Source organism: Fibrobacter sp. UWB12, assembly GCF_900142485.1.
GTDB lineage: Bacteria > Fibrobacterota > Fibrobacteria > Fibrobacterales > Fibrobacteraceae > Fibrobacter.
Map to the genome: position 1 here is coordinate 57672 of NZ_FRAZ01000004.1, position 57671 is coordinate 115342.

At 47.8% G+C, this 57671-nt stretch carries 48 protein-coding genes, 3 tRNA genes and 1 pseudogene (1 of these 52 only partly in view); 21 read left to right on the top strand and 31 right to left on the bottom strand.

What is annotated here, in order from left to right; translation table 11 throughout:
• A protein-coding gene (fabF, locus tag BUA34_RS07135) for a beta-ketoacyl-ACP synthase II (protein ID WP_072828052.1) crosses the window boundary here: on the bottom strand, positions 1–622 show its start. 623 nt of this gene lie to the left of the window's left edge; the window shows 622 of its 1245 coding nt (coding positions 1–622); the start codon lies at positions 620–622; its stop codon lies beyond the left edge, outside the window.
• 268 nt (positions 623–890) lie between these two features.
• Here fabF and orn point away from each other — a divergent pair, with 268 nt between their 5' ends.
• The 3 genes from orn to lgt are packed head-to-tail and all read left to right on the top strand — an operon-like array spanning position 891 to position 3687.
• Positions 891–1430 (top strand): oligoribonuclease, encoded by a 540-nt coding sequence (gene orn, locus BUA34_RS07140; protein ID WP_072828053.1) that lies wholly within the window; start codon positions 891–893, stop codon positions 1428–1430.
• Between the two features lie 4 nt (positions 1431–1434).
• Positions 1435–2781, top strand: a complete 1347-nt coding sequence (locus tag BUA34_RS07145; protein ID WP_072828054.1) for a penicillin-binding transpeptidase domain-containing protein — start codon at positions 1435–1437, stop codon at positions 2779–2781.
• 33 nt (positions 2782–2814) lie between these two features.
• Positions 2815–3687, top strand: a complete 873-nt coding sequence (lgt, locus tag BUA34_RS07150) for a prolipoprotein diacylglyceryl transferase (RefSeq protein ID WP_072828055.1) — start codon at positions 2815–2817, stop codon at positions 3685–3687.
• On the opposite strand, the gene BUA34_RS07155 is transcribed toward lgt, so the two are convergent.
• Entirely contained in the window at positions 3674–5368 is a 1695-nt protein-coding gene (locus BUA34_RS07155) for a hypothetical protein (RefSeq protein WP_072828056.1), read from the bottom strand. The genes lgt and BUA34_RS07155 overlap by 14 nt on opposite strands.
• A 158-nt stretch (positions 5369–5526) precedes the next feature.
• Here BUA34_RS07155 and BUA34_RS07160 point away from each other — a divergent pair, with 158 nt between their 5' ends.
• Both BUA34_RS07160 and BUA34_RS07165 read left to right on the top strand, forming a co-directional pair.
• Positions 5527–6126 carry a TIGR01440 family protein gene (locus BUA34_RS07160; protein WP_072828057.1) on the top strand — a complete coding sequence of 200 codons (600 nt, stop codon included), beginning with the start codon at positions 5527–5529 and terminating at the stop codon, positions 6124–6126.
• 112 nt (positions 6127–6238) lie between these two features.
• Entirely contained in the window at positions 6239–7876 is a 1638-nt protein-coding gene (locus BUA34_RS07165; RefSeq protein ID WP_072828058.1) for a transporter substrate-binding domain-containing protein, read from the top strand.
• A 63-nt stretch (positions 7877–7939) separates the two neighbouring features.
• Here the strand turns inward: BUA34_RS07165 and BUA34_RS07170 are convergent, their stop codons facing one another.
• Positions 7940–8734 (bottom strand): hypothetical protein, encoded by a 795-nt coding sequence (locus BUA34_RS07170; RefSeq protein ID WP_072828059.1) that lies wholly within the window; start codon positions 8732–8734, stop codon positions 7940–7942.
• Positions 8731–9486: a YkgJ family cysteine cluster protein gene (locus BUA34_RS07175; RefSeq protein WP_072828060.1), complete on the bottom strand. Its 756-nt coding sequence runs from the start codon at positions 9484–9486 to the stop codon at positions 8731–8733. The genes BUA34_RS07170 and BUA34_RS07175 overlap by 4 nt, the downstream gene beginning before the upstream one ends.
• A 106-nt stretch (positions 9487–9592) precedes the next feature.
• Between BUA34_RS07175 and BUA34_RS07180 the strand changes: the two genes are divergently transcribed.
• Both BUA34_RS07180 and BUA34_RS15875 read left to right on the top strand, forming a co-directional pair.
• The gene (locus BUA34_RS07180; protein ID WP_254794371.1) at positions 9593–11029 is read left to right on the top strand and encodes a tetratricopeptide repeat protein; all 1437 of its coding nucleotides are present in this window, start codon (positions 9593–9595) and stop codon (positions 11027–11029) included.
• Positions 11026–12297, top strand: coding sequence for a hypothetical protein (locus BUA34_RS15875; RefSeq protein ID WP_072828061.1), 1272 nt, complete (start codon positions 11026–11028; stop codon positions 12295–12297). Before BUA34_RS07180 ends, BUA34_RS15875 begins: the two co-directional genes overlap by 4 nt.
• 2 nt (positions 12298–12299) lie before the next feature.
• Here the strand turns inward: BUA34_RS15875 and BUA34_RS07190 are convergent, their stop codons facing one another.
• A complete protein-coding gene (locus BUA34_RS07190; protein WP_072828062.1) occupies positions 12300–12731 on the bottom strand; it encodes an acyl-CoA thioesterase in 432 nt (143 codons plus the stop codon).
• Positions 12732–12858: 127 nt separating this feature from the next.
• Between BUA34_RS07190 and glgB the strand changes: the two genes are divergently transcribed.
• Positions 12859–15075: a 1,4-alpha-glucan branching protein GlgB gene (gene glgB, locus BUA34_RS07195; protein WP_072828063.1), complete on the top strand. Its 2217-nt coding sequence runs from the start codon at positions 12859–12861 to the stop codon at positions 15073–15075.
• Between the two features lie 51 nt (positions 15076–15126).
• Here glgB and BUA34_RS07200 read toward each other — a convergent pair whose 3' ends face one another.
• Genes BUA34_RS07200 through BUA34_RS07215 form a run of 4 tightly spaced genes read right to left on the bottom strand, consistent with a single transcriptional unit; the run spans position 15127 to position 19463 of the window.
• Entirely contained in the window at positions 15127–15744 is a 618-nt protein-coding gene (locus BUA34_RS07200; RefSeq protein WP_072828064.1) for a hypothetical protein, read from the bottom strand.
• A 2-nt stretch (positions 15745–15746) separates the two neighbouring features.
• The gene (locus BUA34_RS07205; RefSeq protein ID WP_072828065.1) at positions 15747–17330 is read right to left on the bottom strand and encodes a hypothetical protein; all 1584 of its coding nucleotides are present in this window, start codon (positions 17328–17330) and stop codon (positions 15747–15749) included.
• A 1-nt stretch (position 17331) separates the two neighbouring features.
• Positions 17332–18531: a hypothetical protein gene (locus BUA34_RS07210; RefSeq protein WP_254794372.1), complete on the bottom strand. Its 1200-nt coding sequence runs from the start codon at positions 18529–18531 to the stop codon at positions 17332–17334.
• Positions 18532–18566: 35 nt separating this feature from the next.
• Positions 18567–19463, bottom strand: coding sequence for a tyrosine recombinase (locus tag BUA34_RS07215; RefSeq protein WP_072828067.1), 897 nt, complete (start codon positions 19461–19463; stop codon positions 18567–18569).
• Between the two features lie 126 nt (positions 19464–19589).
• On the opposite strand from BUA34_RS07215, the gene BUA34_RS07220 reads away from it, so the two are divergent.
• The 3 genes from BUA34_RS07220 to BUA34_RS07230 all read left to right on the top strand — a co-directional run bounded on the left by BUA34_RS07220 (position 19590) and on the right by BUA34_RS07230 (position 20098).
• Positions 19590–19662: transfer RNA gene (locus BUA34_RS07220), tRNA-Lys, on the top strand.
• Between the two features lie 145 nt (positions 19663–19807).
• A tRNA-Lys gene (locus BUA34_RS07225) sits at positions 19808–19880 on the top strand.
• Positions 19881–20025: 145 nt separating this feature from the next.
• A tRNA-Lys gene (locus BUA34_RS07230) sits at positions 20026–20098 on the top strand.
• Positions 20099–20226: 128 nt separating this feature from the next.
• Here the strand turns inward: BUA34_RS07230 and BUA34_RS07235 are convergent.
• The 6 genes from BUA34_RS07235 to BUA34_RS07260 all read right to left on the bottom strand — a co-directional run bounded on the left by BUA34_RS07235 (position 20227) and on the right by BUA34_RS07260 (position 29553).
• Positions 20227–21579, bottom strand: a complete 1353-nt coding sequence (locus tag BUA34_RS07235; protein WP_072828068.1) for a Na+/H+ antiporter NhaC family protein — start codon at positions 21577–21579, stop codon at positions 20227–20229.
• 24 nt (positions 21580–21603) lie between these two features.
• Entirely contained in the window at positions 21604–22821 is a 1218-nt protein-coding gene (locus tag BUA34_RS07240; protein ID WP_072828069.1) for an FISUMP domain-containing protein, read from the bottom strand.
• Between the two features lie 39 nt (positions 22822–22860).
• Positions 22861–24189 (bottom strand): hypothetical protein, encoded by a 1329-nt coding sequence (locus BUA34_RS07245; RefSeq protein ID WP_072828070.1) that lies wholly within the window; start codon positions 24187–24189, stop codon positions 22861–22863.
• Entirely contained in the window at positions 24186–25295 is a 1110-nt protein-coding gene (locus tag BUA34_RS07250; RefSeq protein ID WP_254794373.1) for a hypothetical protein, read from the bottom strand. The genes BUA34_RS07245 and BUA34_RS07250 overlap by 4 nt, the downstream gene beginning before the upstream one ends.
• Positions 25296–25555: 260 nt before the next feature.
• Positions 25556–28717, bottom strand: coding sequence for a carbohydrate binding domain-containing protein (locus BUA34_RS07255; RefSeq protein WP_072828072.1), 3162 nt, complete (start codon positions 28715–28717; stop codon positions 25556–25558).
• A 101-nt stretch (positions 28718–28818) separates the two neighbouring features.
• On the bottom strand, positions 28819–29553 hold the full coding sequence (locus tag BUA34_RS07260) for a DsbA family protein (protein ID WP_072828073.1): 735 nt from the start codon (positions 29551–29553) through the stop codon (positions 28819–28821).
• Positions 29554–29930: 377 nt separating this feature from the next.
• On the opposite strand from BUA34_RS07260, the gene BUA34_RS07265 reads away from it, so the two are divergent.
• Both BUA34_RS07265 and BUA34_RS07270 read left to right on the top strand, forming a co-directional pair.
• On the top strand, positions 29931–31727 hold the full coding sequence (locus BUA34_RS07265) for a homoserine O-acetyltransferase MetX (RefSeq protein WP_254794374.1): 1797 nt from the start codon (positions 29931–29933) through the stop codon (positions 31725–31727).
• 1 nt (position 31728) lies between these two features.
• On the top strand, positions 31729–32610 hold the full coding sequence (locus tag BUA34_RS07270) for a YicC/YloC family endoribonuclease (protein WP_072828074.1): 882 nt from the start codon (positions 31729–31731) through the stop codon (positions 32608–32610).
• A 238-nt stretch (positions 32611–32848) separates the two neighbouring features.
• Here BUA34_RS07270 and BUA34_RS07275 read toward each other — a convergent pair whose 3' ends face one another.
• From BUA34_RS07275 to BUA34_RS07290, 4 genes are read right to left on the bottom strand one after another with little or no spacing between them, the layout of a single operon-like run.
• A complete protein-coding gene (locus BUA34_RS07275; RefSeq protein ID WP_072828075.1) occupies positions 32849–33718 on the bottom strand; it encodes a hypothetical protein in 870 nt (289 codons plus the stop codon).
• Positions 33719–33721: 3 nt separating this feature from the next.
• Positions 33722–37837 (bottom strand): C25 family cysteine peptidase, encoded by a 4116-nt coding sequence (locus BUA34_RS07280; RefSeq protein ID WP_072828076.1) that lies wholly within the window; start codon positions 37835–37837, stop codon positions 33722–33724.
• Between the two features lie 40 nt (positions 37838–37877).
• Entirely contained in the window at positions 37878–38759 is an 882-nt protein-coding gene (locus BUA34_RS07285; RefSeq protein WP_139255897.1) for a hypothetical protein, read from the bottom strand.
• Between the two features lie 12 nt (positions 38760–38771).
• Positions 38772–39491, bottom strand: a complete 720-nt coding sequence (locus BUA34_RS07290) for a hypothetical protein (RefSeq protein ID WP_072828078.1) — start codon at positions 39489–39491, stop codon at positions 38772–38774.
• On the opposite strand from BUA34_RS07290, the gene BUA34_RS07295 reads away from it, so the two are divergent.
• Together BUA34_RS07295 and BUA34_RS07300 are read left to right on the top strand one after the other, a co-directional pair.
• Positions 39486–39977 (top strand): peptide chain release factor family protein, encoded by a 492-nt coding sequence (locus tag BUA34_RS07295; RefSeq protein ID WP_072828079.1) that lies wholly within the window; start codon positions 39486–39488, stop codon positions 39975–39977. The two genes, BUA34_RS07290 and BUA34_RS07295, sit on opposite strands and share 6 nt — an antisense overlap.
• A 123-nt stretch (positions 39978–40100) precedes the next feature.
• On the top strand, positions 40101–41339 hold the full coding sequence (locus BUA34_RS07300; RefSeq protein WP_072828080.1) for a hypothetical protein: 1239 nt from the start codon (positions 40101–40103) through the stop codon (positions 41337–41339).
• A gap of 108 nt (positions 41340–41447) precedes the next feature.
• Here BUA34_RS07300 and BUA34_RS07305 read toward each other — a convergent pair whose 3' ends face one another.
• Positions 41448–41906: a hypothetical protein gene (locus tag BUA34_RS07305; RefSeq protein WP_072828081.1), complete on the bottom strand. Its 459-nt coding sequence runs from the start codon at positions 41904–41906 to the stop codon at positions 41448–41450.
• A gap of 34 nt (positions 41907–41940) precedes the next feature.
• Entirely contained in the window at positions 41941–42354 is a 414-nt protein-coding gene (gene ruvX / locus BUA34_RS07310; RefSeq protein ID WP_072828082.1) for a Holliday junction resolvase RuvX, read from the bottom strand.
• Positions 42355–42445: 91 nt separating this feature from the next.
• On the opposite strand from ruvX, the gene typA reads away from it, so the two are divergent.
• Complete coding sequence (gene typA, locus BUA34_RS07315; protein WP_072828083.1) at positions 42446–44281, top strand: translational GTPase TypA; 1836 nt, start codon at positions 42446–42448, stop codon at positions 44279–44281.
• Between the two features lie 60 nt (positions 44282–44341).
• Here typA and BUA34_RS07320 read toward each other — a convergent pair whose 3' ends face one another.
• The 7 genes and pseudogenes from BUA34_RS07320 to BUA34_RS07345 form a co-directional block, all read right to left on the bottom strand.
• Positions 44342–45094, bottom strand: coding sequence for a hydroxymethylpyrimidine/phosphomethylpyrimidine kinase (locus BUA34_RS07320; RefSeq protein WP_072828084.1), 753 nt, complete (start codon positions 45092–45094; stop codon positions 44342–44344).
• Between the two features lies 1 nt (position 45095).
• Positions 45096–45848 carry an MgtC/SapB family protein gene (locus BUA34_RS16255; RefSeq protein WP_371555703.1) on the bottom strand — a complete coding sequence of 251 codons (753 nt, stop codon included), beginning with the start codon at positions 45846–45848 and terminating at the stop codon, positions 45096–45098.
• A 126-nt stretch (positions 45849–45974) separates the two neighbouring features.
• A pseudogene (locus BUA34_RS16260) lies at positions 45975–46379 on the bottom strand (MgtC/SapB family protein); the annotation flags it as partial.
• Positions 46380–46744: 365 nt separating this feature from the next.
• Positions 46745–48442, bottom strand: coding sequence for a GGDEF domain-containing protein (locus BUA34_RS07330; RefSeq protein ID WP_072828086.1), 1698 nt, complete (start codon positions 48440–48442; stop codon positions 46745–46747).
• A gap of 39 nt (positions 48443–48481) precedes the next feature.
• A complete protein-coding gene (locus BUA34_RS07335; protein WP_072828087.1) occupies positions 48482–48973 on the bottom strand; it encodes a dihydrofolate reductase in 492 nt (163 codons plus the stop codon).
• An 8-nt stretch (positions 48974–48981) separates the two neighbouring features.
• Positions 48982–49443: a 23S rRNA (pseudouridine(1915)-N(3))-methyltransferase RlmH gene (locus tag BUA34_RS07340; protein ID WP_072828088.1), complete on the bottom strand. Its 462-nt coding sequence runs from the start codon at positions 49441–49443 to the stop codon at positions 48982–48984.
• Entirely contained in the window at positions 49444–50172 is a 729-nt protein-coding gene (locus BUA34_RS07345; RefSeq protein WP_072828089.1) for a metallophosphoesterase family protein, read from the bottom strand. It lies immediately after the preceding gene.
• Positions 50173–50240: 68 nt separating this feature from the next.
• On the opposite strand from BUA34_RS07345, the gene BUA34_RS07350 reads away from it, so the two are divergent.
• Complete coding sequence (locus BUA34_RS07350; protein ID WP_072828090.1) at positions 50241–50870, top strand: FKBP-type peptidyl-prolyl cis-trans isomerase; 630 nt, start codon at positions 50241–50243, stop codon at positions 50868–50870.
• Complete coding sequence (rpiA, locus tag BUA34_RS07355; RefSeq protein ID WP_254794375.1) at positions 50870–51559, top strand: ribose-5-phosphate isomerase RpiA; 690 nt, start codon at positions 50870–50872, stop codon at positions 51557–51559. The genes BUA34_RS07350 and rpiA overlap by 1 nt, the downstream gene beginning before the upstream one ends.
• A gap of 198 nt (positions 51560–51757) precedes the next feature.
• Here the strand turns inward: rpiA and BUA34_RS07360 are convergent, their stop codons facing one another.
• Positions 51758–52399 (bottom strand): hypothetical protein, encoded by a 642-nt coding sequence (locus tag BUA34_RS07360; RefSeq protein WP_072828092.1) that lies wholly within the window; start codon positions 52397–52399, stop codon positions 51758–51760.
• Positions 52400–52691: 292 nt separating this feature from the next.
• The gene (locus tag BUA34_RS07365) at positions 52692–52910 is read right to left on the bottom strand and encodes a hypothetical protein (RefSeq protein ID WP_072828093.1); all 219 of its coding nucleotides are present in this window, start codon (positions 52908–52910) and stop codon (positions 52692–52694) included.
• Between the two features lie 32 nt (positions 52911–52942).
• Here BUA34_RS07365 and BUA34_RS07370 point away from each other — a divergent pair, with 32 nt between their 5' ends.
• The 3 genes from BUA34_RS07370 to BUA34_RS07380 all read left to right on the top strand — a co-directional run bounded on the left by BUA34_RS07370 (position 52943) and on the right by BUA34_RS07380 (position 56556).
• On the top strand, positions 52943–53290 hold the full coding sequence (locus tag BUA34_RS07370) for a hypothetical protein (protein ID WP_072828094.1): 348 nt from the start codon (positions 52943–52945) through the stop codon (positions 53288–53290).
• Between the two features lie 266 nt (positions 53291–53556).
• Complete coding sequence (locus BUA34_RS07375; protein ID WP_072828095.1) at positions 53557–56133, top strand: peptidase U32 family protein; 2577 nt, start codon at positions 53557–53559, stop codon at positions 56131–56133.
• Positions 56134–56139: 6 nt separating this feature from the next.
• Complete coding sequence (locus tag BUA34_RS07380; protein ID WP_072828096.1) at positions 56140–56556, top strand: hypothetical protein; 417 nt, start codon at positions 56140–56142, stop codon at positions 56554–56556.
• A 5-nt stretch (positions 56557–56561) separates the two neighbouring features.
• Here the strand turns inward: BUA34_RS07380 and BUA34_RS07385 are convergent, their stop codons facing one another.
• On the bottom strand, positions 56562–57554 hold the full coding sequence (locus BUA34_RS07385) for a tetratricopeptide repeat protein (protein ID WP_254794376.1): 993 nt from the start codon (positions 57552–57554) through the stop codon (positions 56562–56564).
• Between the last annotated feature and the right edge of the window lie 117 nt (positions 57555–57671).

A 57671-nucleotide genomic window follows, 5' to 3' on the forward strand; every position in this document is an offset into this window, starting at 1 on the left:
TGACAGCCTTCATGCTGGTAAAGCCAGCGAGGCTGAGCGGGTTCACCGTTTCATCGGCACCACCAGCGAGCATCACGTCGCAACGACCAAGACGAATCATGTCGTAAGCATTGGCGATGGAGTGGTTGGAAGTTGCGCAAGCGGAGGTCACCGTGTAGGACGGGCCCATCCAACCAGTCTTGTTGCAAACTTCGCCAGCCGGCATATTCACGATAGCCATCGGAATATAGAACGGGGAAACGCGAGACGGACCACGAGTGCTAAGAGCCACAGCGGCATCATAGCAATACTGCAAACCACCGATACTGCTACCAATGATAGCACCGCAACGTTCCGGATTTTCGTTTTCCGGAGCGATGCCAGCCTGGTTCAGAGCCTGGAAAGCAGAGTAAACGGCATACTGGATGCAACGAGAGAATCTAGACTGATCTCTGGTGCTGTAGATGCCAGAAGCGTCGAACTCGCGGATTTCGCTTGCAATGCGGGATGTGTAAGCGGAAGCGTCGAAACGCTGGATGGTAGCGATGCCAGACTTGCCCTGGAGCAAATTCTGCCACAATAAATCGGGGGAGTTTCCGAGAGAGGAAACGCAGCCCATACCTGTAATAACAACATTTTCCATAATGCGCCAAATATAACAAAAAAAAAGGTAATATTTTCGTAAGAGAGCGAAGAAAAAGACAATTTGTAGCAAAAAATTACATTTTAGCAAAGTTTTTTGTAACTTTTGACTAATTTGTCCATATATATAGGATTTTCTTTTATTTTTATCACAAAACACTTACAATGATTATTAATCAAAAGTCATTAGTCATTGGTTATCAGTTGATTTGAAATGACACACCAAAAGGCGAAAATGACATTTCAAAAAAATGCTATTATTCACGCGTATGCCAAAAAGTTCTCGAAATTTAGTTTGGATGGACCTAGAAATGTCTGGTCTCGATCCAGAAAAAGATGTCATTCTCGAAATAGCGACCATTGTTACCGACGCCAATTTGAATATTCTCGCCGAAGGACCTGTCATAGCCATTCACCAGCCGGAAAATGTTTTCGAAAGCATGGACGAATGGAACACGCGGCACCATAACCAAAGCGGTCTCGTCGATCGTTGCCGCCGTTCGCAGTATTCCCTCAAGGATGCTGAACTCGAAACGCTCCGTTTCATCAAGCCATTCACGGAAAAGACAAAAAACCTCCTTTGCGGAAATTCCATCACGCAAGACAGGCGCTTTTTGTACAAGTACATGCCCGAAATTTCGGAATGGCTCTGCTACCGAAACGTTGACGTAAGTTCCATCAAGGAACTCACATTCCGCTGGTATCCAGAGTTCGAAGAATTCCAAAAAGAAAAAAGGCACGAAGCCTTGAACGACATCCGCGAAAGTATTGCCGAACTCGCCTACTACAGAAAGACATTCTTCAAGTAACTCCATGGAAAGACTTCCCTACGCTCAACGAATGCGCAACCGCTGTATTGCGATTACCGTTCTCGTTACGATTATCATTGCGATTGTTCACTGTTCCACCAAAGACGATACCTCATCGGGGCCTGTCGAAAACGCACACGATATCATCCCCGTTCCTGTAGAAGAAACAGACACCAACGCCTTCTACGATAGTGTCGCCACGGAAACCATCGAAACCGCGAATCCAGAAAATGCAAACGGACTAGCCGCACTGACCGGAATCGAAGACAAGGACTTCGACAAAAGCAGTAACGCCACAGCCAACAATAGCGCAAACGAAGTTTCGGAAAATGTCCGCGACACACTCCATATCAAGTCGCAGAAAGATCCGTTCCTAGCCGACAAAATCGACATTTTACTCCGCCGTTACCATCCGGATTTGGGCATCATTCTCGTTGTCGACACAAAGACAAACGAAATTCTTGCCTGGGGAGAACGCCGCGACGGGCGTGTACAGAACAAGCCGGACTGGATTGGACGCCCCACCTTCCCTGCCGCATCGCTCGCCAAACTCGTGACTATCGCTGCAGCCATGGAAAGCAACCGGTATTCGCTCAACACTCCCATTCCAATGATTGGGCGCCACCATACGCTCTACTTGAATCAACTCCGCGTTCCCGAAAAGTATAAAGGTCCAACGATGGAACTTTCCGAAGCATTTGCGCGTTCCGCAAACCCGCCCATGGCAATAGTCGGAAAATCCGTCGGTGCAAAGCGTTTGCTTTCTGCCGCAGCAAAGCTCGGCTACAACAAGCGATTCCCGGGCAACGCACCGAATGCATCAAGCTACACAGCCCCGGACACGGGTTACGGCCTTGCCGAAGTTGCCTGCGGTTTTACAACCTCGACAACACTTACGCCGCTTCTTGCCGCGGCGCAAGTCCGTGCAATCCTTACAAAGAAGCCGCTTGAAATTCCATGGGCTCGTGACATGGCACCATTCGCCCCGCAAAAAAAGCTCGCCCTTGATGTTGGCAAATTCAGCGAAAACACCTACTATGGCCTACGCGAATCCATGCTCCGTTCTGTAACGCAAGGCACCGCTCGCAAGCACATGTCCACAAAGAACATGGCTCGCAAAAATTTCGATGCCCTCCGCCTCGGCGGAAAAACAGGCTCCCTCGACGGAACCGACCCCGCTGGGCGTTACGACTGGTTCATGGGCTTTGCCGAATCCAAGGCGAACCCTAGCAAGTCCATTGTCGTTATCGTGATGCAAATGCATAAAGAAATTCGTTCGCAACCGGCAACGCAGGTCGCAGCGACAGTCATCAACTATTGGGCTCATCAAAACCTAGAGCTCAAAAAATAATTTAGATTTAAACACAAAAGAAGCAGGAATATTATGGAATTATCTTGGTGGAACTTAATCCCGACTTATTTCGATGGAATTGCATTCACGATTCCCTTCATTGGTTTTCCGGTTCATTGGTATGGAATCATGTACATTTTTGCGTTCGTGACCGCCTACCTCACCATGTGGAAAATCAGCGAAAAAGAAAAGCTTGGCTACACCAAGGATCAGCTCGATAACATATTCACTTGGATTATCGCGGGCATTTTGCTCGGTGCACGTCTCGGTTACGTTTTCTTCTACAAACCCGGCTACTATCTTTCGAATCCGCTCGAAATTATTTTGCCATTCACGCACGATGAATTCGGCAGCCACTTTGCCGGCATTTCAGGAATGTCATACCACGGCGGTCTCATTTTGGGAATCATCTTCTTCTGCATTGGCGCAAAGCGAAACAAACTCGACGTTTGGAAAACCTTGAATCTAGCCATGCTTGCTGCACCGCTCGCCTACACCTGGGGCCGCTGGGGAAACTTCATCAATGGCGAACTTTTCGGAGAAGCAACAACGAGTGCTATCGGCATGTGGTTCCCGCTAGCCCACGACAGCACTCTTGCAAACCCGATTCTCCACCACCCGAGCCAACTTTACGAAATGATTTTTGAAGGGGTCGTGCTGTTCGTCGTCTTGTACAACTTGCGCAAGATTCCTAAGCTCCACGACAAGATTCCGTGCCTCTATTTGATGGGCTATGGACTATTCCGATTCTTTATCGAATTTTTCCGCAAGCCGGATGCACACCTCGGACGCGTTGATCTCTTTGGCATGAGCCGCGGACAGACGCTCTGCTCCGTAATGATTCTCGCAGGCCTTGCGTGGATGATTTACCTTTTCTACAAAGAAAAGAAAGCTAATAACCCTTAAACAGTTTTTCCCAAAGGTTGCGTTCTTCTTCGAACTTTTGGGCAAACTGCTTGCTGACGTGCTTGTAGACCGTCTTGATGTGTTCCGCCAATTCATCGGTCACATACTTTTCAGCTTCGGAATCATCGGTGCCGGTCTCATTCATGAGTTTGGACCATTGGCTTTCCTGATTCTTGCTTCCCAGCGTAGACGATAACGACGAATCCTCATAGCACTTGTTGTTCAAGTAAATTCTCCAAACAGAATTCGGGATTTTCTCCAGAATATTCTTAAGGAACGGTTCGGCGTTCGTCGAATAACCGTAAGAGTTACCGATCAAGCAAACGAGCGGCACATTGATAATACGCTCGACATTGACACGACTCCAAGATTCGTCTGTCATTTCGAGAGTAGCGTTATACAAATCTTCGGCAGGTTTCGGTTCGTTGTAGAAATTGTCAATTCCCAAATGCGCATCACGCAAGCGGTCGAGGTAGTCCGACAACGCAGAAGATTCATCCACTGGAGTACTTTCGGAAATTCCAGCGTTTATCGCCGATGCAAGCGATGATGTCTTCCCATCCATACCATCAGCGTTTTTCGACACTACATTAACATTATCGACTTCGTCCTGATCGTCGTCCATCACAGCTGAATCAAACGACGGAGAAACACGGAACTTGTGATAGAACCTAATGTTACCTTCTTGCGACTGGAAGTATAACGCCTTGTAACATTCATTGTCTTTGAACAAATTAGCCAAGGCCCTGTAAGCACGATGCCTAGCACCACCCGATGTGAACTTACCACGATGGATAGACACAAAACAGTGGAACGCACGTACGCAACCATTCGTATCGATTACCGTAATGCCATCATAATTGAGCATCGAGATGAACATCTTACGGATAAAATTCTGTTCGTACAAGTCGCGGTACGACTGCGAGTCCAGCATGGAGTCCGGCTTGATTTGCATTTCCTTGTAATCTTCAAAAACAATCTTGCCGGCATCAAAATTTTCGTCTTCGTTACCATTCCAGGACGGGTCCACGAACAAGCAAATAGTTCCATGGACTTCCCTCTTGATTTGCGAGAATAGACCCGCCCAGAATCCCTTCGGGTACGAGTCCAAGTCCTTGTCTTCTAAATTGTCCGAAAATTCATTTTCATCCAGGTCAAAGCGAATGAGCAAGTGATCACTCACGCCCGCAGGCGTATGCGAGTTTATGCAAATTTTGGAACGGTTCACACATTCAATCAGCAAAAAGCCTTTTTCGAGAAGCGCACGTTCCGTTTCGCCAGCGTTACCCAAGTCCGACTGGAAAACTCCGACCTGGATAGACGAATCCACCTTTTCACGAGCAGGCATCTGCTGGATAATCAGGTCACAGCCGCTCTTGCAAAAATGAATGACATCCTTCAAGCACGCCTTGACTCGTTCCTTGAACAAATTTTCTAACGCATCACCCGAAAAATCATAAATGCGGCGGTTCCAGCCCATCGGCGGATTACCGTTTCCCATGATGATTCTAAACGTGAAATGATCATTTTCTTCTTGGTAGTGCGGGACACTCGGCAAAATTTCAATAATAGCATCAATAACCGCTTCCTTCATCTCAGGAAGTTTTCGCAAAAAGAAATCTTTGATTTTCTTTCGATCAAGTCCAACGACACTTGAGGAAATGTCTGAATCGTCACTCATATGCTACCAAAGTACATGATATAATGTAATATAATTATAATATACATTGCTACGGGGCTCTTGAGGAGATATGCTTTTTATTTTTTGCTCTAAATTAACCTATTTCACACACAAATCAAAAAAAACTATCTTTACAGCAAATTCAACAGGAGCAAAAAATGGCAGGAATCACTTACGAAATTGACGACAAGAGCATTGTTGAGCAAATCAAATCCGATGCCATGAACGTCGCTACAGAACTTGTCGAAGTGGCGAAGCTCAAAAAAGGCGACATTGTAGTCATTGGCTGTAGCACCAGCGAAACATTAGGCAACCAAGTCGGTAGCCACTCCGTCCCGGAAGTCGGGAAAGCAATTTACGAGGGGCTTCAAAGCATTTTCGGACCACAAGGTATCTACATCGCAGCCCAATGCTGCGAACACCTGAACCGCGCCATCATCATCGAGCACGAAGCAGTCCCGAATGCAGAAATCGTAAACGTTGTACCACAGCCAAAAGCAGGCGGCTCCTTCGCTACCGCTTGCTACGCAAGCTTCAAGGCTCCCGTAGCGCTAGAACATATCAAGGCAAACGCAGGAATCGATATCGGCGGGACCCTTATCGGTATGCACCTCCGCGAAGTCGCCGTGCCCGTCCGTCTAAAGCAAAATCACATCGGAAAGGCTATGATTATCGCCGCCCGCACCCGTCCAAAATTCATCGGTGGCGAACGCGCCCACTATAACGAAAGCCTCAAAGACGGATACCCAGAGTTCTAAACGAAAAAAAGTCTTTACACTTGCAATGGTGACCGGTTAATTCCGGTCACATTTTGTTTGAATAATATTATGTTTTTGTTGCATTTTTCTTCAAATTTCTTACATTTAACGTATGCGAATACGTTATGTAATATTCAATATTTTCATTGGCGCACTACTTGCAATTAACACTGGATGCAAAGGAACATCCAAGGATCAACTGACCTCGGCTTCCAAGGCAAACTCCCCCAAATACACCATTGGAGTCGAACAATCTTCTAGCATCCAAGCATCTATCGAAAAACAGCTTCCCAAAGCAAATATCAAACCCTATCCGGATTTGATTACAGCATACTTTGCACTCCAGGTAGGCGAAATCGATGCTCTCGCCTACAACGAAATCGTCCTCTATCACACTTTTAACGACAGCATGAGCGGACTTACCTATATTCCAAACGATATAGACATTCCTAATGAAATCGTTATCGGCATGAACAAGCACAGTTCCATCCCGGACCTCAAGGGGATTATCAACAAGCTCATTGACAGTTTAAACGCTGCAGGGACTTTGACAGAGCTCAACGACCACTGGAACAAAAATTCAAAAAAGAACCCGCTCATCAGCCCCAAGAAAAACGATTCGGAACAAATTTTGAGAATAGCAACATCAGCCGATGTACCGCCATTTTCTTTTATAAGCGAAAATCAAATTATGGGCATCGACCTCGACATCATTAAACTTCTCGAAGAAAAGCTCAACGTCAATGCAACGATTATCAAGACAGAGCGCAATAAGCTCGTAAATGCACTTAAGAACAACGAAGCGGACCTCATCATTTCGGCATTCACAAAAGCGGACGAATATACAGACGACATCGATTTTTCGAAGCCCTATTACATCGGAAAAACAGCATTTGCTGTCCGCCAGGACAACTTCAATAAAGAAGAGTCTTTAAGCAAAGTACCTAAAATGACTTATCTCGAGCCGAAAAAGCCCGATGAAATATACAAGCTAGCCGACTTGTCCGGAAAGTTTGTGGGTGTTCAAACAGGAACAACTCTTGATGAGCAAGTCCAGCAGCTGATCAAGCTTCCGCGCATCCAGTACTTCGCGCACATTCCCGAAATGACAAAGGCTCTAGAACAAAGAACTATCGACGCTATCGCCGTAGACTATTCAGTAGCAGAAACAATCCTCAAGAACCATTCAGACTTTTCCATTTTAAAAGACCGTTTGAACAAAGACGAATTCGGAATCGCCATAAGGAAAAATAGTCCGCTCAAGGCAAGGATTGATTCAAGCATCAAGGTATTGCAAAAGAAAGGTGAAATCCAGCGGATTAAGGAAAAATGGTCTAAAAATAAATCCGCCGTAAGAGTCATGCAACAAGACTGGGTCGGAAACGACACGCTTATAGTCGGCACAGAAGCACTGTATGCCCCTTATGAATTTTACCAATGGGGCGAACTTTCAGGCATCGACATCGACATCATGTACTCCATTGGCAAGATGCTCAACAAGAACATCAAGTTTGCCGACATGAACTTCGATGTCCTGATACCGTCCCTCGTAAACGAAAAGACGGACCTTTGCATTGCGGCAATGAGCATCACCGAAGAACGCAGTAATTCCATTGACTTTTCGATTCCCTACGACAAGAACGAATCTGTAATAGTCGTACACACGCCGCAACACGCACTCGAAAAAATCGGCGATTCCACCGGGATGTTAAGCCGCCTGTTCCAGAATATACAGAACATTTTCAATTAGCGCATTTGGCGGCTTTGCCGCGATTATTTCAACTCCGAATTCCACATTCCGAATTCGTAATTGCTACAGAGCCTTGTGGTGGCGCATGGCACGGATATTATGCGGTAGCACTTCCTTGTGCCACTTGATCCATTCATCGTAGTAGATATAACGTTTTTCGCGCTGGCGGAACTCGCGACCGTGAACAACGCGACGCCCTTGGCGTTCTTCGACCGGAATCACGATATGCAAACATTCATGATAAACAACGCCCGCAATTGCGTATAAAGGACAATTGGCAGCATCGTACCCGCGGCTAATGCTAATCAGATGGAAACTTTCGCCGGTCACCGGATCTTTACGCACCGAATGGAAGCTTAAGCCCCCTACTCGATTACTCCATGTGATACGGCATGTGAGCGTTCCATCAAAATAAGTGTTGTTAATGGCAGCGAGCACATCCGTCAAATTGTGATGTTTCCCTTGCGGTCGGATTGGCGGTAAACGGCCCTTGCTTGCAAGAGGAGCCTCGCCTTTATCTGTAAAAATTTGGTCAACAGCCTGCCAAAAACGATTTACCAAATCCTTGATGGCCGCCTTGTTCTTCTGCGTTTTGCGACGCACCGCATGTTCTGCCCATTCAGCAGCAAGTTCACGGGCTGCAGCAAACTCAGGAGCCTTCATATAGGCGGGCAGCAAAACTTCGGGATGACCAAACAAGAACCCGCCTTTGCAGCGGATGCTCTTCTTCATGAGCGGATTGTATTTGAAATGCACCAGGCCATTGGCAGAACAATCCGGCGACGGAGCCTTGACTTCGGGCGGTGTTTCTGTCGGAACAAATCCGAACAAATCCAGTTGGCCATCATTCTGGTTCACGCGCCCAAGACTCCTTCATAGCCATTTAGCGCAAGAAGACCGCCAAAAAAACTCTCCGGCAGTTCTAGCGCTGCATAATGTTCCGAGATTCCATAAACGGCATTTTCAACAACATCTGGCATATAAACTATATAGCTATCGTTCTTTTCGGTCTGGAGCATATCGGGCGTGCAATACTGAGGATCAGTCTCGCTAAAATACATGCGGCAAGAAACCGTCCGCAACGGGTAGACCGTACAATCCCCCGCCATATCCGAAAACGGGCAAGAACGCCACCACGAAAAATAGTCGTGCAACGCCTTGTCTTCGGCATCATCTTCAGAAAGACCTTCTTCCTTGCGAGATTCAAAAAGCGATTCAAATTTGTCCGAACGCATTTGACAAGCCTCCATCAAGGACAAGAGGTCGTCCCTCTTGCGGAGCTCGCTGTACATGAAAATCAGTTCAAAAGGTTCCACCGACATCGGATAATGGTGGCAACAATTTCCACAAGCAGGCCTACACTGGATGGGTCGCGGCTGTTGGACAAGCACAGCCTTTAAATACTGGTCATAAGCCGTATGATACGCTTCAGTAAACTTGAGTATTTCGGGCAACTGCTCCCGCAAATTATCGGGACCAATAGCGGATTCACGCCCAAGCGACGCGGCAATCGCATCAAGCCTATCCCGTTCCACTCTAAGCAGAGTGGACAGCCGCATTTCGGCAATGCGGTAAGCCTTGGTCGGAAAATACTCTTTATAAGCATTCATCGAGCGCAAATATATTTTTTTACGAGATTACCGTAAAAAAACGCGCAATAAAAAAAAGCTGATTATTCATTTTTGTAAGAATGAAGTTATTTTATTGTACGGAGTAATGAAAAAATATTCTTTCAGGACTGGCATTATGAGAAAAATTTCGCAAGGCAAATGGATGAGGTCTGCAGCCATCGCATTGACTCTTTGCGTTGCAGGTTGCAATCTGTTCCACCCGACAGGCAGCCGCGATGCCGAAAGTGACGATTCAGCGGCCCTCACTCGAGACGGCTACCTGGAGTTCCAGAAGTCGAACTACGATTCAGCACGCAAATTTTTCAACAAAGCTATACGTGCAGACTCGGGCAATTCCGAAGCCTGGATTGGGCTTTCAAAATCCGTCCTGAAGACTCAAGATGGGCTTAATGTTTTCGAGCTCGCCTCTTTAGCGCAAAAGACTGAAAAAGACGGCAAGAGCTCTAACGGATTTCTCGACATGAGCGATGCGAAAGCCGATAGCATTTCGAGAGGAATCGATTCCGTCTTGTTCTACCTAGACAAATTTATTGCCCGCGACACAACCGACAGAACCGACAAGAAAGTTCGATTCAGCACCATCGCAGACAGCTACACCATCCTCCAGCTCACCAAGGCTGCCCTCCGCATCAGGAACATACATACCCAGCTCACGAACGTTGTCTCGGCCGACAATGCCGGTATGATGGTGAACCTCAATACGCTCAACGATCTCGGAGACAGCCTCAAGCCGTTCCTCAACGACATGGCTGCAGCCGCCGAAGCCATAAAAGCCTCGCCAGAAAGCGCTGCCGAAATCATCAAGGCCTACCTCCCCGACTCCACACGAGATGCATTTAACGACGAAGATTATGCCGACATTTCCGTTGGTCTTGCAAATACAGTCATTGAACTGAACGACAGAGCCCAAACCGTTGGAGAAGACCGCAATGACGTGTTCTTCAAATTCGGAAACCACATCGATGATGATGGTGACGGTTGTGTAGACGAAGAAGTTGTCGACAATTACGATAACGACGGTGATGGAGAAGTCGATGAAGATGCTCGCGATTACCGCACAGTAGTCTTAGTGAAAAGACCTCAAAACTACGCAGAACTCGTCGCACAAGGAATGGACCCGAAAACATACGACCTCACCAAAGCCCAAGTCGACACACTCAAGTTTATTGGGAGTTACCAATCGGTCGATATCAACATGGACGGTACGTTTGGCCCTGCCGATAGATTCTTACCCGAAGAATACTGGCAACCTTTAGACGAATCGGAATGGCATTACGTTTATAGAGACCCGAATATGCGAGATTCTCTTGACAACCATCTGCTCAAGTTCGCCATTGATTTATCATTCCCCGGAAAAGATCTTGACGAAAAGATCAAAAATAAGGAACTTATCCGCAACGATACCAATGTGAACAACATTAAATACAACTTGCAAAAGCGTAAAGAAATGGTCGGCGGATGCTGGAAATACTACACTGAAGAACAATTCCTCCAGTGGTTCGAAGGGAGAATTGTAAAATGAATAAACTATCAATACTTGCAATTTTCGCTTGTGCTATCGGAATCGTTTCAGCAAAATCGCCAACGCACTTTTCGCTCCGCGCAGAATCCATGGGTGGTGCACACGTTGCCGTTGTAGATGACAAAGAAGCGCTCCACTACAACTACGCAGGCTTAACTCAAATTAACAAACTCGGCAATTTCGAAAAGCGACCGGAACAAGGTTATTATCCGCGCAACTGGATCGGCGACATGCGAGTCACCTTCGGTGGCGCAGGTGATATCTTCGCATTCCTTTCAACGTATGGCGATGTCAAAGACGTTCAGGACCTGTACCGAAGGGCTCAAGACGAAGCCAACAGAATAACCCCAACGCATCCTCAAGTTTCAAGTAAAACAAGTGCAATTCTCGATTCACTTGTCAAAAATCCGAAGTACGTCAAGACTATCTCTTCATACGACCATAAGGCGTTGGAAGCGAGAGTGAAATTTGATGCAGAACTCGCGTTCCACAATTTCGGAGCCGCGTTTTGGATGAATGGAAGCGTTGCTCCATACATTGATGCAGGCATCATTCTCCCCTATGTCGTCGTTGACACATTCATTATCGATGCAGTCGCGCAGATGGGTGGAGCCTACGAAATCATTCCAAATCAACTATCCGTTGGCTTGGGTGGCAAAATCGTCAAGCGCCACAAGACGAACATGGTAACACTGGGACTTGCCAACTACAACACCATTGCAGACACCCTTAAAGATCAGTTGGGCGATGCTACGGACGATTTCTTTGATTCCAAGACATTCTCGTTTGGCCTAGACTTGGGTGTACTTTACCAGTTCAACCGCGAGATCCGCTTCGGTGCATCGTTGCGCGATATTTACTTCAAGTCTCTTGCGGGCGAAACGCTCATTCCGAACTTTACCATCGGTGCAAACTACAGCCCAAGATTCATGAACAGCAACACCGGTTTTGGACGCAAGTTCAACGTTGCCGTAGACTTTGCCGATATGTTCAATAACGAACGGAACTACAAATTCTTTACGCACCTGAACTTCGGTTTTGAACTGGAACAGACTCTTGCGGCATACCCAGGCCTCAACAACGAGATACGATTCCTCGTCTTGCGCATTGCAGGCGGTTTCAGAGGTGGTTACCCCTCAGCAGGTATCGGAGTTGAATTCCTGAGATTCTTCTCGATTGAAGCCGCTACATGGGGCGAAGAACGCGGATATTACACCGGTCAAGACGAGAACAGAATTTACATGGTCCAAGCAAGTATTGGATTCTAAAATTACTTGACTTGGAATCTATCCTTGATTTCTTGCGGGATGGCGAACGGCCGTCCCTTTTTCATATCCATGAGGACCCACTGCGTTTCGGATTCGAAAACGACCTTGCCATCGGAGACACGTTCAAAGCGGCATTTACGCACGCTCATCACCTTGCTGTAACTGGCAACCCATGTAGTTCCACGGATTTCATCACCCAAGAACGCCTGATTCTTGTATTCCACGAACTGCGTGTGAATCATCCAGCCACAACCGAACTGATACATCACATCCGTTGCACCAACGGAATCAGAATGAGCTATCGAAATATCCTGGACCCACTGTACCGCCCAAACGTTGTTCATGTGCTTATTTTCATCAATCATTTCGGGAGTAACCTTAAAAAGCTTTTCAAACTTCACCGGGTTCTCATTTTCTTCCATTGCAACAGCCATTATATGCCTCCGTTTGCTACAAATGTAATAAAAATCCAAATATTACAGTTTTTATTGCAATTATTCGCATAACAACCCCATTTTATGTTATTTTTCAGTTCGATAAAAACATTAAGTGAGATCATATATGGAATGGAATGATTTTACCAGCCTCACTGCAGAAAACATGCAGGCAATCTGGGACTTCAAGACTAAGGACCCGTTTTCGATTTTGGGCATTCATCCGCTCGAAACCGACCGAGGAATAAAGACTGTTATTCGCACCTACCAGCCGCAAGCCAGCTTTGTTCGCGGTGAATCTTGCGACGGCACTGAAGAATTCGATTTTGTAAAACTGGGTGACACGGGATTTTTCGAAGCCATCCTCGATATGGAATTCGAACCGTTCTTCTACAACTTGATCATCCGCCAAGAAGACGGCAACGAGTACACGCTCACGGATCCGTATGCATTCCTTCCTGTACTTAGCGACTTTGACCGCCACCTGATTGCAACAGGCACGCATTACGAGCTTTATCGCAAGCTGGGCGCCAACATCATCGAACACCAGGGCTTCAAGGGAATCCATTTTGCAGTATGGGCCCCGAACGCTCGCGCCGTTTCTGTCGTCGGCAACTTCAACAGCTGGGACGGACGTCGTCACCAAATGCGCATGCTCGGCTCTAGCGGCATTTGGGAAATTTTCATTCCAAACCTTGGCGAAGGCGAACTCTACCGTTTTGAAATTCACGGAGCCGATGGCCAGCTTCACGTAAAAGTGGACCCGCTCGCAAAGCTCGCTGAAGTCCGCCCGGCAACGGCATCCATCACGACTCACCTCGATGGTTATGAATGGGGCGACGATCTTTACATGAAGACGCACTGGGCAACAAAGGTCTTCGGTTCGCCGATGAACATTTACGAAGTCCATGCAGGCTCCTGGCGCAGAGACCCGTCCAATCCGGATAGATTCCTCAACTGGGACGAACTTTCTGAACGCCTCATCCCGTACCTCAAGGAAATGGGCTATACGCACGTGGAATTCTTGCCGCTTGCAGAACACCCGCTCGATGAATCCTGGGGCTACCAGGTGACTGGTTACTATTCACCGACAAGCCGTTACGGTACACCGGACCAGTTCCGTCACTTTGTGGACCTTTGCCACCAGAACGAAATCGGTGTGATCTTGGACTGGGTTCCGGCACACTTCCCGAAGGATGCACACGCACTCGGACGTTTCGACGGCACCGCCTGCTACGAGCATGCCGACCCGCGTCAGGGCGAACATCCGCACTGGGGCACATACATCTTTAACCTCGGCCGTAACGAAGTCAAGAACTTCCTTATTGCTAATGCCATGTACTGGCTCAAGGAGTTCCACTGCGACGGTCTCCGCGTCGATGCAGTGGCATCCATGCTCTACCTCGATTACGGTAAGGGTCCGGGCGAATGGGTGCCGAACAAGGACGGCGGCAACATCAACTACGACACGCTCGAATTCCTGAAGCACTTAAACAGCATCATGGGCCGCTTGACCCCGCATGCCATCCTCATCGCCGAAGAATCGACAAGCTTCCCGAGCATCACTCGCCCACCAGAGCAGGGCGGTCTCGGCTTCCACTACAAGTGGAACATGGGCTGGATGAACGACTTCTTGAGCTACATCCAGCACGAACCGATCCACCGCAAATACCACCACAACCAGCTTACATTCAGCATGGTCTACGCTTATTCTGAAAACTTCATACAAGTTTTCAGCCATGACGAAGTGGTGCACGGCAAGGGCTCCATGCTCGGCAAGATGCCTGGCGACAACTGGCAGAAGTTTGCAAATCTCCGCCTTACCTACGCTTTCCAGTACGCACACCCGGGCAAGAAGCTAAACTTCATGGGCAACGAATTCGGGCAATTCCGCGAATGGAACGAAAAGCGTTCTCTCGACTGGCACTTGGTCAGCTGGGATAGCCACGGCAAGCTCCTTGAAATGATGAAGGTCTTGAACCACATCTACAAGGAAAATTCTCCATTCTGGGAAATTGACCATTACTACACCGGTTTCGAATGGATTTGGTGCGATGATGCAGACAATTCCATCGTGAGCTTTGTCCGCAAGGACGACCACGGCAACATGATTTTGTGCGTATTCAACTTTACGCCGGTTGTCCGTAATGATTACCGCCTCGGCGCCCCCGCACGCGGTGCTTGGAAAGAAATTTTCAACACCGATGCAGCCATGTTCGGCGGATCTAACGTTGGAAACCTCGGCAAAGTTTGGACACAGGACATTCCGTGGCAGAGCCGCGATTGCAGCTTGAACATCAAGCTTCCGCCACTTGCCGCTGTCTATTTCAAACTTGAGAAATAATAGCGCATTCGCGCAGTTATTAAAGTCCCTGAATTTATTTCAGGGATTTTTTTAATTCAGCGTTACCGAGAACAAGAGCATCACAGAAGACGAGCGGAATACGCCATCATCATCGGACCAATACTCGTGGGAATTGAACGCGAGCGACACCCCTAAACCAACGTGTTCGCTCACCCACCAGTCCTTGCCGGCTTCGACATCGAAACTAAAAGCATGGAGCCCCGTATTCCCGGAATACTTGCGGCAATTGAGCCTATAACCAGTCATTCCGAAAGCCACGCTGAAATAAACGTTATTCCATCCCGGCACATAATACGTGGCACCAGCACCGACAAAAACAGAACTCAACACGTAAAAATCATGATCCACATACATCGAGAGTCCATAACGGGCTTCTCGAAAATCGGAATACGTAACAAAACCCATGTTCGCATGCAAAGCCAAATTCGGCATGACATAAGCACCAAGTTTGCCATGAAGCTTTATTCCCAGGCCATCCGCAGTCAATGATTCCTCGCCATCTGCATTTTCAAACGAAGAATAGCCAAGCCCTACCGAAGCTCTAGCAAACATTCCATCATGTGCCAAAGGCGTGCCAAGCGGCCCAGCTAAAGCCACTGAAAACGCACAAGACAAGGCAAGCAGTAATTTAGCGAAAAGACGATCCATAATTAATTTTGGACATCTAATTTAGAAAAATCAGAGACATTCCAAAGCTTAACACCATCACCACGCAACCTAAACCCTAGCGATATATACGGAGAGATTCCTTTGGAATAACCATATTTTGAAGCTTTCATATTATGAAATCCGGCCTTCAAACGAATTGCAATTCGTCCCGCTATTGGATCCCCCTCAGGCATGGTCTTACCCACAAGGCTCGGGAAAAGATAATCTACATATGCCCCAAAACCATAGCGGAAATAAGATTCTTGCTTGTTTTCGCGTTTTTCTTCACCATCTCTGCGAACCACATAGAAAGCTTTACCCAAATTTGCAAATGCGGCACCTTCAAAATACTTTGTCTTAAACACTCTATAACCTAACATTGAATGTATTCCATAATCTAAAAAGCCACAGGAATCGCACTTTTCATCCAAGGAGCGCGTATTGAATTCAAAAGAAAGCATCACATTATAAATTCTAAAATCTAAAGCGACATTAAAAAAGAAAAACGATTTGTAATCTGGGAAATCCCCAGCCAAAAACGGAATACCAAAATCAGCACCCAAGCCAAAACTGAAATTACCCGCTCCTTCAACCAATGATTTCATCATTTTTCCCAAAGCAATCGATTCCATTACAGGGCATGCCAAATCTTTATTGACTTCAGGCTTATATTGTAATTCTTCGCATTTAAATTTTTCATGATAATCTTGTTCTGCAACTCGATTCAAAAGTAAATCGAGACCATCTTCATATCGATACGTACTATACCTTACCAAATAATTCGATGCAGAATCTTTATTTAAAATAAATTCATAATCACGAGTTAAATACTTTAAAAGAATTTTCGAACGTGGCGACAAATCTGCGGAATCAGCAAGCTGAACAGCAGTTGCATAATCACCGGCATAAACGAGAGATTCTATACGTTTACGAACTTCAATCGCAGGGTTCGGTTCCACACTATAGTTCAAACGGTACGGGAAAAATTGCACATTTTCCAAACTTTGAATATCCAAAAAAGCAACTGGTTCAGATACACCATCCAAAAAGAAAATGCGCTTATTTGGAATTTCAGAATCAAATGCAGGCACAGTAATCACGCGCTGGATCAGTTTAAACGAAGAAGAATCCCTTATAATATCAGGACCCATATATGCAAATTGAGTAAATACCTTTTTTGTTTTTTCGGCTGGCGGATCTACCCAAGTTTTACTTTCTTTGTCATAAATTTTGTCTACGTGAATAATGTTATGAATTAAATAAAAACCATTTGATTCTTTTTGCGAGCGGAGTTCAAATGTTTTGCGAACATTCTCGGGAGCTTCAGCCAAATCACGCTGCATGCGGGCAGCTTTCAGTTCAGACCATTCCATAAAAGATTTATAGACATCCGGATATTCCTTGTCGAAACTGACCCAAGGCAATTTATCCTGGCTGTATACATTGCTCGTGATGAGTGAACCGTAATAAGCGACAGGCGCTATTTCTAGCTTTTTCGCCACCGTCACAGAATTGACTAAAACATCTTCGTACGCAAAGCTATAGGACAGCAGTGTCAAAATAATCGCAAAAAAATACTTAACCATATTAGCGTTCCATAGAATCAGGATAAACAAATTCTACCGGTTTCATTGTCAACACAGGTATAGAAAACTCAATTGACATATAAAACCTAAATCCAGAAGTATTTACTGTATGATCGCCCCAAATATTTTTTATACCCGCTCTAAAACGAAGGTAAAACATATCGTACAAAACACCTGCTCCATACACCGGATAAGCCTGATATGAATCCTTGCTTGTTCTATTTTCATCGTTTTTACTTTTATTTTCACCATAGAAATCAACTTCTACACCAGTCGTTAAATAGCACTGCAACGAAATGTTTCTAAAGTAATAGCCAACATTTAAATTCCAGCCCAAATTGTAGAAATGGAGTGAATCACTAGAACGAACATCACTGAAATGTGTCGTAATTTGGGTTTCAAGACTGACATCATATATATACCAGTTTGTACCCCCATAAAAACCAAAACCGTTTTTAACCTTATCCGAAATATCTCCTAAAAAGGCGACATAGGAACCACCTAAGAAAAACGTATACGACTTGAGCGTATCAACAGTCTTTCTGTTCCAATAAACATTAACTAGATACTCTAGCTGCTCCCGTTTCTTTAACTGGAGCTTATGTTTTTCAATCAGCGACTCAATATCATATTTATATTTAAAGAAGCCCTTCATTACAATATAAATAAACATCCGGTCACTCTCATTTTCAACACTTTTGAGTTTTTCTTCAAGCTTTCCAGATTCTATTTCCGCTTGCAATTTATCCTTAAATGCTTTATGGAACGTATCGTAAACATAGTCCGGCCTTGTATTATAACGCGATACAAATTGCACATCACTAAGCGATTCAAAATCACCTAAAAAATATTTCAACAGAATTTTTTCGTAATCATGAATTATAAAATAAGTAGACGACTTTTCATACGACTCAGCAACATCGACCAGTTTCTTTAAACGCTCAAGATTATCATCTTGCAAAGCTTTTCTCATAGCATCGCGAAGATACTTGACCTGGTCAAACTCCTGCCGAAGCATTTCTGATTCACTGAATTTTTCAACAAGACTCAACGTATCAGGAGATTTAGTCTCTTCATAATCGTGCACAAATAAGTTCATTACAGAATCGCGAGCAACAGGTTCTGCAGAAAAAGCGCTACAATTCAAAGACAAAATTAAGGCGCACGCCCAAACCGCTAAATATTTTACACAAAAACGCATAAGATAAATATACAAATAAGGCGTAAAGGAGCAACTTAGGAGTGCCCGCCCATCTCCCTCGGATGGAACGAGCGGTGTTCTTGCTTGATGAAATCTTTATCGACGTGCGTGTAAATCTGCGTAGTACTGATATCGGCATGACCGAGCAGTTCCTGCAAAACGCGCAAGTCCATACCCGCTTCAAGGCAATGCGTGGCAAAACTATGGCGGAACGTATGCGGCGAGACCTGTTTGCTCAAGTGCATCGTATGCAATTGCACAATTTTCCATGCCCCCATGCGGCTCATAGGCTTTCCATGCGCATTCAAGATGATATTATCCGTTGCGGGGTGCGTGAGCGGTCGCCCTTCTTCAATCCATGCGCGAAGATTTTCCTTAGCCTTGCTCCCGAGCGGTACAAGACGCTGCTTATTGCCCTTGCCAATCGGCATGAGCCATTCATTTTCAAGGTCAATTTGCGAAAGCTTGATGCCAAGCGCTTCCGAAATACGAAGCCCGCCACTGTACATGAGCTCAATCAAAGCCGTATCACGGAGCGGGTTCTTGCCGTTGGCGGCGCTTTCAAACACACTGTCGATTTCTTCACGGGTCAGGTACTGCGGCAGGTAATGGCCAAGCTTCGGAGTCGCAAGCATCGATTCCGTGCTGTAATCGTACTCGCCCTGGTTCTGCATGTACTTGAGGAACCCGCGCAAGCTTGAAAAATGCCTAGCGACCGATGTCGGGGAATACTCATCCTGCCCCGCCGTAAACGTCAAGAATTCGTCCAATCTTTCGGGCTTCAAGTCTTTAAGGTCAATCCCATTCTCGTCTAGCCAGGCGATAAAATGCCGCAAGTCTTCCTGATAGCTCTGTATCGTCACGGGGGAAAGATTACGTTCTACCCCGAGGTGCGAAAGAAAAGCATCTAGACGATTGGAATTAAAGCTCATGAGAGAGAATATAGTTATAGACGAAAGACAAAAGACGGAAGACGAAAGATTTTTTCAAAAAAATCGGCCATTTCCCTTGCCATTTTAATTCGTTATTTCTATAATTGTGCGCGTCCAAGCGACTATGGATGATTAGCTCAGTTGGTAGAGCAGCTGACTCTTAATCAGCGGGTCGCAGGTTCGACCCCTGCATCATCCACTAAGCACTAAACCGCAAGGCAAGGTGCTGCAAATACAAAAGCGTCAGACAAAGATAAGCGTCTAACGAACTTTGAAACTGCGACTTTTGATTTTTGCAAAGACATAGCTCCCAACGAAAGACGGGAACGCGACCTAAGAATTTTGGATGATTAGCTCAGTTGGTAGAGCAGCTGACTCTTAATCAGCGGGTCGCAGGTTCGACCCCTGCATCATCCACTAAATACCAAACCGCAAGGCAAGGTATTGCAAATACAAAAGCGTCAGACAAAGATAAGCGTCTAACGAACTTTGAAACTGCGACTTTTGATTTTTGCAAAGACATAGCTCCCAACGAAAGACGGGAACGCGACCTAAGAATTTTGGATGATTAGCTCAGTTGGTAGAGCAGCTGACTCTTAATCAGCGGGTCGCAGGTTCGACCCCTGCATCATCCACTAAACACCATCTCAACGAGATGGTGTTTTTTTTCCTCCCCCCATAACCTTCTATAAAAAACTCAGGAATCACAATCCCTGAGTCGTTCTTCAAAAAAACTTTGTGGAAACGCAAAGCGTTCGAATTTTTATTCGTTCAAGTCCTTTTTCTTGCGAGGCGAAATCGCAATGAATACGAGCACGCTAACGAGCAACAAGAACGGATAGAACATATATGGAATCAAGTCGAAAGCGCTCACACTTGCATCCGGCAAGGCCGTGGAAATTGCGGCAAGCGCCACCAACATCTGCGCACCGTAAGGTAAAATGCCCTGCACCACGCAACTGAAAATATCCAAAAGCGAAGCCGTCTTCTTCGGTGAAATGCGGTATTCATCGCCCATCTGCTTTGCAATCGGGCCCGCCATCACGATAGCAACCGTGTTATTTGCCGTCGCCACATCGAGCGCACTCACCAAAAGGCCAACACCCACTTGCCCGCTACGGTGGCCCTTGAACACCTTATGGATAAAATCGAGCAACGCAGCAAAGCCTCCGTGAATGCGAATCAGCCCGCAAAGAGCGCTCACCAGCACAGCCACAAGAATCGTCTCGTACATGCCCGAAATGCCGTTTCCGATGTTCTGCAAAAGCCCCATCATATTGAGCGGGCCAAAACCGACCATGATGACAGAAGCAGCGACAATGCCAACAAGTAACACCGTAAACACGTTAATGCCCGTAAGCGCAAGCGCCAATACCAAAACGTACGGAATCAGCTGCACCAGACTGTAGGAATTTTCGGCAACCGCACGAGCTTCCGTCGCAAACGAAATCGCCGTAATAATCGCCACCGCCACAAGCGCTGCCGGGAGCGCAATAATAAAGTTCACATGGAACTTGTCCTTCATCTTGCAACCTTGTGTCGATGTAGCCGCAATCGTCGTGTCCGAAATAAAGCTCAAGTTGTCGCCAAACATTGCGCCGCCAATCACCGTTGCCACGCAGAACGGGACTCCAAAGCCAGCCATCTGCGCCACCTCAACAGCAATCGGAGAAACCACAGCAATCGTGCCTACCGAAGTACCCATCGCCGTAGAAACAAACGCAGCCACCAGGAACAGCACCACAACCGCAAACTGCGCCGGGATAAAATCCAGCAGCAAATAAGCAGCCGCCGAAGCGCTCGAACGCCCGAGAATCCCCGCAAAGATGCCCGCGCAAAGAAAGATGAGAATCATCAAGAATATGTTGCGGTCGCCCAGCGCTCCCGCCATGATGTTCATCTTCTTGTCAAAATTCAATTTGCGGTTCTGCATGCATGCGACAAAAATCGCAATCAAGAATGCAGCTACGATGGGAATGTTATAGAAGCCCATCGAAATATGGAGAATGTATTCGAACGTAATGCCAAGGCCCAAATAAAGAACCAAGAACACGGCGACCGGCAAAAGGGCAATCGGGTTGCCCTTGATTTTTTCTTCGAAATTTTCGTTTTGCATGGTGCGAAAGATAAAATATTTCGACTAGTCTTTCACGCAACGGATGCTGTTATACTCATAATCTGCGCAATTGTAACCGACGTTCGGATTCGAATGGACTATAGCGCATTCAAAGTTTCCTTTTTCAGTCGCTTCAGCATTCGTCCAGAACAGCGTATTCTGACCTACACTGCGGCAAGACACTCCCTTTTCAGCATAGCTATACATGCAACTGCCAACGGGAAGTGCGGTAAATTCAAAGTCATCAGCACTCGTCTGTCGGTTGTAATCTTTCCAGCCATAATCCGATTTTAGCGAAAGATAATCAATCAATGCATGATCCTTTATCAACTTGATAAGGCTATTAAAATCATCCGCCGACGGAAGGTGCCAACCTGCAGGGCACGCCGTTAATGCAGCCGAATGAGTATAGTAACGACCCGTTTTTTCAAATTCAGTTTCACCCACGAATTCATAGCTGGAATCAGCGGCAAAATTGAGGTTTTCTTGCATCCAGACCGTGTTCCCAAGGCGAACAGTCTTGTAGGTTTGGCCATCACGCGGGTCCACCATAGTCCCCTTATTCTCACGGATGCAACGAACAAATTGTTTGTCACTCTTCAAAGAACCGCCGGACTTTTCAGCAGAATCATCCAAATAGTTATTGCCTTCTAAATAAAAAATTGATGTTGCCGCATGATCTTTATCCACTTCTTCGAGATCCCAGAAATAAGCGGCTCTATTTCCAGAGTTCCATTTCATCTCACCATCATATTCCGAATAATGGCCGGTCATGACAATGTTCATATCGCCTTTATTTTTTACGATATCCGTTGCCATTATTTTTTCCAACAAGCTCCAATCTTTGGACGTCGGCAAACGATATCCTTCAGGGCACGCCTGCTTGGCAGATTCCCAATTATAAGCACGTCCGATCAAATCGCAATTCTGTTCAACATCATTGTAGCACCAGCTAGAATCAATTGCATAATTCATGTTGCGATTAAGCCAGCGCTGCACTTCAATATCGACAATCGGATAGACTTGGCCATCTCGCGGATCCTTAAATTCAGTATTCGATTCCACAGTTACAGAAGACGAACTTTTTACTTCGGCAGAGCTAGAACTCCCCTGCGAATTAGTGGCCTGCACACTACTTGAAGATTCATTCACTGGTGATACACTTGCATTTGGAGACGTACTAGAGTCGTCACCGCAAGCAACAAGAAGTGTTGCTACCCAAAGAAATTTTTTGTAATCCATAAATTCTCCTTTTTACTATCAATACAAAATATAATTCTTTTACTCTAGACCTTTTTTGTCTAAACTAATTAAATGCCACGTAAAACCAAGCGATACAAACGGAGAAAAGCCCTTTGCATGCCCAATCTCCGAAACGTTCATATTTTGCAGTCCAAGCTTTAAGCGCGCTCCAAAGCGGTTTCCCCAACCACGTTCCCAAAAGCTATCTACGGGTTTCCCGATGAGGCTCGGGAAAAGCGCATCAACATAAATGCCAAACCCATAGCGAAAATATCGTTCATGCTGGTAATCTGAATCAGGCTTTCCTTTTACAGGCGGGACCTCTACCGCCGAAAAACCAAGATTTCCCCATGCACCGCTTTCTATATATTTCGTTTTCAACCATAAATATCCAAATTCAAAATGCGCGCCAAAATCACCTGTGCCGCAAGAATCGCACTTCGCATCAAGCGAGCGGATGCTGACACCCATTCCCCAAAAGATATTTCTGTTATATATATTAAAACCAAGGCCCAAATAAAAAACAGGGTCGAAATCCGGGAATTTTCCAATCAAGAACGGGCGGCCAAAATCGACAAACGCGTTAAACCTAAAGCCCCCCTCTTTCTTTACGACGGGTCCGACATTTTCATTTTTTACAGGCGCCGGAGCCACTTCCTGAACATCCAAAGTCGCATTAGGGTTCACGTCATATTTCAATCGATGCGGAAGGTAATGAATCTTATCAAGAATCGATGTATCCATCAAGGAATAACATTCTTCTGAATATCCGTCCATGAAAAAAATTCTTTTGACCGGAATCGACTGTTCTTCGGGATTGGGCAAAAGCACCATCATTCTCTGGGAAATTTTCCACGAAGAATCCTGGGAAATGTCCGGTCCGACATACGCAAAAGAAAAGAGTTCCTTTTTAACCTCTTCAGGCTTGGGGTTCACCCACGTTTTAGTCACCTTGTCATAAACCTTATCTACTCGAATTTCATCGTGGATCAAGAAAAATCCCTTCACGTCCATGGCTAAATAACGATATTCAAACATTTGTTTGAATTTTTGGGGAGCCTGAGACAAAAGTTCATTCTGGCGATTCTGCTTATAGTTGGACCACCCGATAAAAGACTTATACACCTGCGGGAATTTTTGTTCGAATTCAGCATTCTCCGCCCTATAAAATTCCTTCTGCAAATATTTTCTTTGTATAAGGCTCCCGTAATAAGCGACCGGAGCCGTTTGCAATTTTTGCGCAACCGTCTGCGATTGAGAAAAGCCCACTGAAGAATCGGAAAGAACGATATTATACGTGACATATCGCCCTGCAAAAGAAAGAGATACCGCAAACAAAAGGAACAGCAATAATCTGCGTACCATCATTTAACCCCTTTTTCCCTGAATGAATAGTCAAAATCAACTTGCTTTTTGGAGTATTCACGGAACGTCCATTCAATGGACGCATACAACCTAACACCGGAAGCTTTCAACACATCGCCAGAAAAAATACTCCTGATACCCGTTCTAAAGCGCAAGCCATTATGGATACGCCCCTTATCTGTAAAGAACAAGTCGACAATTGCCCCTGCGCCAAAAGCCGGATAAAACTGGTACGGCATATCATCGTTCGCCTTATCCCCTACGCTCTTACCACGAATATTGAACGCGTTCATGCCAAAGCCAACTGTCGCATACCCGTAAAAGAACACATTCTTATTCTTAATAAACGTATAGCCAAAATTAAAATCCCATCGCATATCATAGAACTGCAAGGAATCCGGCTCCTTATTTTGGCAACCGTTAATATCCATAAACCATTCATACAAAAAATCATTTCTGATAAAATCAATACCAATGTACATGCCAGGCATCCAACCGACTTTATCCGCCAACGAGCCCACTGGTTTTATAATAGCAGCACCCCAAGAAAAAGCGGCATAATTCTTCGTATCGAAATCTTCTTTTTGCCAAAAACGAGTTACCAAGAAATACAATTGCTTTTCATCCGTCAGCTGATACTTGTATTTTTCAATCAACTGCGAAACGCCCTTTTTATTTTCAAATAAACTATTTAGAATAATGTAAACAAATACACGATCACTTTCATTAGGAACTTCCCTCAGATTTTCTTCAATTTTGCCAGTTTCAATTTCACGTTTCAACGTTCGATACAAGGCAGAACGCATATCTGCATGTATTGAGCTATTTAGTAAATCCTTTATATAATCGACTTGTGCCAAGAAATCATAATCCTTCAAGAAATATTTTATGACTAGTATATCGTTCGCATAAAAAACGTGAAACGTCGAAGCATTACGATCAAAAAAATCCGCCTCCTCAACAACCGTCTTTAAACGTTCAATTTCGCCTTTATTCAAAAGATCTTCAATCGTGTTCCGATAATACATCGCGTAAAAGCGCTCTTTCTCCAAAGAATCTCTATAGTTAGCTACGATTTTCGCCTTTGCCGATGTTTCGTCAAAATCCAATTTTTTTGAAGTGTTTGTATCGGGATTCTGCACAAATAAATGCATTACAGAATCAAGCGGAACATCATCCGCAAACGAAGGCCCGCAAAAAGCCACTACAGACAAGAAAAAAACAAAAAGAGAAAAACGATGAAGCATAAAGCTAATATACAAATTAGACCGGAATAAAAGCACTATATACAAAAAACGAACTCCGCCGTTTCCGACGGAGTCCGTTTCAAGATTTCGAGAATCTAGTTTGCGAGCCTTAGCTCAACACCTTACTGCAAAGTGATGAGAGTAAGAGTGCGCTTGCCGACCTTGATACCCTTAGAAATATCGACTGTCTTAGCCTTCTTGGACGGGTCGTTTGCCCAGCCTTCTTTGAGCTTTTCGGAGCTCTTGTCGAGAGTCTGGACAGAAGCCTTGCCCTTGAAGCCCGGGATGTCGAGCTTGATATCGAAATCGCTGTACGGGCTCTTGTTCACGAGGAGGAGCTGCTTCTTGTTGCCGTTTACAGTCCAGTAAGCGGTCAGGAGAGCGTCTTCGTCACCCTTGATGGTGGTCTTCATGAGCTTGCCACGGAGAGCATCGGAAGCCATCTGGAATGCCCAGTAGCTCGGACGCGGGCAGTTCATGCATTCTTCACCAGAACGGGTCAAGTAACCGTAGTCACCGCCTTCCGGAGTGATATCGTTGTGGATGTCCCAGTACTGAGCGTTGTCGACGTTTTCAGTAGCGAGCATACCGAGGTAGTCAGCGACGAACAAGCCGTTTTCGACAGACAAGGTCTGCGGGCCCGGGTTGAAGTCAACAGAGTTCCATTCGGTGAGCCAGAGTTCAATCTTCTTGCTCTTGTTGAACTTAGCAGTCCACTTGTCCACGACCTTGTGCAAACGTTCGTAGATTGCAGTGAGGGTCTGCGGAGCAGAGAGCATAGCGAAGTCATTTTCTTCGCCGAAGTGCTGCGGGTAGTGGTGAACGATAAGACCGTCAGCGATGTCACCCGTTTCAGCAAGAACCTTGTCGTTCCAGTCGCCTTCGAGAACGCCGAGCACAGCCACCTTGATGGTCGGGTCAACTTTCTTCATGGCTTCGATGAACTTACGAGCGCGCTTACCATAGATGGTACCGCCGTCCTTACCATACTTTTCGTAATACGGATGCCAGTTACCGTAGATTTCGTTACCGATTTCCCAGTAGAGGATGCCGGCCTTCTTGTCAACGTTCGTGTGCTTGACCCAGTCAGCGGCTTCCTTTTCAGTGCCGGAACCGAAGTTCACAGTGAACATAGCGTTAGAGCCAGTCTTCTTCAACCATTCGAGGAATTCGTCAGTGTCGACCATCCAGTCGTGGTTGTCGAGGATTTCCTTCCAGTGGTCGTCATCAGCACGGAGACCACCCGGGTAACGGATAATGCCGTGGTTGACGCGCTTAGCAAATTCGCGAGTCTGAACCTTGAAGTTTTTGTTGTCGAGCATGTCGCCGTCCCAGAGGGCAGCGTTGATACCGAACAAGCCACCAGAGATTTCCGGGTTGAGGACTTCCTTTTCGCCCTTCACCAAGACCTTGATGACAGCCGGACGTTCCTTAGCCTTGACTTCGCGCTGGTTGGTCAAGCGGATGTTGTCAATCTTGAAGCCACCTGCAGTACCTTCACCACTCGGCTTGAAGTCGAGAGCGGTTACACCCTTGAGGTCGAAGAGGCCGTTTTCAACAGCGTCAGGCGGTTGATAATACGGGAACTTGCCGAAGGTGCGGAACGGAACGAGGATGGTCGTCTTGCCCTTAGGAGCACCGACGTTGGAAACGAAGATTTCGTTGCCAGCATCCTGGATCTGCACGGTGATGGACTGCCAAGCCTTTTCGGAGTACACGTCGAACATGATGCCCCAGTGCTTGGTCCAGTCGCGGTCAGCAGCCGGACGGCCATTCTTCTTCATGTCGAGCACGACGTCAACCCAGTCAGCAAGGAGGTAGTGTTCGATATTCAAGCAGTTGCCCTTGAATTCGGAGCAGTTTTCAACCTTGAACTTGAGCTGAGACTTCGGACCGGTAGACGGTTCCCACTTGTCCTTGGCATACTTGCCTTCGAAGTCGGAAATCACGTAGTCCGGAGCGTTGGACTTGAAGGAATCCCACTTGAGATCCGGGTCAATCCAGTCGATGTTGGACGTGAAGGTGATCTGGTCAACAAAGACCGTGACAGGAGCCGGCTTGCCCGGTTCGCCCTGGTTTTCACCCTTGCCAACGGAGAAGCGGATTTCCTGAATTTTGTCCCACTTGATGTCCTTAGCAACTTCGGCCTGCTTGTTAGCGTCCCAAGCCTTACCCTTGTCGGTGAAGCGCTTGAGAGGAATCTTAGCGAGCTGCCAATCCTTGGAAACCTTGATCCAGTCATTGAGGCCGACCTTGGTCTGGCTCTTGATGTCGTTGCCCTGGTTGTCGAGGATACCGACGTAGAGCTTTTCGCCGCCGAGCTTACCCTTGATCCAGAAGTAGAGACCGCCCTTGTCGCGAACCTTGGAGAGGTCAATGAACTTGCCTTCACCGAGAGAGTAGGTCACGCCAGACCAGTCGTTGTTATCGATGTACATGGCGAGCACGTTCTTGTTGCCCGGAGTCTTGGACTGAGCTTCACGCTGAGCGGTGAGACCACCGTAGCTGTAAGAGAAGCCCTTAACCTGGTTGTCATAGAACGTAGCGAGAGTCTTAGCCTTGCCATCGAGCTTTTCCGGGTTCTTCGGACCGTCGATGACGTCGTTGTTTTCATCCCAGTAGACCATCTGCTTCTTCGGGGCAGCCTTCTTGTTGCCCTTCACGATTTCGATGTTATCTACCCAGACTTCGAATTCGCTTGCAGCGCTCTTGTCAATGGAGAAACGGATTTCAGCAATCTTGTCCCAGTCGATACGAGACGGGAATTCGGACTTGCGGGTGTTGTCCCAGTAGAGACCACGGTCCGGGAAGTCCACGAGAGGAATGGAAACCTTCTTCCAATCCGTCGTTACGGCGCCGCCTTCGATGTACTTGTTCATCGGAAGCACAACCTGAGTCTTCTTGCCGTCAGAAACTTCTTCGTCGAGGAGACCGACCTTAACGGCTTCGCCACCATGCTTACCCTTGATCATGAATTCGACCTTGGAGTCAAGCATGTACTTGTTCAAGTCGAAGAATTCGTTGTAAAGGCAGATGGAAGCACCGGAGTATTCCTTCGGGTCCAACTTGATGTTGAGGGCGGCCTTGGACTTGTAACCACCAGACTTAGTGATGGTAACGCCCTTGCTCGTGCCACCGTAAGAGTAGTCGTATCCACCCGGACGATACTGTTCATCGAAGAACTTGTAAACGGCCAGATGCGGCTTTTTCGGCTGAGCCATTGCAGCTGTAACGCTCAAGCCGAGGACGGCGAGCGAGGCAACTTTCAATGATTGCTTAATCATAATGTGCATCCTTTTGTTGTTTTTTTGATCTTTAAATTAAAATCGTAAATAAGAAAAAGCGCACACGCCAAAATCATTAGCGTGCACGCCTGAAAACGTAATTACTTAGCTTCCTTCAACATCTTTTCGACGAGTTCCGGGCTGAAGCGGTCTTGACGCTTGCCGTTGATGTAGAAGTTCGGAGTTCCCTGAACGCCGACCTTGACACCCAACTGGAAGTCCTTGTCGATGCGAGCGCTCATAGCAGAATCGAGAACCATGTCCTTCTTGAACTGTTCGATGTTGAGGCCAATTTCCTTAGCTACAGCGATGTAGATGGAATCGCCAAGTTCGCGGGAATGCGGTGCGAGAGCATAACGGTATTCCCAGAACTTGCCCTGCTTCTGAGCTGCGATAGAAGAAGCGGCAGCAGCCTTGGCGTTGGAGTGGAAGCTGAGCGGGAAGTGCTTGTAAACGAACTTGATTTCGTTCGGGTACTTCTTGTTGAGTTCCTGCATGGCCGGAGCAATGCGAGAGCAGTACGGGCACTGGAATTCAGTGAATTCGACAATCGTGAGCTTCGGGTTCTTGGAGTTACCGAAGATCGGGCTATCTTCATCAGGAATGTCCCAAACCTTGTTGTCGGCTTCCATTTCGGCGCGAGCCTGTTCAAGAGAGATTCCGCGCTTGTCAAGAGCGTACTTGATGATTTCGAATTCTTCCTTGACCTGCTTGAAATCCTTTTCGAGGCTGTCCAAGCGAGCCTGCTGGTTGAACGAACCACCAGCGGAAGCTTGATTGCAAGCGACGAGGCTGGAGACCAAAATAGCCATACCAATAAAAGAGAGACGTTTCATATTAGTCCTTTGAGTTAAAAAAACGGACGGGAGCCCTTTTAAGCTCACGAGTTTAGAGAAATATAATAATGAAAGATTAGTTTGATACAAGAAAAACTTCAAAAAAACATACACAATCGTCTCATCTGTATTCGCTAAAAACAATTGTAAAATCCATTTTTTTCAAGTTTTTGCAAAAATCTTTCTCCGTAACTACATGTGTTTTAACAAGTTACAAAAGTGAGAACGCTGAAAATAGTGATAAAAATCGCACGAAAAGAATTTACATAACTAACAATAAACAAAAGCTATTGCAACAAGACAATCAACAAAAGACCTTTAGTTAATGGCTAAAGACTAACGACCAAGAACCAAACATTTTACTATTTTTTATGCATATGAGTGAATATTTGCATAAATCGTTTGGTCCCGTTATCCCAAAGGATTTTAATAAGGATTATGGAGAGAAAGGCTTTTTGTTGGAAAGCGGCAAGACGCTCCCCGCCCTCACCCTCCGCTACGAGACCTATGGCACGCTGAACGCCGCCGGCAATAACGCCGTGTGGGTTTGTTCGCCGTTGACCGCCGATGCCCACGCAGCCGGCTGGTACACAGAAAATGACAAGAAACCGGGTTGGTGGGACGAACTCATCGGACCGGGCAAAGCTATTGATACCGACCGATTCTTTGTAGTTTGCAGCAACATCCTCGGCGGATGCAAGGGCTCTACAGGCCCAGCAACAATCAATCCGCGCACGGGCAAGCCTTACGGCAGCACCTTCCCTACCATTACGATAGGCGATATGGTACATGCCCAGAAGGAACTCGCCGACAACCTCGGCATCAAAGAATTCTACAGCGTCATCGGTGGATCCATGGGTGGTTTCCAAGCCATGAAATGGGCCATCTACTATCCCGAACAAGTCAAGCGCATCATCATTATCGCAAGCTCCCCGCGTTTTTCGAGCCAAGCACTCGGTTTTGAAGTCGTGGCCCGCGATGTGATTACGCAAGACCCGAACTTCCACGGTGGTGACTACTATGAAGACGGCATGACACGCCCGGACATCGGCCTTGCCAACGCACGCAAGCTCGCGCACATCACGTACCTCTCTGCCGTGGGCATGGAAAAGAAGTTCAAGCGAGCCCAGGACCAGGAAAACAGGAACCACGCTGTCACTTATTCGACACCGTACGACTTGAACCTGCCTATCGAAAGCTACTTACGTTATCAGGGAACAAAGTTCGTCGACCGTTTTGATGCAAACAGCTATTTGCACATTGCACACGCAACCGATGCATTCGACCTTGAAACAGAATATGGCAGCATCGAGAACGCCTTCAAGGATATCAAGGCCGAAGTCTTGAACGTGAACCTTTCTACAGACTGGCTCTTCCCGCCGCACGAAAGCCGCCGCATCACGAGCGCCCTCTTGAACGACGGTAAAGCAGTCACAAGTCTCGAACTCGATACGCAATTCGGACATGATGGATTCTTGATTGAAGTCGGTGAACTCGGAAAAGCCGTAGGACGATTCCTCGATTCCAAGATTATCCCGGAAAACGGTACCCAGGCTATTCCTGTATTCCACAACCAGAGCGACTTTGACCTTATGGGCAAGCTCGTAAAAGAAGGGAGCCATGTGCTCGACCTCGGTTGCGGCAGTGGCGACTTGCTGGAATATCTTATCCAAAAGAAAAAAGTCACCGGCTTTGGCATCGAAAAGAACATCAAGGGAATTCTCGATTGTCTTGAAAAAGACGTACAAGTTATCCAGCGCGATCTAGACGAAAGCGGTCTCAAGGATATCAAGGACGGCAGTTTCGACTATGCGATTATCAACCGCACCATTCAGGAAATCCGTGACCCTGTGGCTCTTTTGAACGAACTTTTGCGCGTCGCAAAGCAAGTCATCGTAACATTCCCGAATTTCGGCCATTGGTCAGCCCGCGGAAGCCTCATGTTGCATGGTCGCATGCCGATTTCGAAGGAACTCCCCTACGAATGGTACGACACGCCGAACATCCGCGTGCTCACGCTCAAAGACTTTTATACATTGTGCAGCAAGGAAGGGTTCAAGATTGAAAATCTGCACTTCCAGAACGAGCACAAGATAAGCAAGGTCCTGACCACCATCGGGCTCCCGAACTTCGGTGCCGAACACGTGATTGCGACAATTTCGAAGAAGGTTTAGAATGTCCATTATTTCCATGACCGGGTTCGGCAAAAGCGAATCCACATTGAACGGAGTCAGTTGTGTTATTGAAGTACGCAGCGTGAACAGCCGTTTCCTTGAAATTTCAAGCAAGATTCCGAAGAACTTCGCCTATCTCGAAAATGATTTCAAGGCACAGATCAAGGACAAGCTCGTTCGCGGTTCCGTGAACATTTCGATTACGCTTGGCGCAGGCAATGCCGGGAACATTCCCGTCTGCTACAACGAGGCGGCAGTTTCCAAGTTCGTCGAAATCACGAAGGCCATGCAGAAAAAATACGGCATTGCCGGTGATATCAAGCTCGAACATGTTCTTGCCATCCCAGAAGTTTTGCAGTTCACCGATGGAAACGAAGACAATGAAGTCTGGGAAAAGCACCTGAAGACCGAACTCGATAAGGCTTTGGACGGTGTCATTGCCATGCGCGAAAAGGAAGGAGCAAACCTCGCCGTGGACCTCACCCGCCGCGTTATCCACCTGAACGAAGTCATCGACAAGGTCGAAGTTCTCGATCCGCAGCGCATTGAAACGTGGAAGGTCAAGTTCCGCGAACGCATCAATACGCTCATGAAGGATTCCGAAATCGACGAAGTGCGCCTGTTGCAAGAAGCCTGCATCATGGCCGACAAGCTCGACATTCACGAAGAAATCACGCGTTTCCGCAGCCACAACAAGTTGTTCCTCGACGCGCTCGCCAAGGGTGGCGCACAGGGCAAGAACCTTGGGTTCATCTTGCAGGAAATGGGCCGTGAAGCGAATACGCTTGGCACAAAGTGCCAGAACGCGGACATCGCCGCCCTCGCCATCGAACTCAAGAACGAAATCGAGTGCATCCGCGAGCAATCAATGAATGTTGCATAGTTTTCGCCACGTCGCATAATTCTCAACATCATTTCTCAACATGGATTTTTTATCCATAAAAAGCCCTACGAAAGTAGGGCTTTTTGTTTCAAAACTATCTAACTTATAAACAGAAAGAATAAAACATCCACACTCCAACAACAAGCGCCCCGAGCAAATAGCCCGAGGCGCTTTTTGGTAATGGTTAAAAAGGAGATGCCCGATCAAGTCGGGCATGACATTCACGGCTTTGTGAGAGTTACTTCTTTTTAGCGGATTTCTTCTTTTTGTCGCTCATCTTAACGCGGCGGGAACCGGAACGCAGACGTTCCCACGGAGCAAAGGACATAGTCCCGAACGTAAAGCCGAAGAACCACACGTTAAAGGCCACCCAAAGAAGCGCAGCACAGCCAATCCTTCTCCAGTCCACCACAACGCTCATATCGACCACAAGAGCCGAAATCGCCAAAAGCGAGGCTATCGGGACCGGGGCAAGCATCCTTTTACCGGCCTTTACAAGAGCCCCCGCCTGCGGAGCGCCTTCACCAAGCTCTTTCCCGGCAATCAAGGCAAACGCAACAACGCCCGAAAAAGCAATTGTGCTAAGCACGGCCCACATGAGCCAAGCCTTCCCTACCATCATCGGGAACCAGGCCAAGAACCCGGTCAGCAACAGCCACGAAAGCGCAAACGGGAACAAAGCGCAAGCAACGCTCCACTTAGCAAAAAGGACAAGCAAAAGAGCGATCCCAGCAAATGCGGCAAAGAAAACGATAAGCATATCTTCGTCGCCACCAAGTGCAAATAGCGCGCCCACAAAGGCAGCAAGCGCAAGCAGGCCACCAACGCCACCGCGAACCCCGCCAAAGACAAAATAAAGCACAATCATGGAAAGCCCAGCCACAAAAATGTACTGTGCAGAATTCCATGCCGAAACCACATTCGTAAATTTGGAAATCCACATGCCAAGGGCTTCAGAAGCACCAAGCGGGAGCGACCCCATTTGTTGCCAGCCCGTAGCCAAGAAAGCCACAGAAAAGCCCACCATCAAAAGCACAAAGATTAAACGAAAGCGGAGAGAAAGTTCCAAAAGTTTCTGAACTTTCCCCGGTTTTTCACGTAATTCCATTGATTACCTCGATATCAACAATTTTTGTTTTTTAGTCCAAGTTTGAGTTTTTGTTTTCGTCTTAGATTCCGTAGAATTGTACGGATCCGAAATTTTGGTCTTGCTACGTACCACATAGTGGTACAATCCATTGGCGAGCAAACGCCCGAAATTATCCGTACCGTTCCAGTGCGTTTCGCCAGACTTGGCATTCTTAATCACCTTGACAAGTCGGCCATGCTGGTTGTAAATAAAGATATTGACGTCCGGATCCGAATCAGAGGAGAGATTCTTGAAGTAGAACGTGGTTCCCTTTTTGCCCATCGGGTTTGGAACGTTGAACACGTCTGCTAGGCCGGCCTGTAAATTTTCCGTGATTTCAATATGCACCGTCTTTACAGAAACATTCCCAAGAACGTCCATGGCATGCACCATGAATGTATAAAAGCCCGGCGGATAAGATTCCGTTGTCAAAGACTTGCGGGCCACAGCACGCTTCGACGCTTGTTCCAAGAACGGTGTGGGATGATACGGATTTTCAAGTCCATACATTTCAAACGTAATGCCTTCATCGGCCTGTTCGCGATAGTCCAGAGCAGTTTCATCTTCAACTACGACCTGCAAGCATGCCGGCGTTTGGAGCTTGATGCGCTGATTATCGACAAATGAAGTTTTTTCACCCGAATTGCACAACTGGATTTGAATTGTCGGAGGCGTTTTATCATTCAAAGAATCCGCATAATTCGAGACACCCGTAATCTTGATATTCTTTTCGAAATGGCGGCCAATCGCAACTTCGTTCGGCGAATAAGCCCAAGCACGGAATTCGGCAAGAGTATCGCCAATATTCAATTTTTTCGGAGTCACAAATTCTGTTTCAAAACGGCCGCCCACAACAGGCACAATTTCCGAATAAATAAGCGGTCCATCGTACTTGACATCGGCATAATTCGAAGTCGTAATCATATCGAGGCGCTTGGTATAGCGGCCTTCTCTAAGAGTCAACGCAATATTGCCCGAAGACATTCCAGAGACCTTTCCAGACAGTTTTACTTTATCCAAAGCCTTGATGGAATCAACAGGAGAATCCAAAACAATCTTCAAATCAGCCAAGGGCATGCGGATTACAGGTTCGCCCATGTAAACGTAATGTTCAGAGTTGAACACATTGCTCGTATAAGTCGGAACCGCCTTATTGTGCAAGAATACGTTGTCTTTAGCCTGCATATAGGCCACACCAAGGTAATTGCCATTTTTCAACAAAGCACGGCTTACAAAATTTTTCGCAAAGATTTCGTTGGGGTTTGCATACGTTTCACGAGCAGCACCAATAGCGGCAATTGCACCGGCCTGAGGCAAAAGAACAAAAGCCTCAGTCATCGAACGCGTGTTGCCTTCATCAAAACGGCCCACCGTACAAGAGAAAGAGTTCAACACGGTATATCTTTTCTTGTTCGTAATTCTTGAGAGGTACGAAAGCTTCATCAAGCCTTCCGTAGCCCATGCGACCTTGGAGCCATGCCCATAGTAAGCCGTCAACAGCGCACCTTGGTTCAAAATGTTCAAGAAGTCATTGGCAGCTTCCTGCTTTTGACCGGCAGCATCGGCTTCGTAATCCAATAGATAAACCTTCTTGATGTTCATCCTAAAGCCAAGGGATTCTGCAGTCGTATCTACCAGGTTTGCCAAATTTTCTTGATAAATGGTATGGTCCATCGGGTCCGGAGAAACGCCATTGTAAGCATCGTCTGCAGCAAGCAACAAGGTCGATTTCCATTCACCATGATCGAACCTTTGGATTTCATCATAATCCCTTGCCTTTTCGTTATAGTATTCGAAATCCTGTACAGAAGAAACAGGAACGCGACCCACAGCCAAATCAACATCGTAGGCTTTACCGCTACGAACAACTTCGCCCGAATCCAGAACGCCAAAGAAGTCTTCGGTCACTGCAGATTCTTTTTCGAACGGCGGCATATAGTTTTTCCCGTGCTTGGTTCCGCGGTAGTCATAATGGCCAGACCCCGCAAGCAAGACAAATCGTAAATCCGGGCACACGCTTCGAGCGTAGGCGATATAGTTTCTAATTGCAATCGGAGACAACGCACCACCGGTATAATGTCTGTAAATGTTTTCGACAGGAACAACTGCCGTCACAAGTTTAGATGCAGATGCATCACTCGAACGGAACTCAGCCAAGGCTTCGGCCGGCGCCAAGAATTCTTCAGGAGTAATAATGAGGTACTCGGTCTTCGAAGAAATATTGGCAAGTTTCTGAACCGAGTTCTTAGACGGGGTCGGAATTCCCTTGACGCTGAAAGCCTGGCGACGGTCACTATCGCGGTAGAGCAAATAACGAACGTCCTCGTTATTTCCAATGCTATCGACGGCAATTCCATCCGAAATTTTCAAAAGGCCTACAGGTACAAAATCCTTAAATTTCAACAAGCGGAGGTCGGAATCCTTCCCAACCGGAATGCGAATAACACCCTTTGAAAAGCCCGGCAAAATCCATTCCGAAGAATCAACAGTAACCTTTGACGGATCCCACTGGTAAGCCACGGAATACCCATCAAAACGGTCATCCTGATAAGAATTATCATAGATGGTCAATTCATACTTGTTATCCTTGGCCTTCAACGCATTTGTCGGAACACCGAAATTACCACCAGGCAATATATCACCATCGCTCCAATAGATTTCTTCGCCCCTGACCTTTGAATAACTAGAACCGTTCACACTCAACTTAAAGGAGATGAACTTCATGCGGTTCTTGTAAGTGCTATCCGAAAACATCGTGCTATTCGTCTGCGAACGGAGCGGGAAGAACGAGACTGCAACAAAGCCTTTACCACCAGAGACAAAGCCCGGCAAATCGCTAGTAGTCGACTTGAATTCCAAATCTTCAGCGGACAAGACGAGAGTATCGCCACGATCATGCCATTTCCAGAAATATTCTTTACCGGTCGCTTTATCCCAGTCCTGTCCACGGCCAAAATAGGCATCGCGCAAAAGCTCATCTCTTTCGGCGCGAACATAACGGAACCAATCAACATCCTTTGCCGAAGACTTCGGTGCAGTAAGCGTTTCTAGGCGAAGCCCCTTCCCTGTCTGCTTGTAACCGAAAACAAAATGCTGGTAATAGGAGTACGGCGAGTACGAATGGAAATAACTCATGTTCGATGTGGGGATCTCAGGAACCTCCGTGGGTTCTGCATCAACGCGTTTCCAAAAAGCATTGCCGTAACCCACAAAATAGAGCGAGTCGCCTTCGTCGAAGTTTCCATTTGAATTGCGGTCACTCACTTTAATAGGCAGTTCAAAAATTCGATTGGGAGAGCGGAGTGCTGCGCCAGGGCCAATATCGGGGAGCGTATCCGGGGCAGCACCAAAAAGGCAAACCTTTTCGACCGGAACCGCATCAAGTTCGTCTTGGCGGCCGACCTTCAAAAGAGCCGTGCGGATAGCACTATAGCTAACAGCGAAAAGACCATCTTCACTGAACGTAGCCATGTTCTCATCGCCCACAACCAGTTCGGCAAGTTGGACAATATTATCAAAATCTGAAGTTGCTTCACGGCGCAAAGCACGATTCACAGAACCTGCGCCAAACTGTGCTGCCGCACGAGAGTTTTCGACCAGCATGAGCGCACGGGCACCCGGATTTCGACCACTAACCTTTGCAGAAGCAAAATCGACATTCAAGCGGAAATCCTTGCGAAGTGCAACAGAACCACCCTCCTTGACATAGAGCGGAACGAACACATCGACCATCCACAAGTTATCCTTGAAGAACGGGCTAGAGACATCGACAGAGGGAATCTTTACCGGAGTAGACTTGCAAGGCGTTGCGCCAAGCGAAACAAGCTTAGTGTTTGTCACGGAAACCGAAGGTTTTGCACTCGACGGAAGCGCCACACGGTAATGACGGACCGGAACGTTAGTGGAATCCACATAAAAAGCGTTTTCGGGAACAAAACGCATGCCCGAGCCGTCTTCACAGGATTTCTTCGACGAATCCAAGACCTCATCGTCCAAGACAAAACGATTCTTGGAATCTTCCACGACAGAAGAAGCCAAGCTAGATACAGTTGCGCAAGCAACTAGAAGAATCTGAAATTTTTTGATGATAGAATTCACGAATTTTAAAATAGAAAACTATCACCATTTAAATGTAGTACTAAGGTCTTGTAATGACCATTTCGAGAAATCCATTCCCTGTTGTGCGCATTTCGACAATTTCACCGCCCGAAGCCTTGGCCTTAAAGACGGTAATATAGTCGGGACGAACACCTTTGGAAAGAATCATCTCGATTTCCTTGGCAGAAATCATGTATTTCTGGTTCCACTTGTCCATGTACCAATGCCAAGGTTGCCAGTTGAAAATACCACGAGTCGATTGGACAAATGCACGGAGCATCAACGAATATTCATACTTCAAAAAGCCCAGATAATCGTTGACTTCGGCATGTTTTTCGACAATTGTCTTTGTGGCAAAATCAGGATCGTAGCGGAGCGGTGTATTATCGGGGTTATCATAGCTGAATCGGATTAACTTGTCCGATGCCGAAATTTTCAAGTTCGAGCGGTCAAGATGTTCAAACTGAGTTTCAGAAATTTGTTTGTAATCCCTAAATACGACATCGGGCGTAAGGACCTTGTTGAGTTTCAGCTGCACCGGCTTGGCATCAAGGGAACTCAGTTCGTAAAAAACAAGTATTTCACCTTGTCCCTTCGGCAAAAGCACCGAGAGCAATGGCTTTTCGCGTTCAGTGATAAGCCAAACCATCTTGGGCTTGTTCGGGGAATTCAAAACCGGGTCGAGAACCTTCATCAAAGAAGGGTCACGAACACCATTCACATCCCATTCCATCCACGTTCCAGTGCCACCAACGGAATCAAGGACATCAAAGAGTCGACCGCCAGCAAAACCATCCTTAGCTTCGACCGCGCCATAAATTTTATTCGTAACGGCGGACTTTGAAGCAGGAGCGGCCCACGAACTCACGGTCAAAAGCGTCGAGAACGCACAAACGGCCACGAGGCTACGTACAAATTTCATATTCATCACCCGTTAAAATCCAATCGGTTCAAAGAGCGATTCATCGAGACGAGAATACTGCAAGTGGTATTTCTTATCGAGCCAGTAAAGAGCAAGCTTTGCGCCAGTCCAGTTTTTCTTGGCGGCAGTCGCTTCAATACCCTTCGTGATGAGCGGCAACGTTTCGATAAGGTCGAGTTTCCACTTGGTATCATCCCAAGTAAACAGCATTATCGGCACCTTCGGGCTAGAGGCAAGGCCAACACTTCCGCGGTCGTTCTTGACTTCGAACGGGCCCATGTTCACGCGATCCACCAAATCCAAGAATCCGCTATTGTAAAGGAGCAAATAGAGCATGCGGTAATCGGTAACTTCCCAAAGATGTTCACGCTCAAAAAGGCGGTAAAGCACGATGGCATAAGCCTCATAGAACTGGCATGTATCCATGGCGGCGGCATCGTAGGTCTTGGCATGACTTTCGAGTTCATTAAGCCAATCTTCCGAAGGATCCGTCAAGAAATCGAGCAAGATATCGTGCGGGGCGCGGTTTTTGACCGAGGACTTGAACAGTTCATACATCTCTTCGAGCATGACGAGCTTTTGGGATTCCTGAGCTTTGACCTTTGCATCACGGACAGCTGCCGTTTCGGTTGATTCCTGAGGCGTGCCGCCAGAAGAACCGGCGCAACCCGCCATAAAAGCAAAAGCACTTACCAAAAGAGCAAGAACTATTTTATTTTTCAGCACATGCATCGCGATACCTACCTGAAAATGAACTTGGATGAACTTTTACGAGCCTGCTCCTTGAAAGGATTTCAAGGCAGTGGCCCCGGCGGTCAGCACAGAAACAAGACCAATACCGGCATTCATCTCACGTTACAACAATATAATTTAGAAATAAAGTCTTCCGAAAGCAGGAGCGCGAAAGAGAACAAAATTCACGCCCTACACCGCATGCAAATGGCGCTCGCATTAAATGTCCGCGAAGAACCTCCGGCAGTCGAAATGAAGTTTCCGGGCAGCAACGGGCATATCCAGCCAAGCAATCCGCAGTTTCCGCTGTTTGTCGCCCATGTCTTTGACATCATGGCGACAAAGAATGGCGATACAAAGGCCGCAGCCGCGGCGTTCGGGCTTAGCCCGAGTGCTCTCGTGAAAATTCTCAGGCAAGACAAAGCTTGCGCTGCCAAATTGCAAGGCAACCGCGTCGAAAACGGGAAGAGTAAATTGCATTTGTAAAGAAATGGCGGACAGGACAAGGAAAGAACCTCCTGTTTAGGAAATTTTACACAATTTCTTTAGTACAAGCACCTGAAAAACGCGTGTTAAAGAAGTAGGACCACCCAAATATCAGGAGGTTATATGAGTCCTACATTCAAAAAACACGTCTGCCGTTATGCGGCTACAACTCTCACCGCTCTTGCCTTGTGGAACTGCTCCAGCGATTCATCGCAAGTAGACGAATCTATACAACTCGGTACACCGGCCAACATTGCGCTCAGCTTGGACTACTCCGAAACGCCGTTACTCGACAGCCTTGTGCTCGACTGCTACGGTCCGGATACGCTTCATTTTGTCCATTCCGTCGAAAAGAAATCGTTCAGTCTTGACCTTTTCCCAAGCGACGAATGGGTGTTCAAAGCAAAGCTTTACGCAAACGGCACGTTGATGCAAGAAGGCGAAGTCACCACCGCACTCGAAGCTGGAAGTGCCGTGAATCTGAAGATTCCCATGCATGCCATTGTCGGGTTCGTCTACGTCAAAATTCCAATCGGCTTTGGCAACCCTGCCGGCATCAAGAAAGGCGAAATGAAACTCACGAGCAAAGACGAATCGTACACCTTCCCCATGTCGTTCGATTCCGACAACGTCACGTTCACTAGTGACGGCCTTAAGCTCAACCGCGAGTACCACATCACCCTTACGATGCAAGACGAGAACGGAAAGAACATTTTTAGTTTGGAAGACGATTTTACACTCAACGAGAACACGCCCATTCCGAACTTTCAAATTGAATCGCTCCGCAGCAAAATCGCCCTAGCCATTGAACTTGCGAATGACGTGAATTTGCAGGTGACATTCAAGCTCCCTGCAACAAAACGTGCACCGGCAGCAAATGACTTGATCGTAAACGAATTTTTCATAATCGCAAACGCGAACGATTCTTCTCAGTTCAACTTCGTAGAATTCTACAACGGCAGCACGGACACTCTCGTTTTGGACAAATGCTCATTCGGAAAATCAAGCCAAAGCGACGCTTCGGAAATCGGAGCAATCGCACTCCCGCCAAACGAAGTGCTCGTCATCGGAGACCGCGAAAAAGCGGACGTTTCGGGCATGTACGTGTACAACGAGAAGATGCCCGAATTCGGCAAGACATACGGTTCACTAGTGCTGCAATGCGATGGAGCCGTACTCGACTCGCTCTATTATGGTAAGGCAGATTCGCTCCACGTTACGCCACTCCCCTTAGGTTCTTCTTCGGCAACTATCCGCAAGAGTACCCAACTAAACATCGAGCTTTGGAACAAACGCAATGAACCCGATTCTTGGTGCACGGGCGTACCGACACCGGGAAGCATCACAGCCTGCGGGAATTAAAAAAAAAGCGGCCGTCCTTTCGGGGCGGTCGTCTTTTAGAGATCCTTCGACTTCGTGCTACGCACTTCGCTCAGGATGACGAGTGCGAAGCGGCAGGCATGACAATGCTTATGCGTGAATCTGAGAGCTGGCGCGTTCGATGTCGAACAAGCGGCGCAAGTTTTCGGCCTTGGCAGGTTCGCGTTCTTCGGGGAGTGTAAGCGGAGCCATGGCAATTGCCACCAGGATAGAACCCGGATAGTTGTTCACACGCTTGATGAAGTCGCTTACAGAAACACCTTCGGTGTAGAAGTCTACGACGAACGTGTCCCAATCGTCTTCTTCGAGCTGCTGCAAAGCTTCTTCTTCGGTCTTGACGGTCTTGATATAAGCACCGACGAGCAAGTCCGAAAGGACTTCGAGGCATGCTTCACGGCGGACATCGTCTTCTTCCCAGATAAGGATGCGACGATCGCTATAGTCACGAACTTGCGGAACAAAGTTTTCTTCGGCGTTCAATGCATCAAGCATCGCACCGTTGGCTTCGTCCATTTCTTCATCATCGAAATTATCTAATTCTTTAGCCATGTTGTAAATATAGTAAAAAGTTGGGTATTACGTTTTAGGGGTTCTCGTCGAACCAGCGCTGGAGTATGATAGCGGCAGCGGTGCGGTCGATAATAGCCTTGTTCTTCTGCTTTTTCTTTTTGCTCATGTACGAGGTGAACTCCTGCGCCTGCACGCTGGAGTACGATTCATCCTGCGTATGGATTTTCATTCCCGGGAATCGCAGTGCCAAATCCTTGATAAAAGCCTCCACCACCACGTTCTTTCCGTCCTTGCGGCCATCCGGGTGGTAGGGCATCCCGACTACAAATTCATCGATTTTGTTGATTTTCACCAATTGATCCAACCGTTCGAACAGGTTGGTCGTTTTTTGGTCTATCGTCTCGCGCGAAAACGCCATTTTGAGCTCGGAATCGCCAAAAGCGACCCCAACGCGATGCTCTCCGTAATCCAAAGCCAAGTAATTCACGCCTCTAAATATAGAATACGAGCGCTAAATATTGCAATTTTCCACTCATTTTTCTATCTTTGCGCCGAAAATTAAAGCCAAACGGTAAAATATGGATCAATCAAAAATCAGAAACGTTGCCATCATCGCCCACGTTGACCACGGTAAAACTACCCTGGTGAACCAGCTCCTCAAACAGTGCGGTACCTTCCATGAAGGTGAAGAAATCGTGGACCGCGTGATGGACTCCGACAACCTCGAACGCGAACGCGGCATTACCATCCTCTCCAAGAACACGAGCGTGATGTACAAGGGATACCGCGTGAACATCGTCGATACCCCGGGGCATGCTGACTTCGGTGGCCAGGTGGAACGCGTTTTGGGTACAGTCGATGGCGTTCTTCTGGTCGTTGACGCATTCGAAGGCCCCATGGCCCAGACCCGCTTCGTGACGAAGAAGGCTTTGGAACTCGGACTTACCCCGATTATCGTCGTGAACAAGATCGACCGCGACGGCTGCAACCCGCTCCTCGCTTTGGACAAGGTCTTTGACTTGTTCTGCGAACTCGATGCTACCGAAGAACAGCTCGATTTCGACAGAGTTTTTGGCAGTGGCCGTAAGGGCATTTGCCGCGCCGAACTTGAAGACCCGGATGGCGACTTCAGCATCTTGATGGACAAGATTATCGAACGTATTCCGGCTCCGAAGGGCGATCCGAATGCAGAACCGCTCCTCCAGATTGCCTCCCTCGAATACTCCAGCTTCTTGGGTCGTTTGGCTGTGGGTCGCGTGCAGCAGGGCGTGTTCAAGCCGAACCAGACCTACGCTCAGGCATTCCCCGACGGAACCGTCAAGAACGTCCGTCCGCAAAAGCTCCTCCGCTACGAAGGCCTTACCCCGAAGCCGATAGAAGAAGCTGGTCCGGGCGAAATCATCCTCATCGCAGGTCTTGACTACTTCGATATCGGTGATACGCTTTCTTCTACGAACAATCCAGTTCACTTGCCGCGTATTCACATTGACCCGCCGACAATTTCTATGCTCTTCACCGTGAACACTTCGCCGCTCGCCGGCAAATACGGTGGAAAGTTCATGACGGGTAACCAGCTCCAGGAACGTTTGGAACGTGCCCACATGGCTGACCCCGCCCTCCTCGTCGAAAAGGCCGAAGGTGCATCTACGTTCAAGGTTTCTGGCCGTGGCATTTTGCACCTCACGATTCTCGTCGAAAACATGCGCCGTGAACTTTATGAATTCACCATCGGTTCTCCGCAGGTCATTTTCCAGAAAGACGAAAGCGGCAAGCTTTTGGAACCGGTCGAAGACTTCAAGGTCGAAGTTCCGAACGAATTCAGCGGCGCCTGCATCCAGGAAATCCAGCAGCGCAAGGGCGAAATGGTCAACATGACCACCGACGAAAACGACCGCGTACAGCTCGAATTCATCGTTCCGTCACGTGGCCTTATCGGCATCCGTCCGAAGCTTCTCTCGCTCTCGAAGGGTTATGCCGTGACGCAGTCCTTCTTCAAGGAATACCAGCCGTACAAGGGAGAAATTCCGTCTCGTATCAACGGTGTACTCATCGCCAAGGAACCGGGCGAAGCTGCAAGCTACGCTCTCTCTAACTTGGAAGATCGTGGCTACCTCATCATCGGTCCGGGTGCCGAAGTTTATCCGGGCATGATCGTGGGTGAACACAACCGCGACGTCGATATCACCGTGAACGTCACGAAGGGCAAGCACCTCACCAACATGCGTTCGAAGTCCGCAGACGACATGATCCAGCTCACGCCGTACCGCCGCATGACTTTGGAAGAATGCGTCACCTTCATCAATGAAGACGAATGCATCGAAGTCACTCCGGAAGTGCTCCGCATCCGCAAGACCGAGCTCGACCCGATCAAGCGTAAGCAGATGTCCAAGAAGCCAGCTGAAGACGACGATTAATTCGCGCTTCGCGCAGTTTGCAAAAATCCCGACCATCACGGCCGGGATTTTTTTTACAACTTAAAAGTCTTTAGCCAATCGCCCCTCGCCACTTTGCAATAGCTCGGTGAGGTAATCCTTCGCAATTTGGCAAGATTCCGGGAGCGTATGGCCAATCGCGAGATTCGCCAAAATAGCCGAAGACAAGTGGCAACCAGTGCCATGTTTACCCTTTCCCGGCAAACGCAGGCTAGAGAACTTGTACTGTTTGCCGTCCCTATCCCAAAGGATATCGACAGCATCCTTCCCCCGAGAGTGACCTCCCTTCAAAAGCAAGGCAAAATCCTTCCCGAGTTCAAACGTTCCACGAGAAGCCGCAAGCCCGAGCCCCAAAAAGCCAAATTCATCTTGATTCGGAGTTACCAAGTCAATCTGCTTCATCACGGGCATAAACTTGTCTTGTTCTGCGGCGCGCAAAAAATGAAACCCCGCAGAAGCACTTGCAATTGGATCCCAAATAATGTAGGCGTCCGGAGATTTTGCACGCACAAATTCCACAATACGCTTAAGGACTTTCGCTTTTTCGACAAGTCCGATTTTCACGAACTTGAACTTGCGCTTGGCAAACAAGGTTTCTAGTTGCGCTTCGATGCGTTCCCAAATCACCCAGCCAGGAGCCACAAATTCATCTTCATTCTGTTGCGTGAGCGCTGTACATACGGCTTCGCAATAAACTCCAAAGTGCGCCATAGCCTTGACATCGGCTAAAATACCAGCACCTGCAGAGCCATCGAAGCCAGCGATTGTCAATGCAAATTTCATTTTTTCAGACATTTTATACCACCGAATAAATTCCAATCATCACTACAGACACGCCGCAGATAAGCCCCACCGCCGGGAGAATCGGGCGGCGCATGGACTTTGCCCCAAGGAAATACACCATGCAGCCCTTGGTAAGCGTATTGGCAAGGCTCGCAAAAAGAAGTGCCAAGATCAAGTTGTGGTGTTCAAGAGTCGCCTTTCGGCACATGTCGATGAGCGAAAACGCCACCGCATCCATCTCAGCAGCACCGCCCAAGAAGCTACAAATCATCAACGCACCCGAGCCAAAATAAGCGTGAGCCGCATTGGCGATGAACATGACCACCGTAAAGACCAAGCCAAACTTGATTGCCGGTAGCAACTTGAACGGGTTATTAAAATCGGTTGTCTTCTGGCGATGATCCTTAGATTCACGGAGTTTCAGGTACGCCGCATACCCAAGTCCCGGCACCACAGGCACAAGGAGAGGCGCAAGTAACGGGAGCGCAAGAGAGGGCATCAGGAATATGCAAATGAGGTATAGTCTCGCATACATCACCGACCAGCTGAGCACAATGCCGAGCGTAAAATCGGCCGCATACTGTTCGTTGTCGCAGCTGCGCCCCGCCAGGTTCAGCGTAAGCGCGGTACTGCTCGCAAGTCCACCCAAGAGGCCCGTAAGCCAAATACCCTTGCCCGGCCCAACAACCTTAATGAGCACATAGCCCACAAAGCCAATGCCCGAAATGAACACCACAAAAAGCCAAATCGTATGCGGGTTCAGCACCTCTAGCCCTGCGGGGCCATAAGCATGGTTCGGCAAGAATGGCAAAATCAACAGAGAAATCACCGCAAACTTGACCGTTGCCATGATATCTTCTGTCGAAAGCTTCTTTGCGAATTCATGGAGCTGCCGCTTTACCGCCAATAGCCACAAGAGCGCAATCATGAGGATACAAGCTTCTAAAAGGCGATTGAACCAGCAAAGTGCCCCCAGGAAATAAATCATGATGAGAGCCGCACTCGTCGTAACGCCAGCGGGCCCGCCATTTTCACGATTCGAAAGGCCGTACGCCACATGACTTGCCACAAGCAAAAGTCCGACTACAATAAGTCCCGTCACAAAAGGAACTATAGAACCCATCAATTCGCCCAAATAACAAGACAAGGCGCCACAAAGGCTCACAATCGAAAACGAGCAAAGCCCAGCAGGGTGCCGTGAATTATTGCGGGAATACGAATTTTCACGCTGCAAACCGATAATGAAGCCGATTCCCAGCGCGGCCGCAAGCTTATAAAAGATATTGAATTCTATCATAATCCAAAATCTAATCAAAAAATTGGTTATGAGTTATTAGTTTTTAGAACTGTCATTCTCGACTGTGCACCGCGAAGGAGGGAATCCATACACATTACAGAATAGATTGCTTCGCTCCGCTCGCAATGACGATGGCTTGTCATGCCGGACTCCGTTCTCTTTGACCACTTAGAACTTTGACGCTTTGCGTCAGCATCTTCGGCTCAATCATGACAGTCTGCAAGCAGCCTGTTGCGACACTCGCCTTGAATGCAACTAGTTCTTACGTGGTCATGATCCACGTATGGGGACGGCATCGCCTTCTCGTATAAAAAAGTCGACCCCGTAACAAGTACGGGGTGACATGCTAGTAACTAGTAACTCACCTACGCGATTCGCTGTTGCTTGGAGGCGAGTTTCATGGCGTACATGTTGGCATCGGCCATGCGATAAACGTCCATTGCAGTCACTGCGTCACCACGGCGGCGTACAGAGTAACCGTAAGCAACATTCAGCGTAACCGCGATCGGCAACTTGGCATCTTTTTCCAGAAGGACCATCGTCTTTAAGGCGGTATTCAGGTCAGAAAGGTGTTCAGCTCGAACAATAGCCACAAATTCGTCACCGCCCATGCGGATTGTCGTTCCGATGCCATTAAACGCATTCTTGAACACATCGGCAAAGGCGCACAAGAGCTTATCGCCTGCAGAATGTCCAAACGTGTCATTCACATACTTAAGCCCATTGACATCGATACTAACAATAGCGTAATCGTTGTCGTCGCGATTCAGGACTTCAAAAATGTGTTCGCACTTAGCACGGTTATAAATGCCGGTCAAAGCATCCCTGTAAGCAATCTGGCGGAGGACTTCTTTTTCGGTCTTGTCCATCAGTTCTTCGTACATGTAGACGAGATAGCCCACCATCAAAAGGATAATAAACAACAGCGTTCCAAACGGCAAGCAGGTTGAATCCAAGAACGACTTTTCCATTCCAAACAGGTTCTGGATGTTGTAACGGAAAATATCCGCAATTCCAAACAAGACAAAGACAACCGTTCCCGAAGTGAGGATTTTTTCTTGCAAACCGGCACCACGATCATAAAAGACCTTGAAAAACACCATGAACAGGAACGATACGAGAATGTAAATGTGGTAAACAACCAAATACTTCGGGTAGTGCGCAATATTCGTGAAATGCAAAATAGTCGTCACGACAAAGAACACCGCGCCCAAAGTAACAATTCCCTTAAGCACATTCAGTTTCCAATTTGCAATCTTACCCGAGCGCATATTGATGATCAGAAGTCCAAACGGGATTGCCGAAAGATAAAGCGAGACGTACTCTAGCGTTGTATCCAGAGCGTAGTTCATGGAGAAAATTTGGATACCCTTTGCATAGTTCAGAGTCCAAAGCCCCATCAAGAACGCAAACACACCAATCAAAATAAGGCGGTAATAAGCCCTGTCAAACCCGACAGCGCAAGCCCCCGTCACAAAGGCTATCATCCCGAAAAACATGAGGAAAATGCCAATGACAATGGATTCGGAATTTTTCGCAAAATAGTCCGTCATGCTGCCCGAACGTAAAAGTTCAATGGAGGCTACAGATTTTGCGGCTGCACTTTCTGTAACTATAGTTACCACGCGAATTTTATGGCGTTCAAGGTGCGCAGGCATGTTCACATTATGGATACCGCTACCCACCAAATTGCCTTTTTCAAAGCGATCAAAGCCATATCGATAATAACAGACACTGTCTACATAAACAGCCACGGCCACATGGTAAGCATGGAATCGAAGTGTCGTCGCCAATGGGATTGAATCGCCACTCATGTCTCGTTCATAGATAATCGTATCGCCCGGTTGAATATTCGAGGGGACGCGAAAATCGGAGACATGTTCCAAAGCCGGGAGATGGACATCAGAAAATGAAATAGACCATCCATCGTTAAGCTTAATGACATTGTCGCACAGGCCATGACGGCACGCACCATCAAAGCTGACTACAAAGAATAAAACGACCAGAGCGGCAAAAGCCGCCACTAGCAGTTTTAAAAGTCTCTTTCCATTCCTCAACAACATCTCAGTTATATAATAAGTAATTCTAGGGGCTATGGAACCTTATTTTTTTCGTACCCAAATTTCAAAGGCCGTCGGAAAGTCGTTTTTTTCGTCTGCCGGGAACGATTCTTCGCTCTCTTTCTGGAACTTATCGTTCCATTCCGGGAAGTAAACATCACCTTCCACGTGCGACAGGACTCTAGTCAAATAGAGTTTTTCGACCAGAGGCATCGCCTCGCGATAAACAGCAGCACCGCCAATGATAAAACATTCCGTCTCGCCTGCAGCGCGGGCAGCCTCGATAGCTTCACCGAGCGAAGAACAGACAATGCAGCCCGGAGCCTGAAAGTCCTTGTTGCGGGTGAGCACGTAGTTCGTGCGGTTCGGGAGCGGACGTCCGATATCATCGTAATTCTTGCGACCAAGAATAATGGCATGCCCCGTGGTAATCGCCTTGAAGCGCTTGAGGTCGGCAGACAGGTGCCACGGCAAGTGTCCATCGCGCCCGATGACATTGTTTTCTGAAACAGCTACAATTGCGGAAATCAACATAAGGCCAACTACCTGTGATGATACGGGTGATTTTGCATGACCATCTGGACGCGGTAGAGTTGCTCTGCCGTAATCATCCGAGCGTGATCGTGGGTAAATGTCAATGGAGAAAGGCTCAAAAGCAAGTCCGCGGACTTTTTCAAGTTTTCATCGATACCGTACGCCGAGCCAATCAAGAACACGATATTTCCAGGGAAACGGGCCGAAAGCGTATCGGCAAGCTTTACAGTGTCAAAGAGTTTGCCTTCTTCGGAAAGAATCACGCGGCGGAACTCGTTGCGCGGGAACTTTTTCTCAAACAGCGCGGCCTCTTGAGCGAGCGCCTGGGCATGGTCGTCCAGCTTGGATTCCTTGAGCTCCACCACTTCAAGCGGCTTTGCAGAACCGCGCAAACGCTTCACGTACTTTTCAACCTCTTCCGCAATTAACGGAGAGCCAGCCTTGCCAAACACCGCCAACACCCATTTCATTTAACGCCCCACCGATAGTCGATCAATCAAAAACGAGGGCATCCCCTGCTTTTTCATGCGGTTTTGCGTTTCACGGATATCGTAATCCACGCGGATGAGTCGCACGCACTTGGTCTCGGTGTCGAGCATGCACCAGCAGGCACGCGGGTCGCGGTCGCGGGGTTGCCCCACACTACCGACGTTCACCAACAGGCGTTCGGTATTGGCTATCACGTATTCGTACTCGTCGAGAATTTTTGGAATTGCCAAAGGACGGCTAGCAATAATGACAGGGCTGTGCGTATGACCCACAAAACAGTAACGTTCCGAGAAATGGTCAAAGGCGTTCAACGCATCTTCGAGGTCGGTCACATAGACCCAATCTGCCGGAGATAGCGGAGACGCATGCACAAAGCAAATATCATTTTCTTCGTGAATGTACGGAAGCGAACGGATATACGAAATGGATTCCTTGGACAGATGCTTTTGTGTCCATTCAATTGCCTGTTTTGCATAAGGGTTGAACCCCTCGCTCGATTCGTTCTTGACCGCCACGCTGTCGTGGTTCCCGATCAGGCAAAAATCCATGTTTTCACGAACTAAGTCGACACATTCATCCGTATCGACACCATAACCAACAATATCCCCAAGGCAAACCTTCCGTTCCACGCCATTATCGCGCATCGACTCCAAAACGGCCTTAAACGCGGTGGCATTGGAATGGATATCAGAACAAATACCGTAAAGCATACTTGCAATTTAGAAAAACAATTTAATATAAGTGGCGAAATTAGGCAAATTTACTACATTTGCGGTGTATGGTAGTCATTCAAGACAAGATGAAGGTGAGCATAGCCTACACCCTCAGAGAAGGCAAAAGGATTCTTGAAGAAGTCCCCGCCTCCCACCCGTTCGTGTACATCCACGGATACAATAACATCATTCCTGGACTCGAAGACGCACTGGCGGGACGCCGTCTGGGTGAAAAGTTCACCGTGAACATTCCTGCAAATTTGGGTTATGGTGAATACCGCCAGGACCTCATTCTTACAGTTCCCAAGGAAGAACTCAGCGAAGTCGGAGAACTCTGGATTGGCATGGAGCTCGAAATGTTCCAAGACAATGATATCCGTGAGTTCCAATTGCCGGATACCGCCGAAGAATTCGTGAACGACCTCAACTTGGACGATGACGACGAACAATGCGATGGCATTTACACCATCAAGGAAATTCTCGAAGACACTGTAATTGTAGATGGGAACCACCCGTTTGCAGGCAAGAATTTGACATTCAACGTCGAAGTTGTAGACATCGTAGAAGCAAGCTTTACCGAACAGGAATCCGGATTCCCGGACGAAGATGATTACGACGGCTACGATAACTACGACAGTTACGACAATCGCATGGGCGACGACAATTTTGATTCAAACGAAAGGAGATGGCGCTAATGGCATCGATGGACGAACTCAAGAAGGCTGCAGGCGTTCGCGCCGCAGACATGATCAAGGACGGAATGATTGTCGGTCTCGGCACTGGCAGCACGGCAGCTCACATGGTGAACCGCCTTGCCGAACGCATCAAGACTGAAGGCATCCATGTGACGGGCGTTTCGACCAGCTGGAGCACGACACTCCAATGCCGTAGCCTTGGCATCCCGCTCAAGGAAATGGGCGAAGTCAGCCATCTCGACATGGTTATCGACGGCGCCGACGAAATCGACCCGAACCGTAACCTCATCAAGGGCCGCGGTGCAGCACACCTTCTCGAAAAGATTGTTGCCTCCATGACGGACAACTATGTGATCATCGCAGATAGCGGCAAGGCCGTGCAGCAGCTCGGCACCAAGTTTGCCGTCCCTCTCGAAATCATCCCGGGCGCCATCGCCGTCGTAACCGAACGCGTGAAAAAGCTCGGTGGCGAAGTCAAGGTTCGCATGGGCGCTCCAGGCAAGGACGGTCCGGTGATTAGCGATTCTGGCAACCTCATCGCCGATGCGAAGTTCGCTCCCATTGCAGACCCGGACAAGCTAGCCCGCGACCTCGAACACATCGTGGGTATCGTTGGACACGGCTTGTTCATCGGTATGGCAACGAAGGTCATCCTCGCTGACGAAGCTAAGGGACTCATCGAATTCTAAAAATCGCGTCAATGCAATAAGACTGCGCCGCCGGTTGAAAAAGCATCAACTGTAACAAGAACCGCGCCGCAATTTGGTGTCGCACAAAACAAAGCCCCATCAAACGATGGGGTTTGTTTTTTATTATTTTGTCTTTATAAAAAATCCCCAATCCGAATGGACTGGGGATTTTTTTGCAAATAGCAATTCTCGTGAGAATTAAGCTTCTTCGGAGAGTTCCGGAGCCTTCTTGATCACGTTGCGGCGGCCATAGCGGACCTTGGACGGATCAAAAACGGTTTCAGCAGCAGCTTCAGCCGGAGCTTCAGCAACCGGTGCGACCGGGGCTGCTTCGACAGCCGGAGCAGCCGGAGTTTCAACCGGAATACGCGGAGCGAGCGGACGACGAGCTTCGGCGACCGGGGCTTCAGCAGCCGGTGCAACCGGAGCGACCGGAGCAGCAGCCTGTTCAGCAGAAGCAGCAGGAGCTTCAGCGTTAGCTTCACGATGCGGGCGTTCCGGACGGCGTTCGCGGCGCGGGCCACGTTCCGGACGCTGATGTTGTTCGTTGCGATCGCGTGTTGCAGGAGCCTGAGCAGCCTGCTGGTTGCGATTATCCTTATTATTGTTGTTAGCCGGACGTTCCTTGTTCTGACGATTTTCCTTGTTATTGCGTTCACCGCGCTGAGCCATTTCCTGTGCGCTGATCGGGCGACGAGCGGACGGCTTCAAGTTCATGTCCGGGGTGAGCTTCTTGAAAATCGGGGTACGAAGCATGGTAAGGAGTTTGTTCACCTTAGTCAGGATAACAATGCACAAAATCACTGCAACAAGTGAAAGTGCGAGAGCGATGTATTCCATTCGGGCACCTCATAAAGTAAGGGTTGAACCACACGAGCAGGCTGGAAAATAACCTGCAGGCGGGGTGACTGGAATGTGTGGGTTAATTAAAGACCATCTTACTAGCGCCTCCTTGGAGACTTGACGGTCGCGGGGCTTCACGTGGGAAGCAAATATGGTTTTCGCCGTGGCGACAAACCGGGGCCAGTCACGAGCGCAAATTTAACAAATTTTTCTTGCAGAAAATCGGTTTATTGTAAGAAAATGAGAGAAAATTGTATGTTTTTTTGAGCACATGCGCCCAAAGGTTCTCTTATTTCATGTCCAAGGACTTGAGGGAATGTTCCATCGCCTGGTTATGGGCGTTCAATGAATCCAAAGTAGCCTTGAGAACTTGGACTTGACGTGCCAGACGGGAGTTTTCTTCCGTAAGTGTTGCAATTTTAAACTCAGCCTCCTGGTTGGAGCAGCCCGAGAAACCAAACATTGAAATGCAAACTAAAGACGACAAAATAAGGGATTTCTTGAACATATCGCAAAATTAGATTATTTTTTGAAGGAATTATGACAGTCGGACAAAAATGGTTGAAATTTAAACAGGATGGCTATTGCGGTTCTCTTACGATCCGCAGCCGTTCCGAGCAATCATTCGAGAGCGATCCGGGCTATAACGACAAGCATATTCACGAAGCCATCCTTGAGATGGATCCGGAATACACTTACGTGAAAGTCATCCACGAGGGTTACAAAGGTTCGATGGACATACCGACAATTGAACTTGGGAACGATGCGGCACAAAACCAAGACACGCTCGACAACGCCATACTCGAAGGACTCGCCCACTTGCGCATTTTCCGCGAAGCCAATACCGGCGCCATTGTGCAATTCGGCTACAAGCTAGAAGACATTTAATTAACATTTCCTAATGAAAACAGCGTGACAAAAAAACAATTGTAACGCATATAATTTCGTCGAGAGAATAAAAGCGTCGGCCACAACCTTTAAAGGCGAGTGCCGCGACCATACTTGTATGGTCATGGTCGAGCCGTAAGGTTGGCGCTTGCGCCAGGATGGGTTTTAGATTTTTCCGAGCTGGGGCCCCGCCCGCATGACGTACTTTTTTAAAGTTATTCTTCAGACTTTTTTAAAGTCATTCAATAAATTCTATTTTTGCGGGTATGAACAATCCTGAACTTCTTTTGCCTGTCGGTACGCGCGACATGCTGGAATCCGCCATCAACAACGGGGCGGATGCGGTTTACTATGGTGTGCCCCATTGGAACGCACGCGGTCGAACCGAAGATTTTTCATTTGAAGATGTCGAAGAAATGATCCGCTACGCAAGGCTTCGCGGCGTAAAGACATACCTTGCGATGAACATCCTCATCTTCGAGCGCGAAATTCAGGAGTTGCCGGAATTTTTGGAACGCTTGATTGCGTTAAAGCCGGACGCGTTCATTATCCAGGACATCGGGCTTGCAAGGCTCATCAAGGCGATTAGCCCAGAACAGGAAATCCACGCGAGCACGCAAATGACGCTCGCGAGTTCCGAAGCCGTGAACTTGGTCAAGGACATCGGATTTTCAAGAGCGGTCTTGGCTCGCGAACTTTCGGCAAAACAAATTGCGCAAATCAAGAGCCTCACCGACTTGGAACTGGAAGTTTTCATCCACGGGGCATTATGCGTCTCGTACTCGGGCCAGTGCCTTACCAGCGAAAACTTTGGCGGGCGCTCGGCAAACCGCGGGCAGTGCGCCCAAAGCTGCCGCCTTCCCTACCGCATTTTTGTGGACGGCAAGGAATGGAAAGACCCGAAGGCCCGTTACTTGTTCAGCACGCGAGACCTGTGTGCGCTCCCGAAGCTTGAAGAACTTAGGGAAATCGGCGTGGAATCGCTCAAGGTCGAAGGGCGTTTGAAAAGCCCGGAATATGTAGCCGCCGTTTCGCACGCCTACCACAAGGCGCTGGAAAAAAATCGCCTAACTGCGCAGGACTTGGAACCGCTTGAAGTATTGTTCTCCCGCGGCCTCAACACAGGTTGGCTCGATGGCGTGAACCATCAGGAACTCGTCGACGGATCGTTCTCGAACCATCATGGTGAATTTATCGGAACCGTCGTTCAAGTGGACCGCAACGGCGTGATTGTAGAACTTGAAGACAAGCCTGTTCCTTGCACTTTATTGCCGGGCGACGGGATTTTATTTGAGGAATATAGGGCAGAGCCCGAGCCGCGCCAAACGGGAAGCCGACTATACAAGGCTACATGGAGTGCAGCATCGGCGCATAATTCGAGATGCGCCGGGAGCGCAAGGGAAAACGTACGCGGGAACGTCGGGAAGTCGCAAGTTCGTCTGGAATTCGGTCGCGAATTCAACTTGCGCAAAGTCTCGTACGGCATGAAGGCCTACCGCAACGACTCCCCCGCCCTCGAAAAAGAACTCCACAAGACTTTTACGGATAAGAGTTTCGCCAAACACATTCCTGTGTGCATGACGCTCGAAGGGAAAATTGGCGAACCGCTCAAGCTCACTATTTCAACCAATGAGACGCACGCGGTCACCGTTGAAGGCGCCGTTCTCGAAGCATCTCGCAATGAAGTCTCTCCCGACGCAATCCAAGCCATTGCCAAGAAAGAACTTTCCGGACTTTCAGCAACCGCTTACGTTCTCGACAAGATCGAAATTAAATTGCCAGCAAACGCATTCCTTCCCGGCAAAGTTTTGCGCACGCTCCGTCAAGAAGCTGTACAAGCATTTGACGAAAAACGCTTGCAGTGGAAAGAACTTGCACCTTCTGCGGACAATGGTCGCGCATTCCTACACAGCGTCGCAAGCAGTACAAGCACGGTCGCGGGCACTCCCGGCAGCACCACGAGCACGCCCAAGAACCGCCGCACAATTACCGTTCTCGTTCGCCGACCCGAACAAATCGACGCTTTGCAAGGTCTCGACATCGACAAAGTCGTCATGGATTTTGACTGGGGCGTCAAATACGACGAACCGCTCGAACGCATCCACAAAATCGGTTTTGAAGCAGGCATCGCCACGCTCCGCATCCACAAACCCGGCGAGAACCATTACATCAAACAAATTCTCACGCTCATGCCGGAATTTGCATTGGTGCGTAACCTCGGTTCGCTTGCGCTCCTCAAGGATTCCGGAATCCCGATGGTCGGCGACTACAGCCTGAACGCCACCAACAGCGCAAGCTACGATTGGCTCTTGGCTCAAGGCCTTGAAAAATTGCACCCGTCGTGGGATCTCAACAGCACTCAGCTCTTTGACTTGCTCAAGAACATAGACGGAAGCAAGCTCGAACTTGCGCTGCACCAATACATGCCAGCGTTCCACTCGGAATACTGCGCCTTCGCGCGCGCCCTCACGACTGGCCGTCGCTTCCCCGAATGCAAAAAGATTTGCACACAGCATAAAGTTGAAATCTTGGACCACAAGGGCGAACGCCACTTCTTGCAATCCGATGCCGAATGCCGCAACACGCTTTTTGTTGGCAAGCCGCAATCTGCCCTCAAACTTTTGCCAAGACTCATCGCACAGAACGTGAGCAGCTACCGTTTGGAACTCTTGGATGAAGAGTCCGAATCTGTCCGCCGCAAAATTGACATTTATACGCAAGCCATCCGAGGCAAGCTCGATATCGATACTGCCATTTCAAAAGCTGGCGTCGAAGAAAAGTACGGACTCTCCGAAGGCCAGCTGTTCAACCAAAGCGTCTGGCAAGACCGCAAAAAAGGGTAATATTTTATGTTAAAATTGAAGCCCGGTGTACTGAAAACCGTATGGATTATTTTCGCCGTATGGACTACAATTTTTATTTCAATAATAACTTATACGGCAATTGTTGTTTTTAACAGCCCTTTCAAAAATGCTCATGATGCGTTTGCCTTTTTTACGTTTTTTCTATTAATAGCATATATCTTATCTGCAAAAGGTATACTCATGCGCACCGCAAAGTCAATCGAGAAAATTGACGATGATTTGTATAGAGTACATACATTAGTAAACCACTATGACATTCATCGAAAAGATGTAACCATCGACAAATTCGGACGAATTAAAATAGATGTGTACAGCGGCAAAATTTATCCGCAGCGCGACAATTACATTGATACAACATCCAACAAAAATTTTTGGAATGAATTGTTAGGGACAACAAAGTAGAAACGTTACTTCTTGTCGCGGATGCGGGCGTAGAGGGCTTCGGCTTTTTCGGTGTCGCCGGCGTTCGAGAAGATGTGACCGACATTTTCGGCACCGATGCGGCCCTGAGAATTGCCAGCACGCCAAGCTTTCATGTAACATTCAAATGCTTCGTCGTAACGCTTTTGCGTAAAGTAAATCTGCCCTAAATCAAGATTCAAGTCTGCAATCCCTTTCTTGTGGCGGAGGCCTTCTTCGAGCGTGAAAATCGCCATCCACGGGGATTCATTCTTGACGTACATCTGTGCGAGATAACGGCGAGCGGAAACGTTTTCGGGATCCATCATGATGCCGTTTTCCATTTCATTGAGTGCGAGCCGCGTAGAATCCATGCTGCGGTAGTAATACGAAAGCGTGTAATGCACATCGGCGCCAGCAGTCGCTGTCATCTGGAGCGCATTCTTGAGTGTTTTCACCGCATATTCGTAATCGCCAAGTTTTTCATAGACTTCGGCAAGGCCGTACCAAGCATCCATGCGGTCCGGGTTTAGCGCCAGTGCACGTTCAAAATGCTTTTGCGCAAGCGTCCAGTCGCTACCCTTCATATAACATTCAGCAAGTGCAAAATGGATGTGGTCCGTTTCCGTCCCAAGTTCAATGGCTCGATTGTAGGCGACAATCGCATCGCTGGGAGATTCGGCGAGGTAGTACAAATCGCCGAGAAGCATCCAAGCCTTCACGAAATCCGGGAGCAGTTCGACAGTGCGTTTGTACGCGACCATCGCCACTTCTTTTTTGCCGAGCTGCACAAGAGCATTGCCCAAGTTGAACCAAGCAAACGGCTCGTAACGGCCATCGTCAATCGCCGCACGGTAATACTTCACCGATTCCTTGTAACGCCCCTGGTCGTAAAGTTCATTCGCCTTGAAGAAAAAATCGTCCGCAGCAAAAACATTCAACGGCAAAAACAGCAAGAAGCAAAGCACAGAAAGAAAGATGTGTTTCTTAATAAAAAACATTCCTTTCTGAGATAAACATTTCATCACAGCATTCGCGTCGGCCAAGGTATTTTCTTCGCAGTAGCGTGCAAAACGAGTGTTGCGACGGGCTGCTTGCAGACCGGCATAACCGAGTGA

Coding starts and splice junctions, on each gene's coding strand:
- typA (WP_072828083.1), top strand. CDS start 42,446: ATGGATCAATCAAAAATCAGAAACGTTGCCATCATCGCCCACGTTGAC.
- BUA34_RS07335 (WP_072828087.1), bottom strand. CDS start 48,973: ATGTTGATTTCCGCAATTGTAGCTGTTTCAGAAAACAATGTCATCGGG.
- BUA34_RS07300 (WP_072828080.1), top strand. CDS start 40,101: ATGAGTCCTACATTCAAAAAACACGTCTGCCGTTATGCGGCTACAACT.
- BUA34_RS07380 (WP_072828096.1), top strand. CDS start 56,140: ATGTTAAAATTGAAGCCCGGTGTACTGAAAACCGTATGGATTATTTTC.
- BUA34_RS07180 (WP_254794371.1), top strand. CDS start 9,593: ATGAAAAAATATTCTTTCAGGACTGGCATTATGAGAAAAATTTCGCAA.
- BUA34_RS07145 (WP_072828054.1), top strand. CDS start 1,435: ATGGAAAGACTTCCCTACGCTCAACGAATGCGCAACCGCTGTATTGCG.
- BUA34_RS07350 (WP_072828090.1), top strand. CDS start 50,241: ATGGTAGTCATTCAAGACAAGATGAAGGTGAGCATAGCCTACACCCTC.
- BUA34_RS07275 (WP_072828075.1), bottom strand. CDS start 33,718: ATGGAATTACGTGAAAAACCGGGGAAAGTTCAGAAACTTTTGGAACTT.
- BUA34_RS07245 (WP_072828070.1), bottom strand. CDS start 24,189: ATGATGGTACGCAGATTATTGCTGTTCCTTTTGTTTGCGGTATCTCTT.
- BUA34_RS07330 (WP_072828086.1), bottom strand. CDS start 48,442: ATGTTGTTGAGGAATGGAAAGAGACTTTTAAAACTGCTAGTGGCGGCT.
- lgt (WP_072828055.1), top strand. CDS start 2,815: ATGGAATTATCTTGGTGGAACTTAATCCCGACTTATTTCGATGGAATT.
- BUA34_RS07200 (WP_072828064.1), bottom strand. CDS start 15,744: ATGGATCGTCTTTTCGCTAAATTACTGCTTGCCTTGTCTTGTGCGTTT.
- BUA34_RS07235 (WP_072828068.1), bottom strand. CDS start 21,579: ATGCAAAACGAAAATTTCGAAGAAAAAATCAAGGGCAACCCGATTGCC.
- BUA34_RS07265 (WP_254794374.1), top strand. CDS start 29,931: ATGAGTGAATATTTGCATAAATCGTTTGGTCCCGTTATCCCAAAGGAT.
- BUA34_RS07290 (WP_072828078.1), bottom strand. CDS start 39,491: ATGCATGTGCTGAAAAATAAAATAGTTCTTGCTCTTTTGGTAAGTGCT.
- BUA34_RS07385 (WP_254794376.1), bottom strand. CDS start 57,554: ATGTTTTTTATTAAGAAACACATCTTTCTTTCTGTGCTTTGCTTCTTG.
- BUA34_RS07270 (WP_072828074.1), top strand. CDS start 31,729: ATGTCCATTATTTCCATGACCGGGTTCGGCAAAAGCGAATCCACATTG.
- BUA34_RS07305 (WP_072828081.1), bottom strand. CDS start 41,906: ATGGCTAAAGAATTAGATAATTTCGATGATGAAGAAATGGACGAAGCC.
- BUA34_RS07360 (WP_072828092.1), bottom strand. CDS start 52,399: ATGGAATACATCGCTCTCGCACTTTCACTTGTTGCAGTGATTTTGTGC.
- BUA34_RS07345 (WP_072828089.1), bottom strand. CDS start 50,172: ATGCTTTACGGTATTTGTTCTGATATCCATTCCAATGCCACCGCGTTT.
- BUA34_RS07155 (WP_072828056.1), bottom strand. CDS start 5,368: ATGAGTGACGATTCAGACATTTCCTCAAGTGTCGTTGGACTTGATCGA.
- glgB (WP_072828063.1), top strand. CDS start 12,859: ATGGAATGGAATGATTTTACCAGCCTCACTGCAGAAAACATGCAGGCA.
- BUA34_RS07255 (WP_072828072.1), bottom strand. CDS start 28,717: ATGATTAAGCAATCATTGAAAGTTGCCTCGCTCGCCGTCCTCGGCTTG.
- BUA34_RS07210 (WP_254794372.1), bottom strand. CDS start 18,531: ATGCGTTTTTGTGTAAAATATTTAGCGGTTTGGGCGTGCGCCTTAATT.
- BUA34_RS07190 (WP_072828062.1), bottom strand. CDS start 12,731: ATGGCTGTTGCAATGGAAGAAAATGAGAACCCGGTGAAGTTTGAAAAG.
- BUA34_RS07165 (WP_072828058.1), top strand. CDS start 6,239: ATGCGAATACGTTATGTAATATTCAATATTTTCATTGGCGCACTACTT.
- rpiA (WP_254794375.1), top strand. CDS start 50,870: ATGGCATCGATGGACGAACTCAAGAAGGCTGCAGGCGTTCGCGCCGCA.
- BUA34_RS07160 (WP_072828057.1), top strand. CDS start 5,527: ATGGCAGGAATCACTTACGAAATTGACGACAAGAGCATTGTTGAGCAA.
- orn (WP_072828053.1), top strand. CDS start 891: ATGCCAAAAAGTTCTCGAAATTTAGTTTGGATGGACCTAGAAATGTCT.
- BUA34_RS07370 (WP_072828094.1), top strand. CDS start 52,943: ATGACAGTCGGACAAAAATGGTTGAAATTTAAACAGGATGGCTATTGC.
- BUA34_RS07205 (WP_072828065.1), bottom strand. CDS start 17,330: ATGGTTAAGTATTTTTTTGCGATTATTTTGACACTGCTGTCCTATAGC.
- BUA34_RS07365 (WP_072828093.1), bottom strand. CDS start 52,910: ATGTTCAAGAAATCCCTTATTTTGTCGTCTTTAGTTTGCATTTCAATG.
- BUA34_RS07340 (WP_072828088.1), bottom strand. CDS start 49,443: ATGAAATGGGTGTTGGCGGTGTTTGGCAAGGCTGGCTCTCCGTTAATT.
- BUA34_RS07295 (WP_072828079.1), top strand. CDS start 39,486: ATGCATCGCGATACCTACCTGAAAATGAACTTGGATGAACTTTTACGA.
- BUA34_RS07240 (WP_072828069.1), bottom strand. CDS start 22,821: ATGGATTACAAAAAATTTCTTTGGGTAGCAACACTTCTTGTTGCTTGC.
- BUA34_RS07260 (WP_072828073.1), bottom strand. CDS start 29,553: ATGAAACGTCTCTCTTTTATTGGTATGGCTATTTTGGTCTCCAGCCTC.
- BUA34_RS07375 (WP_072828095.1), top strand. CDS start 53,557: ATGAACAATCCTGAACTTCTTTTGCCTGTCGGTACGCGCGACATGCTG.
- BUA34_RS07175 (WP_072828060.1), bottom strand. CDS start 9,486: ATGAATGCTTATAAAGAGTATTTTCCGACCAAGGCTTACCGCATTGCC.
- BUA34_RS07285 (WP_139255897.1), bottom strand. CDS start 38,759: ATGAAATTTGTACGTAGCCTCGTGGCCGTTTGTGCGTTCTCGACGCTT.
- BUA34_RS15875 (WP_072828061.1), top strand. CDS start 11,026: ATGAATAAACTATCAATACTTGCAATTTTCGCTTGTGCTATCGGAATC.
- BUA34_RS07215 (WP_072828067.1), bottom strand. CDS start 19,463: ATGAGCTTTAATTCCAATCGTCTAGATGCTTTTCTTTCGCACCTCGGG.
- BUA34_RS07320 (WP_072828084.1), bottom strand. CDS start 45,094: ATGTCTGAAAAAATGAAATTTGCATTGACAATCGCTGGCTTCGATGGC.